This window comes from Phormidium sp. CCY1219, assembly GCF_035615515.1.
Lineage (GTDB): Bacteria > Cyanobacteriota > Cyanobacteriia > Cyanobacteriales > Laspinemataceae > CCY1219.
In genome coordinates this window covers 1-57,671 of sequence record NZ_JAJENT010000396.1, presented here as the reverse complement: position 1 = coordinate 57,671, position 57,671 = coordinate 1, and the positions used below count along the sequence as shown (strand labels likewise).

46 protein-coding genes (1 of these 46 running past the window's edge) are annotated in these 57,671 nt (G+C 51.6%); 11 read left to right on the top strand and 35 right to left on the bottom strand.

The window, feature by feature from the left end:
- Positions 1-1,379, top strand: partial view of a hydroxylamine reductase gene (gene hcp / locus LKK83_RS08250; protein ID WP_324630579.1) — the 3' portion only. Its footprint begins 274 nt before the window's first position; only the last 1,379 of its 1,653 coding nucleotides appear in the window; its start codon lies off the left edge, out of view; it ends in the stop codon at positions 1,377-1,379.
- Positions 1,380-1,826: 447 nt separating this feature from the next.
- Here the strand turns inward: hcp and LKK83_RS31980 are convergent, their stop codons facing one another.
- The 6 genes from LKK83_RS31980 to fraC all read right to left on the bottom strand — a co-directional run bounded on the left by LKK83_RS31980 (position 1,827) and on the right by fraC (position 6,301).
- A complete protein-coding gene (locus LKK83_RS31980; protein ID WP_442957297.1) occupies positions 1,827-1,970 on the bottom strand; it encodes a nitrate reductase associated protein in 144 nt (47 codons plus the stop codon).
- A 119-nt stretch (positions 1,971-2,089) separates the two neighbouring features.
- Positions 2,090-2,599, bottom strand: coding sequence for a phosphate-starvation-inducible PsiE family protein (locus LKK83_RS08245; RefSeq protein WP_324630578.1), 510 nt, complete (start codon positions 2,597-2,599; stop codon positions 2,090-2,092).
- 286 nt (positions 2,600-2,885) lie between these two features.
- Complete coding sequence (larE, locus tag LKK83_RS08240) at positions 2,886-3,707, bottom strand: ATP-dependent sacrificial sulfur transferase LarE (RefSeq protein ID WP_324630577.1); 822 nt, start codon at positions 3,705-3,707, stop codon at positions 2,886-2,888.
- Between the two features lie 154 nt (positions 3,708-3,861).
- Positions 3,862-4,635: an ABC transporter permease gene (locus LKK83_RS08235; protein ID WP_324630575.1), complete on the bottom strand. Its 774-nt coding sequence runs from the start codon at positions 4,633-4,635 to the stop codon at positions 3,862-3,864.
- 170 nt (positions 4,636-4,805) lie between these two features.
- Positions 4,806-5,780, bottom strand: a complete 975-nt coding sequence (locus LKK83_RS08230) for a DUF5357 family protein (protein ID WP_324630574.1) — start codon at positions 5,778-5,780, stop codon at positions 4,806-4,808.
- On the bottom strand, positions 5,777-6,301 hold the full coding sequence (gene fraC, locus LKK83_RS08225; protein ID WP_324630573.1) for a filament integrity protein FraC: 525 nt from the start codon (positions 6,299-6,301) through the stop codon (positions 5,777-5,779). The genes LKK83_RS08230 and fraC overlap by 4 nt, the downstream gene beginning before the upstream one ends.
- A gap of 369 nt (positions 6,302-6,670) precedes the next feature.
- Between fraC and LKK83_RS08220 the strand changes: the two genes are divergently transcribed.
- Positions 6,671-7,804, top strand: a complete 1,134-nt coding sequence (locus LKK83_RS08220) for a cob(I)yrinic acid a,c-diamide adenosyltransferase (protein ID WP_324630571.1) — start codon at positions 6,671-6,673, stop codon at positions 7,802-7,804.
- A gap of 10 nt (positions 7,805-7,814) precedes the next feature.
- Here the strand turns inward: LKK83_RS08220 and LKK83_RS08215 are convergent, their stop codons facing one another.
- The 5 genes from LKK83_RS08215 to LKK83_RS08195 form a co-directional block, all read right to left on the bottom strand.
- Entirely contained in the window at positions 7,815-7,958 is a 144-nt protein-coding gene (locus LKK83_RS08215) for a hypothetical protein (protein ID WP_324630570.1), read from the bottom strand.
- A gap of 766 nt (positions 7,959-8,724) precedes the next feature.
- Positions 8,725-11,505 carry a chloride channel protein gene (locus LKK83_RS08210; RefSeq protein WP_324630569.1) on the bottom strand — a complete coding sequence of 927 codons (2,781 nt, stop codon included), beginning with the start codon at positions 11,503-11,505 and terminating at the stop codon, positions 8,725-8,727.
- A gap of 121 nt (positions 11,506-11,626) precedes the next feature.
- Positions 11,627-11,797, bottom strand: a complete 171-nt coding sequence (locus LKK83_RS08205) for a hypothetical protein (RefSeq protein ID WP_324630567.1) — start codon at positions 11,795-11,797, stop codon at positions 11,627-11,629.
- Between the two features lie 8 nt (positions 11,798-11,805).
- Positions 11,806-13,125, bottom strand: coding sequence for a TldD/PmbA family protein (locus LKK83_RS08200; RefSeq protein WP_442957296.1), 1,320 nt, complete (start codon positions 13,123-13,125; stop codon positions 11,806-11,808).
- A 157-nt stretch (positions 13,126-13,282) separates the two neighbouring features.
- Complete coding sequence (locus tag LKK83_RS08195) at positions 13,283-14,161, bottom strand: Tab2/Atab2 family RNA-binding protein (protein WP_324630566.1); 879 nt, start codon at positions 14,159-14,161, stop codon at positions 13,283-13,285.
- 192 nt (positions 14,162-14,353) lie between these two features.
- On the opposite strand from LKK83_RS08195, the gene rtcA reads away from it, so the two are divergent.
- A complete protein-coding gene (gene rtcA, locus LKK83_RS08190) occupies positions 14,354-15,379 on the top strand; it encodes an RNA 3'-terminal phosphate cyclase (protein WP_324630565.1) in 1,026 nt (341 codons plus the stop codon).
- Positions 15,380-15,444: 65 nt separating this feature from the next.
- On the opposite strand, the gene ilvD is transcribed toward rtcA, so the two are convergent.
- Positions 15,445-17,127, bottom strand: coding sequence for a dihydroxy-acid dehydratase (gene ilvD, locus LKK83_RS08185; protein ID WP_324630564.1), 1,683 nt, complete (start codon positions 17,125-17,127; stop codon positions 15,445-15,447).
- 286 nt (positions 17,128-17,413) lie between these two features.
- Between ilvD and LKK83_RS08180 the strand changes: the two genes are divergently transcribed.
- The 4 genes from LKK83_RS08180 (at position 17,414) to LKK83_RS08165 (ending at position 21,531) form a co-directional block, all read left to right on the top strand.
- Positions 17,414-18,250, top strand: a complete 837-nt coding sequence (locus LKK83_RS08180) for a pentapeptide repeat-containing protein (RefSeq protein WP_324630562.1) — start codon at positions 17,414-17,416, stop codon at positions 18,248-18,250.
- 379 nt (positions 18,251-18,629) lie between these two features.
- Entirely contained in the window at positions 18,630-19,274 is a 645-nt protein-coding gene (locus LKK83_RS08175) for a hypothetical protein (protein WP_324630561.1), read from the top strand.
- A 315-nt stretch (positions 19,275-19,589) separates the two neighbouring features.
- The gene (locus LKK83_RS08170) at positions 19,590-20,204 is read left to right on the top strand and encodes a CP12 domain-containing protein (protein ID WP_324630559.1); all 615 of its coding nucleotides are present in this window, start codon (positions 19,590-19,592) and stop codon (positions 20,202-20,204) included.
- Positions 20,205-20,526: 322 nt separating this feature from the next.
- Positions 20,527-21,531 carry a pentapeptide repeat-containing protein gene (locus LKK83_RS08165; protein WP_324630557.1) on the top strand — a complete coding sequence of 335 codons (1,005 nt, stop codon included), beginning with the start codon at positions 20,527-20,529 and terminating at the stop codon, positions 21,529-21,531.
- A 269-nt stretch (positions 21,532-21,800) separates the two neighbouring features.
- Here the strand turns inward: LKK83_RS08165 and LKK83_RS08160 are convergent, their stop codons facing one another.
- On the bottom strand, positions 21,801-24,086 hold the full coding sequence (locus LKK83_RS08160) for a 6-phosphofructokinase (RefSeq protein WP_324630555.1): 2,286 nt from the start codon (positions 24,084-24,086) through the stop codon (positions 21,801-21,803).
- 91 nt (positions 24,087-24,177) lie between these two features.
- On the opposite strand from LKK83_RS08160, the gene LKK83_RS08155 reads away from it, so the two are divergent.
- A complete protein-coding gene (locus tag LKK83_RS08155; protein ID WP_324630554.1) occupies positions 24,178-24,384 on the top strand; it encodes a hypothetical protein in 207 nt (68 codons plus the stop codon).
- Positions 24,385-24,389: 5 nt separating this feature from the next.
- Here the strand turns inward: LKK83_RS08155 and LKK83_RS08150 are convergent, their stop codons facing one another.
- The 19 genes from LKK83_RS08150 to LKK83_RS08060 form a co-directional block, all read right to left on the bottom strand.
- A complete protein-coding gene (locus LKK83_RS08150; protein WP_324630552.1) occupies positions 24,390-25,625 on the bottom strand; it encodes an ATP-dependent 6-phosphofructokinase in 1,236 nt (411 codons plus the stop codon).
- A 280-nt stretch (positions 25,626-25,905) separates the two neighbouring features.
- Positions 25,906-26,931, bottom strand: a complete 1,026-nt coding sequence (locus LKK83_RS08145; RefSeq protein ID WP_324630551.1) for a dihydroorotate dehydrogenase-like protein — start codon at positions 26,929-26,931, stop codon at positions 25,906-25,908.
- A gap of 103 nt (positions 26,932-27,034) precedes the next feature.
- Positions 27,035-30,643 (bottom strand): pyruvate:ferredoxin (flavodoxin) oxidoreductase, encoded by a 3,609-nt coding sequence (gene nifJ, locus LKK83_RS08140; protein WP_324630550.1) that lies wholly within the window; start codon positions 30,641-30,643, stop codon positions 27,035-27,037.
- Between the two features lie 861 nt (positions 30,644-31,504).
- A complete protein-coding gene (locus tag LKK83_RS08135; RefSeq protein WP_324630549.1) occupies positions 31,505-31,756 on the bottom strand; it encodes a HypC/HybG/HupF family hydrogenase formation chaperone in 252 nt (83 codons plus the stop codon).
- Positions 31,747-34,191, bottom strand: a complete 2,445-nt coding sequence (hypF, locus tag LKK83_RS08130; protein WP_324630548.1) for a carbamoyltransferase HypF — start codon at positions 34,189-34,191, stop codon at positions 31,747-31,749. The genes LKK83_RS08135 and hypF overlap by 10 nt, the downstream gene beginning before the upstream one ends.
- A gap of 143 nt (positions 34,192-34,334) precedes the next feature.
- Positions 34,335-35,216 carry a hydrogenase nickel incorporation protein HypB gene (hypB, locus tag LKK83_RS08125; protein WP_324630547.1) on the bottom strand — a complete coding sequence of 294 codons (882 nt, stop codon included), beginning with the start codon at positions 35,214-35,216 and terminating at the stop codon, positions 34,335-34,337.
- Position 35,217: 1 nt separating this feature from the next.
- Positions 35,218-35,559: a hydrogenase maturation nickel metallochaperone HypA gene (gene hypA / locus LKK83_RS08120; protein ID WP_324630546.1), complete on the bottom strand. Its 342-nt coding sequence runs from the start codon at positions 35,557-35,559 to the stop codon at positions 35,218-35,220.
- 19 nt (positions 35,560-35,578) lie between these two features.
- Positions 35,579-36,103 carry a hydrogenase maturation protease gene (locus tag LKK83_RS08115; protein ID WP_324630544.1) on the bottom strand — a complete coding sequence of 175 codons (525 nt, stop codon included), beginning with the start codon at positions 36,101-36,103 and terminating at the stop codon, positions 35,579-35,581.
- Between the two features lie 16 nt (positions 36,104-36,119).
- Positions 36,120-37,280 (bottom strand): SpoIIE family protein phosphatase, encoded by a 1,161-nt coding sequence (locus tag LKK83_RS08110; RefSeq protein WP_324630543.1) that lies wholly within the window; start codon positions 37,278-37,280, stop codon positions 36,120-36,122.
- Positions 37,281-37,790, bottom strand: a complete 510-nt coding sequence (locus LKK83_RS08105) for a PAS domain-containing protein (RefSeq protein ID WP_324630542.1) — start codon at positions 37,788-37,790, stop codon at positions 37,281-37,283. It lies immediately after the preceding gene.
- Positions 37,791-37,795: 5 nt separating this feature from the next.
- On the bottom strand, positions 37,796-38,062 hold the full coding sequence (locus tag LKK83_RS08100; protein WP_324630541.1) for a (2Fe-2S) ferredoxin domain-containing protein: 267 nt from the start codon (positions 38,060-38,062) through the stop codon (positions 37,796-37,798).
- A 59-nt stretch (positions 38,063-38,121) separates the two neighbouring features.
- Positions 38,122-39,546, bottom strand: coding sequence for a Ni/Fe hydrogenase subunit alpha (locus LKK83_RS08095; RefSeq protein WP_324630540.1), 1,425 nt, complete (start codon positions 39,544-39,546; stop codon positions 38,122-38,124).
- A gap of 210 nt (positions 39,547-39,756) precedes the next feature.
- A complete protein-coding gene (locus LKK83_RS08090) occupies positions 39,757-40,305 on the bottom strand; it encodes an oxidoreductase (RefSeq protein WP_324630539.1) in 549 nt (182 codons plus the stop codon).
- A gap of 116 nt (positions 40,306-40,421) precedes the next feature.
- Positions 40,422-41,138, bottom strand: coding sequence for a bidirectional hydrogenase complex protein HoxU (gene hoxU / locus LKK83_RS08085; RefSeq protein ID WP_324630537.1), 717 nt, complete (start codon positions 41,136-41,138; stop codon positions 40,422-40,424).
- 65 nt (positions 41,139-41,203) lie between these two features.
- Positions 41,204-42,841, bottom strand: a complete 1,638-nt coding sequence (gene nuoF / locus LKK83_RS08080; protein ID WP_324630536.1) for an NADH-quinone oxidoreductase subunit NuoF — start codon at positions 42,839-42,841, stop codon at positions 41,204-41,206.
- 76 nt (positions 42,842-42,917) lie between these two features.
- Entirely contained in the window at positions 42,918-43,442 is a 525-nt protein-coding gene (gene hoxE, locus LKK83_RS08075; RefSeq protein WP_324630535.1) for a bidirectional hydrogenase complex protein HoxE, read from the bottom strand.
- Positions 43,443-44,305: 863 nt separating this feature from the next.
- Positions 44,306-45,349, bottom strand: a complete 1,044-nt coding sequence (gene hypE / locus LKK83_RS08070; protein ID WP_324630533.1) for a hydrogenase expression/formation protein HypE — start codon at positions 45,347-45,349, stop codon at positions 44,306-44,308.
- Between the two features lie 349 nt (positions 45,350-45,698).
- Entirely contained in the window at positions 45,699-45,896 is a 198-nt protein-coding gene (locus LKK83_RS08065) for a hypothetical protein (protein ID WP_324630532.1), read from the bottom strand.
- Positions 45,897-46,494: 598 nt separating this feature from the next.
- Complete coding sequence (locus tag LKK83_RS08060) at positions 46,495-46,665, bottom strand: hypothetical protein (protein WP_324630531.1); 171 nt, start codon at positions 46,663-46,665, stop codon at positions 46,495-46,497.
- 507 nt (positions 46,666-47,172) lie between these two features.
- Here LKK83_RS08060 and gltB point away from each other — a divergent pair.
- From gltB to LKK83_RS08045, 3 genes are all read left to right on the top strand, one after another.
- Entirely contained in the window at positions 47,173-51,762 is a 4,590-nt protein-coding gene (gltB, locus tag LKK83_RS08055; protein ID WP_324630529.1) for a glutamate synthase large subunit, read from the top strand.
- A gap of 100 nt (positions 51,763-51,862) precedes the next feature.
- Entirely contained in the window at positions 51,863-52,096 is a 234-nt protein-coding gene (locus LKK83_RS08050) for a YgiT-type zinc finger protein (RefSeq protein ID WP_324630528.1), read from the top strand.
- Positions 52,097-52,168: 72 nt separating this feature from the next.
- Positions 52,169-52,327 (top strand): hypothetical protein, encoded by a 159-nt coding sequence (locus tag LKK83_RS08045; protein ID WP_324630527.1) that lies wholly within the window; start codon positions 52,169-52,171, stop codon positions 52,325-52,327.
- Positions 52,328-52,704: 377 nt separating this feature from the next.
- Here LKK83_RS08045 and LKK83_RS08040 read toward each other — a convergent pair whose 3' ends face one another.
- The 3 genes from LKK83_RS08040 to LKK83_RS08030 all read right to left on the bottom strand — a co-directional run bounded on the left by LKK83_RS08040 (position 52,705) and on the right by LKK83_RS08030 (position 56,869).
- A complete protein-coding gene (locus LKK83_RS08040) occupies positions 52,705-53,454 on the bottom strand; it encodes a hypothetical protein (protein WP_324630526.1) in 750 nt (249 codons plus the stop codon).
- A 604-nt stretch (positions 53,455-54,058) separates the two neighbouring features.
- On the bottom strand, positions 54,059-54,766 hold the full coding sequence (locus LKK83_RS08035; protein WP_324630524.1) for a hypothetical protein: 708 nt from the start codon (positions 54,764-54,766) through the stop codon (positions 54,059-54,061).
- A gap of 396 nt (positions 54,767-55,162) precedes the next feature.
- Positions 55,163-56,869, bottom strand: coding sequence for a peroxidase family protein (locus tag LKK83_RS08030; protein ID WP_324630523.1), 1,707 nt, complete (start codon positions 56,867-56,869; stop codon positions 55,163-55,165).
- Positions 56,870-57,671: the final 802 nt, after the last annotated feature.

Here is a 57,671-nt window from a genome sequence, read left to right as displayed (position 1 = left end):
AAAACCTCAAATCTCAACTGCGCGCGATCGCCCCGGAACACCGCATCTCGGATCCCGCCGCCCACTTTCAACCCGCCGAAACCCTGGACGAACTCGTCGAACAAGGGCGCGACCTGGAATACCAATTTATCTCCAAATCCGCCCAAAACGTCGATATCTTCTCCCTCAAACTCACGGTTATCTACGGACTCAAAGGCATCGCCGCCTATGCCTACCACGCCCAAGAACTCGGCCAAGAAGACGAACGAGTCTATGCCTTTTGTCACGAAGCCCTGGCATCTCTCGGCGACGACACCCTCTCTCTGGACGACTGGGTTAACCTCGCCCTGAAAGTCGGCGAAATCAACCTGCGGACGATGGAACTGCTGGATCTGGCCAACACCGGATCCTACGGTCATCCGGTTCCCACCCAGGTTCCCCTAGGGGCCACCCCAGGTAAAGCGATTCTGGTGTCGGGTCACAACCTGAAAGACTTGGAAGAACTGCTCAAACAAACCGAAGGCAAGGGCATTTTTATCTACACCCACGGGGAAATGCTCCCGGCGCATGGCTATCCCGGTTTAAAACAACAATACCCCCATCTGTACGGTCACTACGGTACCGCTTGGCAAAATCAAACTAAAGAATTTGCCAAATTCCCCGGCCCAATCGTGATGACCACCAACTGTTTGATGCCTCCTCAAAAATCTTATCAGGATCGCGTCTTCACTTGCGGTCCGGTAGGTTGGCCCGGATTGACCCACATCGAAAACCGCGACTTCAGTGGGGCGATCGAAATGGCTTTGTCAATGCCTGGGTTTACCGAAGTTGGGGATCCGCGTCACGTCACCACCGGTTTTGCCCGCCATGCGGTACTCGAAGTTGCCGATCGCGTCATCGAAGCGGTTAAAGCCGGCGAGATTCGTCACTTCTTCTTAGTCGGCGGTTGCGATGGGGCGAAACCGACGCGCAACTACTACAGCGAATTAGTCGAAAAAGTCCCGGAAGACTGCGTGGTTCTGACCCTCGCCTGTGGCAAATTCCGCTTTTTCGATAAGGAACTCGGCGACATTGGTGGCATTCCTCGGTTGATGGATGTGGGTCAATGCAATGATGCTTACTCTGCAGTTCAAATTACCCTGGCTTTGGCCAATGCTTTTGATGTAGAGGTCAATGAGCTACCGCTTTCGATGATTTTGTCCTGGTACGAACAAAAAGCCGTGGCTATTTTGCTGAGCCTGTTCTATCTGGGCATTCAAAATATCCGCTTGGGACCGACTCTGCCGGCATTTATTTCGCCGAATGTGTTTCAGCTCTTATCCCAAAAGTACAATCTCAAATCTATTACCACTCCGGATGAAGATTTGGCGGCTTGTCTCGGCACAGCAATCAACGTTTAATTCTCTTGACATTGGACTGCACGGTTCTTCTCTTTTGATGGCTAAGTTCTCATCGCTTTTCTGCTATTGAGCGTTCGATACCCCCCGGTTTTTTGGCATAAACCGGGGTTTTTTTATGGTGAAAAAATGCAATCGTCTCGATGGAGTTCGAGTCCGAATCTGGGGGAATTGGTGGGAGAAAAAGATACAAACTCGGCTGATTGGAAGTCCGGACCTTTCGCGCGATCGCTTTTCCGAGGCGGGCTAATTTCTATGCAAACCTTTTGCCCGTCAAATGCAGTATAATACTCAACGATCGCACCGGAGAAAAGGAGGAGCGATTTGCCTGCTGCTTTCTGCCCGGGCTATATAAACAAGCGATCGATGCTGTGGGCGGGGGTATTTATTTTGTCTGCAACGAAGGAATGCCGCTAGTTGCAATCGGTTTGAATTTCGGTTTCGGGGGCATCAGGGCACTCGATTCATACTTGGCGGGTTTCGGGAGCGAAATTGGTTTGAATGGGAGGGTTTGAGTTGAACGCCACAGGTATCGCTTTTGTAGCGCACTTGTATGAGAATGCAGGGAAATCGGGATACAATCTCGGCGTTTATTTGAAAAAATTCAATCCCGATCGCTTGAGGGTACAGACACAGCCGGCGTCAAGGGGAACTTGATGCTAAAAAATGTAGCACTAGGTTGCCTTGCGATCGCCAACGAAGCCGCGAAGGAGTTACCTGCGCTTGGCGTTCATCGTGCGAACGATCCAGTAGCTAATGGAGAGGGCAAAAATTGCGACCGCTAATCCTAGTAAATCATTCCCCGAATATTTGGTCAAGTCAAAAATAATAATTTTTCGCGCTACAGCCACCAGAGAGGTGACTATCACTAATTCTACTTGAACCGTATGTTTTTTCAAATAAGCCGTGATATTTTCTAAAATCTCGATTGAAATCAAAACGTTTAAAAATAATCCAAAAATTTCAAATAAAGTGGTATTAAAAAAGCCAACAGGTGTTATCAATATTTTTTGAGCCAGTAAAACAATTAAATCAAAAATCGCTACGATGATGATAATCACCATCAGCACCGAGAGAATTTTGGCAATAAAAATTTGCAGGGTTTCGATGAGATGGAGAAAATTGGAATCCTCACTAGCATTCCTGAGTTTGTCAGACACTTTTTTTAACAATGACATGGCAGGTTGAGACAATAGAGGGGCAATGTCAATAGCAACGCCCACAATGCAAGTCTCTTGATTTTATCGCCGATGGTGCCGATCGTCTAGGGAAAGGTAAGAAAAATCTGCCACAAGGGTTATGGTGGCGGGGGATAAGAACCCCTCGAATCCCCCTTTTCCCACTGGCCCGTTTTTCGGGGATTCTCGGGAATGGGAAGGAGTGAAGGGGAGGGGGGGATAAAATTAAGATAGGCGTGGGATAATGGAAGGGCGATCGCACAGCAGAAAATCCGAAGGGTTAAGCTGAGCGATCGCCCAGCTTAACGGTTTTATTTTTGAGGAAAAAGCGTTACGATCGAGCGGCTAAAACTTCGGGTTGTAAGACTTGGTTGAGCTTCCCGCTGCGATAGCCTTCCAGGTCTAAGGTGACATAAACGAAGCCGAATTCTTGAAATGCGGATACCAAAGCGGGTAAATCTTGAGCGATCGCGAAGTCTTTAATTTGTTCTGGAGGCAATTCGATGCGGGCGGTGTCTTTTTCAGACCGAACGCGGAGATTTTGCAGCCCGAGTTGACGCAAGTAGCGTTCGGCGCGCCCGACTCGTTGGAGTTTGTAAACGGTGATTTCTTCGCCGTAGGGAAAGCGAGAACTGAGACAGGGTTGGGCGGGTTTATCCCACCAAGGTAAGGCGAGTTGTTTGGCGAGTTGGCGCACTTCAGTTTTGCTGACGCCGACTTCGGCGAGGGGCGATCGCGCCCCCCGTTCTTTTGCGGCTTGAATCCCGGGGCGATAGTCTTTTAAATCATCTGCATTGACGCCATCGACGACGTAGGGATATCCCCTAGACAGGGCCAAAGGTTTTAAGGTATCGTGCAGTTCGCTTTTGCAGAAATAGCAGCGATTGACGGGATTGGCGGTGTAGTTGGGATTGGCCATTTCTTGGGTTTCCACTTCTTCGTGGGGAATCCCGATCGCGGCGGCTTGAATTCGCGCATCTTCTAAGTCTTCGGGAAGTAAAGAAGGCGAAACGGCGGTGACGGCTAAAGCGCGATCGCCGAGGACGTCATAGGCGATTTTCGCCACTAAGGTGCTATCAATACCGCCAGAATAGGCAATTAATGCCCGATCCATTTGCTGAAATAAGGTTCGGAGTTGTTCGAGTTTCTGCATGATTGGCAGGTTGGGCGACAAATCAATGGTCAAAAGTTCCGGTGTAGCAGGGCAATTTCTGCGAGTTACGTGCTAGAGGTTGCCCTCTCTAGTGTAGCGTAGCCCGGGGTTTTGTGTAGTGGTGTTGGGAAAATCTGCTGCGTTTCCCGGGGCTTTAAAACTGTCGCCGCGCGAAGATAAAGTTAGCGATCGCCAGCATAACGATGGTGTAAAATATGCCGTAAATTGCATTGAAAAGCAGGGTGAGTCCGTCGGGCAATATACCATAAACCGCTTGATTTTTTAAATCCAGACTCGACAAGTTGGGTAAAATAAGATATAATCCGTGGGTGATGGTTTGGAGCGCGGGACTTTTGCTCAGTTCTCCGGCTTTGAGGATTTCGCCACTTAGATGACCCATCACGTAGAGTCCAAAGGTGAGCAAGGTGGCAAGTAAGGAACTGGTAAAGACGCCGAGGGCGATCGCTACGGCGGTGAGTAATGCCAGCTCTAAGAATAAAAATAACAGCGCCACTATCATACTGCCCAGGGGATAAGCCACTCCTTGCAAGCTCATCAATCCCAGATAAATTGCACTGGTCACGGCAATTAATACGGCAATTACCCCACACAATCCCAGATGTTTGCCGACGATAAATTCCGTTCGACTGATGGGTTTGGCAAGCAACAGGAGGACGGTGCGATTTTCGATTTCTTTGTTCACCAGTCCTGTGCCCACAAATGCCGTGACGATTAAGCCGAGAATCCCGATCGCGGCGATGCCTAAATCGAGCAATATTTTATCTTCGGTGAGTACGGCATATTCCGGTAGCAGTTGCATTGCGCCGACAAAAAATAAGGCAAACAATACGATAAAGTACAGTACCCGATCGCGAATGACTTCGGAAAATACGTTAGCAGCGATCGCTTTCGTTCTCGTCAGATTCACGCGGTCCCCTCCTTTATCCCTTGGCAGTTGGATTTTAATAGAATATCTCAGTTTGGCCTATTTTAGGAAAAAGCGAGTAGCGATCGCAACTCGGCGATCGCCATTTCGGTCTCTTCGCGCCCCTTTTTGATGGTTTAGAGGGGTTTATCTCCTCCGTTCCCGGCGCAGAGTCACGGATTTTCTGAGCGAATCCGGATGGCGGGTTGGCATTGGAGGGACCCGCGCCCTACGGCGATCGGGGGAAGTTCCGCGCTTCCGGGAGTGGGTTGAGCTAAATTCCGCTCGATCTGACAGTTTTTTTTCCACTTCAGTGGCGGGTTATCCGAGGGGGATCTTTCCCAAGTTGCAAATAACTGTATTAAATACCCCCCTTGGGTTTGCACGATGATTTCTGTCAGGTTCCACCATTGATTTTCCGGTAGGGGCGAAAGTCGGGTTTTCACTTGGTTTTCCAGCTCCTTGTTTTGGGTTTCCCACTTCGATACCAATAGCTCCACTTTCCCCCACTGTTCTCCCTCCACTTGACTGCGGATAAACGCTTCCATCGAGTTTAAAATACTTTCCCCGCGCGCCGGGATTTCCTCTAAGCGACCGACTCTAATTGCAAAGGAACTCTGGTTAAAATCCCCCGATTGCAATAACGTCGGATAATCGGCTATCCCGCTATTAATTAACAATAAAAATTGCAACCAGCAACTCACCAGTAAGTTGGTAAACAACAACCGCACCAATTGCGGGCGCACTTCCACCGGGGGCGCGGTGAGTTTCATTTTGGGTAGCACTTTTGGCAAAGCGGCGATCGCTGCCGCCAAAATCGGCCAACTCCAAATTCCTATCTGAATGAACCAGCGATCGGGTAAATATTCAAAAAATAAAATGGTCAGCAATAATCCAATCGCCCACGGCCCCAAATTAATCCCCAATATTTTCCAGGGTTTTTCCGCTTGCCACCAGGTGGTTCCGACTATAAAAAATACCCAAGCCGCATTGTTGGTTAATTCGTAGGCATAGAGGGCCGGCGGCACCTGCAGCAAGGAAAAGAAGGAGACGAGCCAGGAAAATATGCTTAACAATACACAGGTTTCCCAAGAAAAAGGCTGGGTCGGTTTTAGCTTTTCTATTAATTTAACTATCCACTTTATCATCGCACGGGCAAAAACTCTTTTAACAGCAAAATTGCTAATATGGTACTGTTACTGTAGGCATGACCCCATAACACGGTTAGGGCTTGTCGGCGTTCGGGAGATTTTTTGATTTTGCGTCGAGAGGAGCTAAGGGGGGACTCTGGGTCGTCTTCTTGCAGGGGATAATTCGGATCGCTCAGTCGATTTAAGTTGACTAAAACAATGACTTTCACAAAAAAAGTTAGCCAAAATATGACAAATGCAAATAAGATAATCCACCCGCCGACATTCGGTCGGAGTCGATTAAAAAAGATATATTCTAGGAGTTGTATTTTTATAGAAGGTGACAGCAATTTGTAGAGGTAAAAAAACAAAATCCACCCCAAAACTGCCGCCACCAAATTCATCGAAAGGGCGTATTCGACGCTCATTTTGCGGCTGAGGCGAATTTCTCGATGCAAACTATTGGATTCGATGGCGATGGAAATGAGTAAAAAAAATGCTTGAAAGATAATGGCCGTAATGGGTAAAATATAGAACATCAAATGGTCTCCCCATCGGGTTGGCGAAGTGGTGAAATTCCTACCCTTAGTTTAGCCGATCGCCGATCGCGTTTGATTGCGGGGGTGAGGCGTCACGGATCCGGAGGTGGCGGAAAAATTTTGGCCTTTGAACCAGATTCGCCGCACTCTCCTTTTCTCGCGTAGCAGGTTGGCGATCGGGCGAGGTTTGGAGGAGCCTCATCTCGTAGGGATACTGAAAAGGCGATCGTGCCGCCTGTGGGGAGGGATAAGCCCTTCTCATCAAGACATCACCACCGGGCGTCGCAGGTGGAGGAGCATTCATCAGTTGTTTTTTGGGCGACGAAACCTCGGATAATAGGAATGGAGTGGACTAGAAAATACTCGCATATGACAAGGACTGGTATTGGCATTCGCACGGCTCAAGCGTCTCACGAGCGCATGGTGGGTCAGATTCACGTGTATGATGGAGCGGGTAAGGGCAAGTCCCAGGCGGCCCTGGGGGTGGTGTTGCGCTCCATTGGTCTGGGGATTAATATGCCGCAGCAAAGCCGGGTTTTGCTGTTGCGGTTTCTCAAGGGACCGGCGAGAGATTATGAAGAAGATGCGGCGATCGAGGCGTTGCAAAGAGGATTTCCTCATTTAATCGATCAGGTTCGCACTGGTCGCGCGGAATTTTTCGGCCCGGATGAAATTACCCGCTTCGACCGACAGGAGGCGCAGCGCGGATGGGATGTGGCGAAAGGCGCGATCGCCTCGGGTCTCTATTCTGTGGTGGTGCTAGACGAACTCAATCCGGTTTTGGATTTGGGGCTGTTATCGGTGGATGATGTGGTTCGTACCCTGAAGCACAAACCCGAACATCTCGAAGCGATCGCTACCGGGCGATCGGCACCGAGCGAATTGTTGGCCATTGCAGATTTGCACTCGGAAATGAAGGCTCACTACCACCCTACGGCGGCGGAACGGGGAATTACGGGGATTGAAATTTACACCGGGTCGGGAAAAGGGAAGTCTACCAGTGCGTTGGGAAAAGCGCTGCAGGCGATCGGGAAAGGAATTAGCCAAGATAAATCCCACCGGGTGTTAATCATGCAATGGCTGAAAGGGGGTAGCGGATACACGGAAGATGCGGCGATCGCGGCGTTGCGTCAAAGTTATCCCAATCTGGTGGATCATCAGCGCTGTGGCGGGGATGCGATTGTCTGGCGGGGTCAACAAAAGGAAATCGACTATGTGGAAGCGGAACGCGGATGGGAAATTGCCCGATCGGCGATCGCCTCGGGTCTTTATAAAACCATTATCCTCGACGAACTCAACCCCACGGTGGACTTAGAACTCCTTTCCGTCCAACCGATCGTGGAGGCGTTACTGCGCAAACCCAAAGACACCGAAGTGATTATCACCGGGCGCTGTCAGGAAATCCCCGATTATTTCGATTTAGCCAGCATTCACTCCGATGTCTTCTGTCACAAACATTATGCCAATCAAGGGGTAGAACTGAAACGCGGGGTGGATTTCTAAGTTCTGGATTCTAGGGGTTAGAAACCAAGGGGATGAAAGTAGAGACGCGGTTAATCGCGTCTCTACGCCGGTGCAATCCTCCCACCGATTGGTGACGGGCACCCACCTGGGCGCGATCGCTGGGGGGTGAGGGTCGATTTGAATCAATTTGCACTCAACTTGCCACGTTTCCCGGCAAAAAAAACCGCGATCGCTCTCCAGAAAACGGCGGAAATTGGAGCATTTTACCCGTTTCCCGCGATTGGGAATTTAATCAATTTTATGGCAAATTCACCGCTAAACTTTTAGCCAGTGCTCTGGCGAGAGAAATTTGGATTTTTTGGGTTGTGTAAGAGATAACAAAAAACTTGTATCTGGGATAACAATACCTGAGAAAACTTTTCGTAACCTACCGCATTTTGTAACCTTTGTCAATGAAATCTGTCACCAGAAAGCTGAGCGTGCGATCGCGGTTTTCTGCGGCCAAATCGTTCATAATAAAACCATAAATGCTACAAGATTTTTGGCTATGTTCGAGAAAAACTGTGTGGGATTATGCTGCCGCTCTTGTCGCTATTACTTGCCAGAAGGGCGGCGAGGCGGTCATTGTCAGCAACTTGGCGTGCCGGTGCGTGGGAGCTGGAGAACCTGTTCTGTCGCCCGGGGAGTCTTTGGCAATGACTGTCAAAAATTGGAAAAATTCACGCACTGGAAACAACCAGAAGGCGTAGGGGTTTAAAGGATGAATTAAGCGGAATCAATCCTCTATTGTAACAAATGGAGAATGGAGAAGTTGTTTGTAGGGTGGGCAATGCCTACCCTATCACGTTTTGATTGTCAGCCGAAGATTTTGTTGGGTGGGCAGCGCCCTTAGATTAGGCGCTGGGATGATAAATTTGTTGGTAGGGGTACTGCCCACCCGACGATTCGATTGTGAATTTTTAAAAGCCGATCGCGCTGCGGACGAGAATCACGGTACAGTCACAATTGCGAGCGATCGCTTCTGGAATATTGCCCATCATCACTTGTTTTAACATGCCCTCGCGACTGGCACCGAGAACGATAGCATCGCAGTGATTGTTATCAACCAAATCGATTAATGCATCCACCACAGAAGCGGCACAAATCGACAGACAAGAGACATTTCCGTTCACTTTGCGATCGAGAAGTTTGCAAGCGCGGTCGAGGACATTCGCATCCGGAGGCGGATGATTGGGGCCAAACACCTGACAGAGGCAGACTTCCGGATGACCGGCGATCGCCACCAAATCCGGGAGCAATTCAACCATTGCCATTGCATTCGGACCGCCGCGCAGGGGAACCAACCAGCGTCGAAAAAGCAGATTAAAAATCAGCGGCGAGCCAGTTTGTTTTGAGCCGCCGCGACTTTTTGGAAGTGCAGAGGTGATTCCGGAGGCGTGCCGATGGGGTACGGGGGGAAACGCCGCATTAAACTCCCGACGTTTTAACTCCATTTCCCGAGAGGAGAGCAGTTGCAACTTTTGAGTCACGGTGCGGCCCCATTTGATTAAAACCACATCGCAAGCAGCTTGACGAATCACCGTATCGGCGATATCGCCAAAAATCCGATCCGGCGTCGAGCTATTACCCTTCCATCCCATCAACAGCAAATCGATGTGACGTTTTTTCACCGTTTCGAGCATAGCGTGAGCCGGATTGTGGGCGACGCGCACCTGAGTATGTACCGGAATATCGCAATTGCGACCGATGCGTTCTGCCCGACGCAGGAGACGACGAGCGGCGATCGTTTTGACGGGAGTTTCGCTGGGGGGGCGATGACGAGAAACGGAAATCGCGTGCAGACATTCCAGTTCCGAGTGACGTTGCTGGGCGATCGCGGCGGCGAAGCGCAGTAAAGCCGGCGCGGTTTGCGGATTTGACAGCGGAACCAGAATGCGTCCGCGCCCGATAGCGGGGGCGCGGGTTTGATAGACCACATAAGAAGGTTGCAGGGGAGAACCCAACTGATTTTCCCCAGTGAGGCGATCGCTTTGCGCCCGAATAATATCCGTGCGGGTAATAATTCCCACCAACTTGCGACCTTCGGTGACCGGCACCCGACTGAGGCGGTAACGGTTGAGCTGATAGAGGACCTCGCTGAGGGGGTCATCCGGGGAAACCCGCACTGGTTGGGGGGTCATAATTTCCGTGAGGGGGTGAAACCCGGGAAGATTGCGCTTGCCAATTTTCACCAAATCTGTTTGGGTGACAATCCCGACTAATTTGCCATCATCCACCACGGGAAAGCCACGATGATGCGATCGCGCGAATGCCTTCACCACTTCATCCAGGGCCAACTTGCTGCTCAGGGTCTCCACCCGACGCTGCATGACGTCCGCCGCCCTCACCTCACTTAAAGCATTATTACCCGCTCCTTCTCGCGGCAGTTCGATGCCCTTTAATTTTAACAATTTGTCATAAAGCGACCCCGGCCATGCGGTTTCCGAGACTAAATAAGATACCACCGCCCCAATCATCAACGGCAGCACTAAATTAAAATCGGTGGTAATCTCGAAAATCATTACCACCGCTGTAATAGGGGTTTTCGACACCGCACAGAAAAAGGCTCCCATACCCGCCAGGGCGTAGGTTGTCGGCAACCCCACCCCGATCAGATCCATTTGCCAAAGACCGATGAGATAACCCAGGGCCGACCCCAATATTAAGGAGGGGGCAAACAAACCTCCCGGCGCGCCCGAACCTGCTGCTACTATAGTGAGGATAAAGTGAGTTAAAAAGGCGATCGCCGATGCCTGTAAGTCTGCTTCTCCCCCGAGGAGAAACTCGCGCAACCCCGTATTGTTACGAAATAACGCCGGCAAAAAGGCGATCGTCACGCCGCAAATCCACCCCGCCAGGGCCACCCGCAACCACATGGGCAGTCGGCTGAGGGTGCGACGATTGAACTGTGCCGCCGCCACAATGCCTCGGGTAAATAACGTCCCGAACACCCCGGCCAAAATTCCCAATATCAAATAAAACGGAATCTCCGGCGCGGAAAAACGGGTGTCAAACGTGGATAACCCAATATTGAGGTCCAAACTTTGACCGCCGAGAATCCGGGAGACTACCGCCCCCACAAATGAGGCAATAATCGCCGGACCGAGGGTAAACCCGGAAATATCGTGGAGCAGTTCTTCCACGGCAAATAATACTCCGGCGATCGGGGCATTAAACCCCGCCGCTAAACCCGCCGCCGCGCCCGCTGCAATTAACTGGCGGCGATAGTCTGGGGAGGTGGGAAACCAGTGCCCGATTTGATTGGCTAAAGCGGCTCCAATCTGCACCGTTGGGCCTTGCCGCCCCAAGGTTAGCCCGGATCCCACGGTGACGATGGTGCCGAGGAGTTTGACGATCGCCACGCGCAAATCCAGGGCTAAGGAAAATCCCCCTAAGGCGGCTTTCACTTGCCCAATCCCACTCCCCCCGGTTTCCGGTGCAATGCGTTCCACGAGCAATCCCGCCAATGCGCCCCCCACCAGTCCCACCATCGGCAGCAATATCCAACTCGAGAGGGTGGTGGAGGCATACAGTCGCCAGGATCCGAGCCACCCCACTCCTTGTTTGAGAAGTACCGCCGCCAATCCCGACACTAACCCGATCAAACCGGCTTCAAAAATAGCAAGGCGTTTCGGTTGCAGAAAAACGGATCTCAGCCTTGCCGCGATTTTCGCGCTCTTTGAATCGTAAAAGAGCCACATAACGATTAAGAATTGATTTTTTTTGGCTGCTAGATAATTTTATCGAGGGCACAAAGGGGAGGCGCGATCGCAGCGATCTGATTCCCTGCGCCGCCATCCCCTACCCCCACCGACTCACGGCTTAAAATTTTTCGCCGCTGTTCTCATTTTTCCCCTTCGGTTTGACCTCAGAACAATTTTCCGCCCCAATGGCACTCGGGGCGGGTTCGCTTCCGGAGTCGGTGGGTTGACAATGTTTGCCCTGCGATCGCCCCGGGGCGATCGCAGTTTTCTTTGCCCACAGACTCCGCACTCGCGGGGTTACGAGGATTGATTTTTCCCCGTCACGTAGAGTCCGGACAGGATCAGGGACGGGGTATAGCAAGAGCCGTTCCATTCCGCATCGGCCCCGATTTCCACCAGTTCTTTGACGGCGGTGTACACGTTGCCGGCTACCATCGTGTCTTTCACTCGTCCGATGATTTCGCCATTTTTCACCCGAAAACCGAGATCTACATTAATGGAAAAATCTCCAGAAATGCCGGCCCCGCCACCGAGGATTTGATCCACGATTAATCCTTCTTCGAGTTGGGCGATGAGTTGGGAGAGGGAGTGGGAACCGGGTTCGATGTACCAGTTGAATAAACCGGGGGTGGGATAGCTGCCTAAACTGGGGCGAAATCCGTTACCGGTGGTGCCGATGCCGAGTAAGCGCCCGGTGGTGCGATCGCAGTAAAAGTTTTGTAACATCCCGTGGTGGATAAAGGTGATGGTTTGGGTGGGGGTGCCTTCATCGTCGAAGGGGCAACTATATGGTCCGGCGGTGGGTTGTTGAGAAATGGTTAATTTCTCGGAGGTGACGAGTTGCCCGATGCGATCGCTCCAGGGAGAAGACTGCTCTTTGACTCGTTTGCCGTTGACTGCGGCTTGTAGGGTTCCCCAGAGCATATCTGCGGCTTTGGCGGTGAATAATATCGGCAAGCCTCCGCTGACGGCGGGAACGTTTTCTTTACTCCAGGCTAGGCGTTGCAAAATTTGCTCGGCGATTTCTGTGGGTTGCAGGGTTCCGCGCTGGATTTGACCGTCGGAGACGCTGAGGAAGTCATCGCCGCGCACCCATTCGGCGGATAGGTAGCCGCTGAGGGTGGTATCTTTGTAGCTACAATGCAGTCCTTTGCTGTTGAGGACGCGGGTGGTTTCGCTTTCGCATTCCCACTCGCCGTTGCAGATAATTTCGGGATAGGCATCGCGCACCAAGGCGATCGCTTCTTTGCCCCACTCGACTAACTGTTCGCTGCTGATGTTTTCGCCGATGTCTTCATAGGAAATGGCTTTGTTTTCGGTCAGTTCGATGATTTCGGGTTGATTTAATTCGCTCAACGCCAAGGCGCGATCGACTAACATTTGCGGTTCTACTGGCCCATAGGCAACCGCTATCCCGGGACGCCCATTTTTCCACACTCGCAGGGCCGTTCCTTCCGACTGGGTACTTTCCAGTTGTTTGAGTCGGTTGGCTTCAAAATAAACCGGTCGCGAGTGGGCTTTGGACTGAAATATTTCTGCTTCTTCAGCACCGGATTTTTTGGCGATTTCTAGCAATTTTTCTGCTAGTTCTTCGGCTTGCAAATGTTCAGAACCCATAATACTTCCCAGTTGAATGTTGCAGGATAAATGGTGAATTTTTCTGGCAATATTTGACCACAAAACTTGTCCCGGTAGAAGGGTTCTGCGACTCGGTTGAAAATTTATCCCTTCTGTTTCACTCAGGTATTTTTCCTTTCGCTTGTCGGGTTGCCATTTACCCCAGGTTGAGTTCTGGTAGTAGCCAAAAGCCGGCAAATGATTCGGAATTCGGGTCGGACTGAATGGCGATAAAGTGAACGCCGCTGGCTTGTTCTTTGGCGGTTTGAAATCCTTCGGCTTCTTGCTTGGTTTGGGGGTCGGTGATGTTGGCGAGAATCCAGCGATCGCTAAATCCGGTTTCTAAAATTAATTGTGCCGGCGAGTCTAATTTTACTTGCACGGCTGCCAATTCCAAACCCGACATCCATCCCGCCAGGGCTTTGGCTCGGGCGGAGAAAATAATCAATCCCGGAATGCGGGTTTCGGGGGTCAGGTCGGGGACTAAACTTTGCTCGCCTAAAATGGGGAAGGCTTCGCAAAAGTCAATTTCCCATTCTTGCATTTCTGCAAAGGCATCGGCTTCTAAGGTGACGAAGGCCCATTTTTCGCCCCGCAAGGCGTCGGGGAGGGGTTGGGGATCGGCAACTTCAAACCGCACGGAGGCGGTGGGCTTGGCTCCTTGATACCCGGGTTCGTTGGGGTAAACGCTTTCCATGCGCTGTTCTAACCATCGCTGCAGGGTAATGGTGCGCCGGGAGGGTTTCGGGAGTAGCCCCAAGTCTTTGCAGGCTTTGGTTATCATGTTGTTCATCTGGCGACGGAAGAAGCGAATCTGCGTCGGCGGTTTTGGGGCGGAGGCGATCGCTTCTTGGATTGCATTTCCCAGCCAGATAGAGTTGACCTGCGTACTGGGACAATATTTGCTAAAGCGAAATAATTCTTCTGTAGAACGGGTATCGCTGGGACTCTCGCAGATGAGCACTTCCCAGCGTTTTTTCCCGTTCTCGTCGAGAATTGGTTTTGAGTAAAAATCGAGTTCCCAGGTTTTCCTCATCAGGTTTGCGCTATTTTGTCGGCCTACTATTTATTTGCGATCGTATCATTAAAGGGATTCGCGCTTGCTTTCTACCGGATAAAAAACATCTCTGCGAGAGTGGGCGGCGATCGCGCCAACCCACTTCGTTCCTCCCAGCTCTTTCCCATTCCCTATATCATAAAAACGCACAATATCACCCAAATTTCATCAATGATTTATATCGATGGTTCTTATGGCGAAGGCGGCGGTCAAGTGCTGCGAACTTCCCTCACCCTCGCCACCCTCACCGGCACGCCTCTGCGTCTCGATCGCATCCGCGCCAAACGCAAAAAACCGGGTCTGGCGGCGCAGCACCTCACCTGTGTGAGAGCGGCGGCAGCTCTGTGCAATGCGGAATGCAAGGGGGATGCCCTCGGGGAGATCGCCTTGGATTTTATCCCCCAAACTCCCCCCCAACCGGGAGAGTATCTGTTCGATGTCACCACCGCCGGCGCAGTCTCTCTCATCGTCCAAACGGTGCTGATGCCTTTGGCATTGACCCCCGGCGAGTCCCTGATCGCCCTGCGGGGGGGCACTTACGTGCCGTTTAGCCCGCCGGTTCCTTACCTGCAACAAGTCTTTTTGCCGCTACTGGAACGCATGGGGGTATCAGCAACGGTGGAATTAGTCAAGTGGGGCTGGTATCCGCGCGGTGGCGGCGAAATTCAATTGCGCGTCACCGGCGGGGGTGCCCCCAGGGGTCTGCAGTTGCGCGATCGCGGCGAGTTGACTCAGGTGCGAGGTCTGGCGGTGGTCACGGAGTTGCCTTCTCACATCCCGCAACGGATGGCGAATCGGGCGGAAAATGTCCTGCGCGATGCCGGTCTGTATGCGAAGGTAGAACCCCGTCGGGAAAAAGGGATAGCGCCGGGGGCGGCTCTGTTTCTCACCGCCGAGTACGAACGCAGTTTTGCCGGATGCGGGGCCTTGGGCCGCAAGGGATTGCCCTCGGATCGGGTGGCGGATATGGCTTGCGAGGCATTGTTACAGTTCCACCACAGTGATGCGGCGATCGACCGCTTTTTGGCGGATCAGTTACTCTTACCGGCGGCTTTGGCGTCTGAGGAAAGTCACTATCGGGTGGCTGACGTGACCTTGCATTTAACCACCAATGCTTGGGCGATCGAACAGTTTGGGTTAGCAAAAATTCATTGCAGTGAAACTGAAAAAATCATCTCGGTTTATCCCACCGGATAAGCAAGGCGTTCCCCCCTGGGGGGAACGCGAGCCGCTCTAAGTGCTATATTAAGTGCCTCTACCCCCTACAATGCCAAATCCGTTACCGCGCCGAGGCTGCTGGAAGAGACCAGCTTGGCAAATTTTGCCATCACGCCTTTTGTATAACGGGGGGCGGGGGGTTGCCAGTTGGCGCGACGCTGAACCAGTTCGCCATCGGGGACATCCAGGTGCAAGAGGCTTTGGTGGGCGTCGATGGTGATGGTATCGCCTTCTCGAACTAGGGCGATCGTACCGCCCACGGCGGCTTCTGGGGCCACGTGACCCACCACCATGCCGTATGTCCCGCCGGAGAAACGACCATCGGTAATCAATCCCACGGAGTCGCCCAATCCTGCGCCGATAATCGCGGAGGTGGGGGCGAGCATTTCGCGCATTCCCGGGCCTCCCTTGGGTCCTTCGTAGCGGACGACGACGATATCGCCGGGTCTAATCTGACCGTCGAGAATGGCTTTCAGGCAGTCTTCTTCGGAGTCAAATACCCGCGCCGGACCGCTAATTTTTGGGGTTTTCACGCCGCTGATTTTGGCTACTGCGCCTTCGGTGGCCAGATTGCCTTTGAGAATGGCTAAGTGCCCTTGGGCGTACATGGGCTTGTCCCAGGGCCGAATCACTTCTTGTCCGGCGGGGGGTTGGGAGGGAATGTCGGCTAACTGTTCGGCGACGGTTTGGCCGGTAATGGTCAGGGCATCGCCATGCAGCAATCCCCGTTCTAGTAGCATTTTCATCACTAAGGGGACGCCACCGGCTTGGTGGAATTGGGTGGTGACGAACCGACCGCTGGGTTTGAGGTCGCACAGGACCGGGACGCGGGTGCGAATGCTCTCGAAGTCGTCTAGGGTGAGGGGGACGCCGGCTGCATGGGCGATCGCCAGTAAATGCAGTACGGCATTGGTGGAACCGCCTAAGGCCATAATTACGGCAATTCCGTTTTCAAATGCCTTGCGCGTCAGGATCTGGCGCGGCAAAATTTGCTGGCGAATGGCGTTGAGGAGGACTTCGGCAGATTTTTCGGTACTTTCGGCTTTTTCGGCGTCTTCTGCGGCCATTGTGGAGGAGTACATCAAACTCATGCCCATCGCTTCTAATGCGGAGGACATGGTGTTGGCGGTGTACATGCCACCGCAAGACCCAGCGCCGGGACAGGCGTTTCGTTCTACGGCGAGGAGTTCTTTTTCGTCGATTTTTCCGGCGCTGTATTCTCCTACGGCTTCAAAGGCACTGACGATGGTCAGATCTCGCCCGTCTAGGTTCCCGGGTTTGATGGTGCCGCCGTAGACGAAGATGGCGGGAATGTTCATGCGGGCCATCGCGATCGCCGCCCCGGGCATGTTTTTATCGCACCCGCCAATGGCTAGCACTCCATCTAGACTCTGCCCGTTGCACACGGTTTCGATGGCGTCGGCAATGACTTCGCGCGAGACGAGGGAGTATTTCATGCCTTCGGTTCCCATCGAGATGCCGTCGCTGATGGTAATGGTGCCGAACAGTTGCGGCATTCCACCGGCATTCTCTACGCCGCTTTCGGCGCGTTTGGCTAGGATATCCAGTCCCATGTTGCAGGGGGTAATGGTGCTGAATCCGTTGGCAATACCGACGATGGGTTTGGTAAAGTCGTTGTCGGAAAATCCCACGGCACGCAACATGGCGCGGTTCGGCGATCGCGCGGGTCCTTGGGTGACGACTTGGCTTCTGACATTCTCGGACATTTTTCTTTCCGTTAACTGAGTGCAATTTTAGGGGTGGGGGTTAGAACGAAGGCGAGATTCTTGTTGTTTTTCGCCTCTAGCATAAATTCCCTCTTTTTATTGTCTCAGACTGTACGACGCTTGGCGAATTTTCCTCTACCGATCCGGGGGTCTGTCTACTCTTGAGCTTTCACCTTTCTCCCGCTGGCGATTTCTGGGCTTCTACCCTTCGATCTGTGCTATGGAACAGGATAAATTGGAAGCACGGACAACTAACGTAACTCAAGACACAACAGAGGCCGAGAAAATGGATGTCAATGAACTGCTTGAACAATATGAGGCGGGAGAACGGGATTTTCGCAACATTAATTTAATTGGGGCGAATCTGGCTGGGGTAGATTTAAGTGAAGCTAGCCTGCGAGAAGCAGACCTGCGTCAAGCTAATTTTCAGGGTGCAAAACTGAATGGGACTAACTTAAGAGAGGCCAATCTGATGGGGGTTAATTTTCATAAAGCTAACCTCAGAGAAGCCAATCTCATCGGCACGAATTTAACGAGAGCAGACTTAAGTGAAGCTAACTTAAGTTTGGCTAACTTAAGTCGGGCAGTGGTGGAACGGGCTAACCTGGAAAAGGCTAATTTAATTGAGGCGATCGCCAGCGAAATTCGCCTCAGTTGGTCGAATCTCAAGCAAGCAAACCTCAGTCAAGCCAATCTCAGTCGGGCTAATTTAAGTGAAACCAACTTAACCCAAGCCAGTTTGGAGGGCGCTAACCTCACCATCGCCATTCTCAGTCGCTCGATGATGGAACAGGTTAACCTCAGTAATGCTACCCTCAATGGGGCTAATCTCAGTAACGTGAATCTGCGCCAATCTGATTTGAGCCGCGCGACGATGAGCGGTTCTAATTTGGCGGCGGCTGATTTATCCAAAACTCAACTTCGGGGAACTAATATTAGTTGGACGACTATGCGCGGTACTAACTTACAGGGCGCAAGTCTCTACCGCGCTAACCTCGGATGGTCCAATATGACGGGAGCTAATCTCACCGATGCCATTTTGATGGATACGAATATGTATCGAACTAATTTGCGCGATGCGAAGTTAAGTGGGGCGATTATGCCCGATGGTACGCCTTACTAAACCACCACCTAGGCTCTCTCTTCCCCCTTGACTGGGGTGGCGCTACAGGTTAAAGTTGAAAGTTTAAAGGATAAAGAAAAACTCTTTACGCTTTCAACTTTCTCTTTTTTCTTTTCTCCTCGATGGGTTTCGACTGAATCATTTAAGGAAGGCTGCGAACTTTTTCAACCCTGCTTCGGTCATTTTTAACCACGGCTGCGTACAATTAAATATCTACCTGTGCGATCGCTCAATTTTCTCGGTTGTTTTCTGATTGTCTCTCGCGGCTGACATGGGTTTTGCTCGAGCGACGTGGTGGTAGAGCAAGCGTTTTCATCAGGGTGCATTCATTCGTTTTAGCCGCATCACAGGCTCAGCTCATCGAATAGCAAATGGATCAATGATCTCGATCGGTACTTTTGCGATCGTCAGTTTTGCATTCAGCGATGTTTCGCTTGCATTACTGCGTCCCCCCACCCTCTCTAACCCTTCGGTCAAACCAAGGCAAGAACTACCACAACTTCTGGCAGTTGTCAACCCTTATAACCCCTTTGCTCCCGAGGAGGTAGACCTAGAAAATATCCCCTGTCGCAACGAACCGGTGGGTTTGGGAATCCCCGGCTTTCAACCAGGAGTCCCCAAATCAGCAGTGATCAAAATGTTCGGCGCTCCCAAGTACAAACTTCCGGGCTATTGGCCCAATACCAATGCCTTTAGCTACGAACTGATTCCCGATGAGGTCAGTTTGGGCTTTTTATTCGATCGCGATTCCCAATTACTGCGCCAAACTGAGGCGTCTTTCGCTCAAAGCGTCAGTACCGAGATTATTTTGGGCACGCTCAATAGTATGTTGGGTTGTCAGCTCAACCCGGAAATTACCCAGGGTTTTCAACAAGTCTGGCTCGGTGAAACCCCTAGTTACTCTTTTTCTCTGGACCATCTCAATGGCATCATCCACTGGGAAGAGCGCGATGTTCTTTCTGGCGTACCACCCCCCCATCCGCGCGTCTATATCGGCATTTGGGAAAAAGGCTTGCATCGCTAAGGCGTCGCTCAGTGAGTCTTCTGGTTCGCAATTGCTCCATTCTCAATTTCTACCCTCAGGGGCGGGTTGATGCGCGCGATCGCCCCTCGGAGTTATTTTACCCGCCACCTGCCCCGACTCGACCCGGGGCGCGATCGCTAAAACCCTGGCTTAAAACTTCCCTACGCCAAGGGAAAGGATAAAAAATTCTCAATTCAAGATTCAAAATTGTTAATTCAATATTAAATCCGGGCAGGAAAAAGGAATATGAGGGGTCGATTTTCTATATGATGAACCTAGGAGCGAAGAGGTTCACGAACAAGAGGTTCGATACGAATGATGAAAGCCCAAGATATAATGACCCAGGATGTGGTGACTATTCGCGGCTCCGCGACAGTTGCTGAAGCAGTTAAGTTGATGAAGGAGAAAGGGTTGCGCGCCCTGGTGGTGAATCGGCGGCACGATGAAGATGCCTATGGGATTGTCACGGAAACGGATATCATTTACAAGGTGGCGGCTTATGGCAGCGACCCGAAAAAAATCCGCGTTTATGAAATTATGACCAAGCCGTGCATTGTGGTCAATCCTCATTTAGGGGTGGAATATGTGGCGCGGTTGTTTGCCAATACCGGTATCCGCCGCGCGCCAGTCATCGACGGATCCCTGCTCGGAATTATCTCCATCACGGATATCCTCCGCAACAGTGACTTCGTGGAACAGCCGAAGGCTGTGTATTTTGAAGACCAAATTCAAAAAGCGGTGGAGGAAGCGCGGGCCATTTGTGCCGAAAAAGGTCCGACCTCTCGCGAATGTGCGGCGGCGTGGGATGCGGTGGAGGAATTGCAAGCTGAAGCCTCGCACCAGCAGGCTCGCAAACCCGCGAAAACTGCGTTTGACGACTATTGCAAGGAACATCCAGAGGCGGCTGAGGCTCGGATGTACGATGTCTGAGGCGAGCAGTTGTTAAGCTGACGGCTTGCTTTGTGAGGCGACAGTTCTGGAACCCGCCAGGACCGTAGCCTCACATTGTGTGTCGGACTCTGGAGCTGCCTGTTTACCCAATTTCTCCCGCAACGAATTATTTGCCCTTCGCACCCGCCGGATTTTTGGGTTTTGGATAACGAATTGACAACAGACAATAATTTTACTCTCTACCCATCTAAAATTTGTATTGTATTTTACGAATTGTTGCGAGTTTTGTGGTAAAGAGCGCAAACCTGGCATTCTAGAGGTAGGCGATTTCTAGACCCAGGAAATGGGCAAGGAAAAAACAATGGATGCTTACGACTTACTCAATCGCTACACGGCGGGAGAGCGGGACTTTCGGGGATGGAACCTGAATTGGGCGAACTTAATTGGAGCCATCCTCCAACAGGTGAACTTAGTGGGAGCCAATTTAATCGAAGCGTCTCTGGCTCGCGCCAACTTGAGTCGTGCCTTAATGATGGACGCGAAATTATGCGGTGCATTTCTCTACAGTGCGGATTTAACCTTTGTCAAGCTCAAAGGCGGGAACCTGATCGAAGCCGATTTAACGAAAGCCAATCTGCAAGGCGCTCATTTGGCGAATGCGGATTTAGCGGGGGCAAAACTGAGCGGGGCGATTCTCAAGTGGGTGACATTTTATCGGGCAAATTTATCGTCGGTTAACTTTTGCGGTGCCAATCTCAATGGCATCAATTTCCGCTGTGCGAACCTCACCGGCGCGAATTTAAACTGGACCAATCTTGCGGGGGCGCGATTGAGCGGTGCTTCTCTCAAAGGTGCTTTGTTAAACGGGGTGAAACTCAATGGCGCATTTTTGAATGGCTTAAATTTAGAGGGGATTAATATGAGTTCCCTGAATTTAAGCGATGCAAAATTGAGCGGAGCCAAATTGCAAGGTGCGAATTTCACCGGGGCGGATTTGCAGGGTAGCCAACTGCGAAATACGGATTTTGAGTCCGGAAATCTCAAGCAAGCCAACCTGCATCAAAGTATGATGAGAAAGGCTCATTTTCAGCGCGCCAATCTGATGAAAACCGACTTGCGCGAAACGGATATGCGAAATGCGGACTTGTCTGGGGCGAATTTGAATTTGGCTAACCTCGCCGGTGCGGATCTCAGTGGCGCAAATCTGCAAGGAGCGTATTTGTGGGGGGCGGATCTCGATGGTGCTTGCTTGCGCGATGCGGATTTGCGGGATGCGAGTTTGCGGGATGCGGCGTTGCTGGGTGCGGATTTGCGCGATGCCAATCTCACCGGTGCGGTAATGCCAGATGGGAAGATTTACGCTTAGTTTGGTTTGGGGGGTTGACTGAGATTCGGTTCAGTTTGGGCAATTGCTCGAGGGACGGTTGTGGCGGGGGGGTTTATCCACTTTTTTCCCAACCCCAAGCCTGTTGCTGAACTCGTCCCGACAATCGCCCTGGTGCATCTCCCTCGCCGCCGTGCAGATGAATCCCCGATCGCCGGGGTGGGAGAATGGCGCGGGGGGCGATCGCCAGAGCTAGCCCGGGGAGGAATAGCTCGGCGGGTAGGATCCGATGGAAAGCAAACGGCTACAAGTTAGCGATCGCGTTCTGGATCCGGTTGAGCGAGAATCTTGCCGATCGGCCAGACTTCTTGCAGCCACCACTGCACTTTCGGGCGCTGCTTATCTTTGTCCACCATGCGGGGCATAAACGCCAGGTCGATAAAATCGATTTTACCGCCTTCTACCTGCATAAGCGCGCCGGTGGGGGTGGACTGTTGCGCTTCGGCGATTAAAAAGTCCAGGGCTTGAGCGGCGAGACGAGTGGCTTGGATGCGATCGAACGGACTGGGATCGCCGCCTTGCTGCAAATGGCCGAGAATCGCTTGGCGCACCTGAAACACGTCTTTCCCTTCTTCTGCAAGCAAATCGCAGATGAACTCGCTGTCATACACCGAATGAGCGTTTTCATTACAAATAATCAACCCGACGCGCTTGCCTTGCTTAAACCCCTCAATCAGGGTACACAAGTCAGTTTGCAAATCCCGCAGGGTGAGTCCTTCCTCATTAATATACACTCGTTCCGCCCCAGTGGCCAAACCGCTCATCACGGCCAAATATCCGCAGTAGCGGCCCATGACTTTTACCAAAAAGCAGCGATTCGACGCTACAGCGGATTGCTTGATTTTATCCACCGCTTCGATGATATTGTTCAATGCCGTATCGGCACCGATACTCAGTTCGCATCCCGGCAGATTATTATCGATGGAAGCGGGCAAACAGAGGATGGGAATATTAAACGCCGGGAAGGTATCGCGCTGGGAATAAAGCTGATAGGCGGCTTCGTAACCGGTCCACCCGCCGAGAATCAACAATCCCTGAATGTCGTGGGCTTCAATTTGACGGGCGATCGCGTAAAAATCCTTAGCTTTGGGAATCTTGCGGCTGGTACCCAATTCCGAGCCGCCAGTGGTGGCCCAACCGCGCACGCTCAACCAGGTGAGTTGTTTAATATTCCCCTCAATCAGCCCGCGAAAGCCATGTTCCACCCCCAACATCACGTGACCCTTATCGATCGCGAGGCGAACTGCCGCCCGCACTGCGGTATTCATGCCCGGTGCCGCCGCACTGCAGTTGAGAATTGCCAGCCGCAACGGTTTGGTGCGCGGCATGTCGGGCTTGCTGGGTTTGGCTTGCATCAGGGTATGCAGGGTATCATAGGCATGTTTAAAATTCTCACCGCGCAGGTCCATTGCCTTGTGATAATTTCCCTGAGCGATCGCCTGGGCCACGGCATGACTCTGTTGCACGCAGTGCATCAGTGGCGAATGGGTGATGCGGTTGCCGCGCATTCCCATCAGAATCGGCTCGCTGTCTGGGGGGATATCCAGCAATGTGCGAACGGCGGCGTGTCCTAATAAAGTGCTTAAATTGCGATCGAATGCCGTGGGTGCGCCGCCGCGCTGCACGTGACCCAAAATCGTCACCCGGGCATCTTCCCCGAGTCTTTCTTCTAGCACTTGTTTGATATAATTACAAGAAATCGGATTGCCTTTGCGGTCTTTCGCCCCTTCAGCCACCAGCACGATGGAGTCGCGGCGACCGGATTCGCGACCGGCTTGCAACACATCGCACATCTGCTCTTCCCAATGGTCTCCTTCTGGGGGACATTCCGGAATCATTACCCAGTCGGCACCGGTTGCCAATGCGCCCATCAGCGCCAGATAGCCGCAGTTGCGGCCCATCACTTCTACCACAAAGGTGCGCTGGTGGCTGGCTGCGGTGGAGGAAATGGCGTCTACGGCTTCGGTAATCCGGTGCAGTGCGGTATCGGTGCCGATGGTCATGTCGCTGCCGTACATATCGTTATCGATGGATGCCGGTAAGCCGACGATGGTTAAATGGGGATAGCGCTCGGCTAATTCGCGGTCGATTTCGCCGCGATCGCGCAGTTCGGCCAGCAATTCCGGCCATTCCCGGCGAAACACATCGGCTCCCGTGAGACTGCCATCGCCGCCGATTGCCACTAACGCATTAATGCCGTAAGCTAACAAAGTGCGAGCTGCCTGCCGGCGACCTTCGCGGGTGCGAAATTCTTGGCTGCGGGCAGTGCCGATAATCGTCCCGCCTTGATGCAAGATTCCCGCTACATCGTACCAGTGGAACTGGCGGATGCAAGCTTCTGCCGGGGGCGCTTGTTCCCGGGTGCTGGCGTCGGTGGAACAAGCGCCGCCTTGTACCATGCCTTGATAGCCTTCGTAAATGGCATAGACTTCCATGCCGCAGGCGATCGCCGATCGCACTACCCCACGCACGGCAGCATTCATTCCCGGGGAGTCGCCCCCACTGGTCAAGATTCCCAGACGTTTTTTCTTTTCCACAAGTCCCTCCAATTCACTTTAACTCGGTTCATTCTTTAACGAATTTAATACAATGCGCGCAATTTGCCAGCAGCGAGGAAAAAGGGTAAGAATGACGATCGCTGGGGTTGGCGTTTCCCACGGATTCCCAGGCAAAATGGCAGCCAAACTCCCGGCGATCGCCCGAAGCGTTGCCCGGGCCGTTAGCGAAGGGCATGGCAACGCTGACGACCCGGGCAAGAGCCTTTCGGGCATGGTAACGCTAATGGAAGTGGCGCTGTCGGATCCGATTACAATCGGACGGCTCGAACGGAGGTAATGAGATTAGTTTTGCGAGACCAATTCCGGTTCTGGAGTGGCGCTTTTGCCGTTTTCGGAATACTCGGTCTGGGGGGTGGATACCTGGGGGTCGCCGATGTAAATGCCCAGCGATCGCGCGGTTCCCACCATGAAGCCATAAGGATCCACCGGAGAGGGACAGCGGTGTTCTTCGTGGCACTGGCGGACTAACCCGATAATCGTCTCTAAGGGTTTGCTGTCCACTTTTCCGCTTTGCCAGACCACCAGGCGATCGTATTGTTGGGCCGCGATTAAGTCTACCGCTTTGATGCCGAAGCTAGTGGCGAGTAGGCGATCGAACGATGACGGGGTACCGCTGCGCTGCAAGTGACCGAGCACGGTGACGCGGGTATCCACATTCTCCATCTCGCAGAATTCCGGGCGGTCCAGGGAACACATGCGACTGCTGTAGGCTTTAATATGCTTAGCGACAAAATTGCCGATATTTTTCCCGGCTTCTGTAGACCCCTCTTTCACGCCTTCTGCAACTACCACTAAGGCGAATTTGCGCTTTTCTTCACGCAGACTGGCCAGTTTTTCGCACAGATGGGCGATGGTTTCTTCGTTGACCACCGGGGTGAGTTCGGGGATTAAAATTGCATCTGCACCGCCGGCAATGCCCGCGTGCAGGGCTAAGTGACCCGCATCGCGACCCATCACCTCGGCAATCATCACTCGTTCGTGACTGGCGGCGGTAAAGGTGAGATCGTACAGGGCGGCGGTGACGGTATCCACGGCGGTATCGAAGCCCACGGCGCGTTCGGTAAACGGCACGTCGTTATCGATGGTTTTCGGAATGCCGATTAAGTTCCAACCGCCTTTCTTGGCTAAACTGTAGATGATGTCTAAGCTGCCATCGCCGCCGATCGCGATTAAAGCATCGAGATTTAAGCGTTGGTATCCTTCCAGAATTTGGGCGGCGACTTCCGGCTTTTCCGTGTCTCCTTTGCTCAGGGAACCGAGGACGCTACCGCTGAGGAATTGCAGCACGTCGAGTCCTTGCAAAACCCCGGGAATATCGTAGCCATGCTCGTATAATCGCAGCTCTTGGGGTTGGCGATTCCCCTGGGCAATTTCGATAAAGCCGTCGGTTCCGTAGGGAATGCCGTAGACTTCCCAGCCCTTGCGCGAGGCGCATTTGACTACCGCACGGATGACCGCGTTGAGTCCGGGACAGTCGCCGCCGCTGGTGAGGATTCCGATTCGTTTTTGCCGATCCATAAGTTTAACGCCTTCACTTAAGTGCCTAACTTTTTCGTCTGCTTCTACCCTAAAAGATTTCGACGGCTTCGCGGTGACAAAGGATACAAAAATTAATTTTTTAGAAAATATTTAGAATTGGCTGGTGCGATGGATTTTAATGGAGTTGGCGGGGACTTGTCAATGGGTTTTAACATCTATTTACATTCGCGATCGCCTCACCCTAAATTCAGCCGGCAGGCGTTCCCAGGCAAAGGCCCGGGAACGAGGAAACCATCCCGCCGGGGGGCGGGGAAACCGATTATACTGTAGAGGGAGTCACTAACGCTTCGTCGTAGTCAAAGCTTTGGATCACCTTCATGTATTGAGCGCGTTCGTAGGTGGTTTCGTCGGCCACATTGATTTGGCTCATGGTGCCGATCGCTTCTTTCACCGAAGAATACTCGTGTTCTTCCATCCATTCCACCATTTCCCGCTCGATTTCGCGCAGGTGTTCGATGCCGTGACGCAGCAGAGGCGAACAAACTTGTGCCACTTTCGCGCCGACCATCAGCATTTTAACCGCATCGCGACCTTTCTGAATCCCGGTAGTTGCGGCCATATCGGCTTGAATGCGACCGTAAAGCAGGGCAATCCAGCGCATGGGCAAGAGAGATTCTTGATGGTTGCTCAATACCAGATGAGGCCACACTTCCAACTCTTCCGGGGAAATGTCTGCTTGCAGGAAGCGGTTAAACATCACTAAGCCATTCGCGCCCACTTCATCCAGACGCTTTGCCATATTGGCCATATTGGTAAAATAGGGGCTGACTTTGACCGCCAGGGGTATGGTGACATCAGCGCGAACCGCCCGGACAATTTCGAGATATTCTTCTTCGATTTGAGAGGAAGTCTTGTCGGGGTCGGTGGGGATACTGTAGATATTGAGTTCTAGAGCATCGGCACCGGCTTGTTGGATTTGGATGGAGTAGTCTACCCAGTCGCCCAAGGTTGAGCCATTTAAAGAGGCAATAATCGGAACGTTCACCTGTTGCTTGGCGTCGCGAATGTGTTCGAGATAGACTTCCGGTCCTACGTGATAGGTGTCGGGGTCGGGGAAATAGGTGAGCGCTTCGGCGAAACTTTCGGTGTGACTGATGGTGTGATGGTGGAGTTCGTGCTGTTCGATTTTGAGCTGTTCGGCAAAGATACTATGCAGGACGATCGCGCCTGCGCCGGCATCTTCTAGGCGCTTGATGTTGTCGAGGTCTTCGGTCAGGGGGGCGGCGGCGGAGGGGATTAGGGGCGATCGCAGTTGTAAACCCAGATATTCGGTACTCAGATCCATTATCTTTATTCTCCTTGGAAAACACAAGCAGAGGTAGGGTGAGAGGGGAGAGAGCGAGAAATTTTCCTCACTCCCTCGATTTCACCTTACCGGACTTTGGTAGTTATCGTGCGGACTCGGTGGGCGGTGCGCTTTCAGCAGTTTCGCTGCTTTGCTTGCTGTGCCCGTTTTGTTCCCCAAGCTGACGGGCGGCGAGATATTCGTACATCTGCCAGCGCGTATTGATATCTTCTTGGGCTTCTTTCAATAACCGCTTGGCGTCTGCCGGTTTGGTCTTGGTGAGCATCTTGAAGCGGTTCTCGTTGTACATCGAGGTTTCCACCTTTTTCTTGGGCGATCGCATATCCAACTGCAAGGGATTCTTGCCTTCCGCGACCAGATCCGGGTTATAGCGATAGAGCAACCAGCGTCCGGCTTCCACCATTTGTTTCTGGTGCGTCATCGCGGTGGTCATGTTAATCCCGTGGGCGATACAGTGCGAGTAAGCGATAATCAAGGACGGCCCTTCATAGGCTTCTGCTTCCAAGAACACCCGCAGGGTATGTTCGTCCCGCGCGCCCATCGCCACGCTGCCTACATAGATATTCCCGTAGGTCATGGCAATCAAGCCCAGGTCTTTCTTGGGTGCGGGTTTCCCGCCAGCGGCGAACTTGGCCACAGCACCGCGCGGGGTGGCTTTCGAGGCTTGACCGCCGGTGTTGGAGTACACTTCGGTATCGAGGACCAACACGTTGACGTTGCGACCGGAAGCGAGTACGTGATCTAACCCGCCGTAGCCGATGTCATACGCCCAACCGTCACCACCGACGATCCACACGTCTTTCTTCACCAGGTAATCGGCGAGGCTCAGCAGTTGCTTGGCTTCTGGGGAATTCATGCCTTGCAGTTTTTGCTTGAGCTGTGCTACGCGGTCCCGTTGTTCCCAGATATCGGCTTCGGATTTTTGACTGGCATCGAGAATCTGGCGCACCATGTTATCGCCGATGTCGCCGCCGAGTTTGGCGAGCAATTCTGCCGCATATTGGGCGTGTTTGTCGATGGAGACGCGGAAGCCAAAGCCGAATTCGGCGTTGTCTTCAAACAGGCTATTGGACCAGGCGGGGCCGCGTCCTTCGGCGTTTTGCGCCCAAGGGGTGGTGGGCAGGTTGCCGCCGTAGATGGAGGAACAACCGGTGGCGTTGGCGATGACGCTGCGATCGCCGAACAGTTGCGAGAGTAACTTCAGATAGGGCGTTTCGCCACAGCCGGCACAAGCGCCGGAGAATTCAAACAAGGGTTCTTGCAGTTGTTGCTGGCGAATGCGATCGAGGTGCAGGTTGCGGCGATCGGGATTCGGCAAATCTACGAAGAAGGCCCAGTTTTCGTTTTCCGGTTCGCGCAAGGGCATTTGCGCTTCCATGTTAATCGCTTTGCGCGCTGGCATGGCTTTGTTCTTGGCGGGACATACATCCACGCAGATGCCGCAGCCGGTGCAATCTTCGGGGGACACTTGGATGGTGAATTTGGTGCCGCCAAATTCTTTATCTTTGGTATCGATGGATTTGAAGGTTGCCGGGGCGTTTTCCAGTTGTCCGGGGTCGTACACTTTGCCGCGAATCACGGAGTGCGGACAGACCATGATGCATTTGCCGCACTGCACGCAGACGTCGGGATCCCAGACGGGAATTTCTTGGGCGACGTTGCGTTTTTCCCATTTGGCGGTGTCGGTGGGATAGCTGCCATCACAAGGTAAGACGCTCACCGGCAGGTCGTCGCCTTCTTTGATCAGCATTTTGCCTTCCACGTCGCGCACGAATTCTGGCGCGCTGTCGGGAATGGCTGGCAGTTTGTGGATGGTGCTGTTGGCTTCGCCAATGTTGACTTCAAACAGGTTGGCGAGGGTGTTGTCTACGGCTTGCAGGTTCATGCGAACGATTTCTTTGCCTTTCTTGCCGTAGGTTTTTTCGATCGCTTTTTTGATTTCGGCGATCGCTTCGTCCCGGGGCAATACGCCGGCAAGGGCGAAGAAGCATACTTGCATTACGGTGTTGATCCGTCCGCCCATGCCGCTTTGGCGCGCTACTTGGCTGGCGTTGATGACGTAGAATTTCAGGTTCTTGCGGACGATCTGCTCTTGGGTCTCGATGGGCAGGCGATTCCACACTTCATCCGGTCCGTAGGGACTGTTGAGCAGGAAGGTGGCCCCGTTGGCGGCGGATTTCAAGACGTTGAGTTTTTCTAGGAAAATCCACTGGTGACAGCCGACGAAGTTGGCTTGTTGGATGAGATAGGTGGAGCGAATGAGCTGCGGTCCAAACCGTAAGTGAGAAATCGTAATCGCGCCGGATTTTTTGGAGTCATATACAAAATACCCCTGCGCGTAGTTGTCGGTTTCTTCCCCGATAATCTTGATCGAGTTTTTGTTCGCCCCCACGGTTCCATCTGCGCCTAAGCCGTAGAACATCGACCGCACTACGGTTTCCGGTTCGCTGGAGAAGTCGGGGTCGTAGTCGAGTGAGGTGTCGGTGAGGTCGTCTCTGATGCCGACGGTGAAGTGATTCTTCGGTTTGGCTTGCGCTAAGTTGTCGAAGATTCCTTTAATCATCGCCGGGTTGAATTCTTTGGAAGATAACCCGTAGCGTCCGCCGACAACTTTCGGCATGCTCTCGCCGGCCCATTCTTCGTGGATGGCGGTGATGGTATCGAGATACAGGGGTTCGCCGCCCGCCCCGGGTTCTTTGGTGCGATCCAATACCGCGATCGCTTTGGTGGTCTTCGGTAGGGCTTCGACAAACCGCTTCATGTCAAACGGACGGTATAGCCGCACTTTCAGCACGCCTACTTTTTCTCCGCGTTCGGTGAGATAGTCTACGGTTTCGTGCGCCGCTTCGCACCCGGATCCCATGAGGATGATGACTCGCTCTGCATCCGGCGCGCCTTCGTATTCAAACAGTTTGTAGTGCCGCCCGGTGAGTTCCCCAAATTTGTCCATCGCTTTTTGGACGATTTCGGGACACTCGGTGTAGAAGGGATTCACGCTTTCTCTCGCTTGGAAGAAAACGTCCGGGTTTTGTGCGGTGCCTCGCAAGACCGGGCGATCCGGGGTCAGTCCGCGCTGGCGATGGGCTAATACCCACTCGTCGTCAATCAGCGATCGCAGGTCGCTCTCTTCGAGCAATTCTACTTTTTGGATTTCGTGGGAGGTGCGGAATCCATCGAAAAAGTGAATAAACGGTACCCGGGATTCTAAGGTGGCTGCATGGGCGATCGCTGCCAAATCGTGCGCTTCCTGTACTGAAGCGGATGCCAATAAGGCAAATCCCGTCGCCCGGGCCGCCATCACGTCGCTGTGATCCCCGAAAATCGACAGCGCTTGCGCCGCAACGGACCGCGCCGCTACGTGAATCACCGCCGATGTGAGTTCGCCAGCAATTTTGTACAGGTTCGGCACCATTAACAACAACCCTTGCGATGCCGTAAAGGTAGTGGTCAAAGACCCGGTTTGCAATGCACCATGTACCGCACCCGCTGCACCGCCTTCCGCTTGCATCTCGACCACGGAGGGTACGGTACCCCACAGGTTCGGACGCCCTTCTGACATCCACGCATCCGCCCACTCACCCATCGGTGAAGCGGGGGTGATGGGATAAATTGCAATTACTTCGTTGAATTTGTACGCGACGCGGGCAACGGCTTCGTTCCCGTCCAGTGTGGCACGTGTTCTGTTAGTCATTTTCGTCAACCCTTGTGGAGAAACTACCAAGTTTTGCTCGTTGTTGGGCAAAATCTCTTATTTTTTGGGGCAGGGAATATCTCGAACAATGCTTTTTATTCCCTACTCGGTACCTGTATGGAGTTACCCCCTTTTAATTTAATAATTTCATCTTTTTTTCTTCCTTTCAGTAGACCGTGGTCAAACAACAGTTTTGTTGTTTAATTCACCCACCGACTCCCGAATATTTCTCTGTTCGCGCTTGCTTGTTTTCTTAACGTTTGCTTAACCCTCCGTTGGGAAACTTCTCGCTTCACTTTCATATTCGATTATAACTCGAACTTCTCTGCTGGCTGTTAGAATTTTTTAATATTTACCCCCAGGTAGATCGGTGCATTTTGTCAAGAGGAAGCGGGAAATTGCTCCGATGCTACACCCGGGCTTGAGCGGCTAAAACCCTTGCACCACAAGCGGTTTATTGATTTAGGTTCACCCCATAAAATCCGGCAGTTCCCTAGGGGATAGAAGGCAATTCACCGCCGAAGATAACAAACATTGAACTTTTATTAACTTTTGAAACAGAACGATCGCCCTTACATTAACCGAGATTTCTCGGCTAAATGATTAAGTTTTTTGTCTTTATATTTTCTTAAGTATTGCCCCAAACCCAGAGTCCTGGCAGTTGCCACCCAATTTCCCGTTCAAGTGGTCTTCCGGAGGCCAATGAAGCAGCAGGTGCAGCAGAGAAAATCAATCCTCGGACTGAAGAAATGTAGTGTGGAATACAATTGGCGGAGACATTGACCACCCTACCTAAAATGGGTGGGTGGGCAATGCCGAACCTACGCCGCTTGACATGAAACGAAAAGAGGGAATGGACAATTACGAAACCATTGTCTCCGCTTCCGCTTCTTCCATTTGCGCTAAATAATTCAAGGTTTCTTCCGCTTCTGCTTCGTCTACCACACTCAGGGCAAATCCCACATGAACGATAACATAGTCGCCCACTTGCGCTTCCGGAACGTAAGCGAGACTCACTTGCTTCACCACGCCGCCAAAGCTGACGGAACCGCTACGCAACAGGGGATCTTCCCCAGTAATTCTGACAATTTTGCCGGGAACCGCTAAACACATGGATCGATACTCCTTTTCTGTAACTGCTTATATTCTGACTCAGAAGCGATCGCGCGGGATGCAGCGACAATCTGTCCCAAAGCAATCCCCCCATCATTGGGCGGAATGCGCTGATGCCAATAGGGACGCAACTGGGCTGCCCGCAATCGCCGAATTGCCCGATCGCTGAGATAGGCATTTTGAAAACACCCTCCCGTGAGGACGATGCGCTCTTCTCCCACCGCCTGGGCCACCGCCGCGATCGCTTCTACTAACGTATTGTGAAACTTCGCCGAAATCGCCCCCACCGGCAAGCGATCGCCCAGATCCCGAACAATCTGCACCACCATCGGTCCCCAGTCAAAAACCACGGGGGAACCGGCCTCATCCCGGTGCAATTCAACCGGATAACCCTCATCAAGATCCGCGCCTTCTAAGGCAAATTCCAACCCCATCGCCGCTTGTCCTTCAAAGCTAAGGGTTTGGCGTACCCCGGCGATCGCCGCCACCCCATCAAACAGTCGGCCCGCACTAGAAGTGAGCGGTACATTGAGCTGACGCTGAAACATCCGCTGCAACAGCTTCAACTCCGACGGCGTAAAGGCATCGCGCAGGTGAGGCAACTCATCCAGGATACTTCCCTCCCCAAATACCGCCTCGCCGAACAATTCATAAAGCAACCCCAACGCCACCCGCCTCGGTTCTTTCACCGCCTTATCCCCCCCGGGCAGGCGAAAGGTGCGAAAGTGTCCCACACGTTCCCAGGATGACGGGCATACCCGCAAGAACTCGCCCCCCCAAATCGTGCCATCCAGTCCGTATCCGGTGCCATCCCAGGCGACGCCGAGCACCGATTCGCCTAAAATTTGGTTTTCTGCCATACAGGCGAGCACGTGGGCGTAATGATGCTGAACCGAGATAACGGGCAAGTGTAAGGTGGCGGCAAATTGGGTAGAGCGATAGTCCGGATGGGCGTCGCGCGCCACCAGTTGGGGTTGAGCGTCGTATAAGTCTTGCAAGCTGGCGATCGCCCGTTCGAAGGAGGCGCAAGCTTGCGGGGTTTCCAAGTCGCCGATATGCTGACTCACAAACATTTGCTCCCCCACTCCAATGGCGATCGTATTTTTCAGATGCGCCCCCACCCCGAGGATTTTCAGCAGATTTTTTTCCGCTTTTCCCCTTGACATATCGGCAGGGGGTGAGGTATAATTAGGGGAATTAAAATTGGCGGATATCGGTAGGGGTGCGTAGCCTCTGGCGCGGCGCATCACCATTTCTCGTCCCGCTACCACTCGCACGACGGAATCGTCAATCGGACGAACGATCGGGCGATTGTGAACTAAGAATAAATCGGCGATGTTTCCCAAGCGGGCGATCGCTTCCCCTTCGTCGGTGCAGATCGGTTCGTCGGAGAGGTTGCCGCTGGTGGCAACCACCGCTTGCCCGAAGTCCGCCAGCAGCAGGTGATGGAGGGGTGTATAAGGCAGCATGATGCCCAGGTAAGGATTGCCCGGGGCAACGGCGGGGGCAATGGCAGGATCGGCGATCGCGTGACGGCGCAGCAAGACAATCGGACAGGCGGGCGATCGCAGCACTCTCTCTTCCGGGGGCGATACCTCACAAACCCGCCGCACCCAGTCCAACCCGGGGGACATCAGGGCAAAGGGTTTCTCTTCCCGACCCTTGCACTGGCGCAGGCGTTGCACCGCGCGATCGTCCCCGGCATTCACCATCAGATGAAAGCCCCCGAGACCTTTCACGGCCACAATTTTTCCTTGACAAAGTGCGGTAACTGTGCTATGCAAGGCGCGATCGCCCTCTGCCAGTGATTTCCCCGTATTGTCCCATAATTCCAGATGCGGACCGCACTGCGGGCAAGCATTGGGTTGCGCGTGAAACCGTCGGTTGAGGGGATTGTCATATTCTTGCTGGCACTCCGGGCACATGTGAAAGTGCTTCATCGTGGTTTGCCCGCGATCGTAAGGCAATCCGGCGATAATCGTATAGCGCGGGCCGCAATTGGTGCAATTGGTAAACGGATAGCGATAGCGGCGATTCTGGCGATCGAAAATTTCTTGCAAACAGTCCGGACAAGTGGCAATATCGGGCAAGACCACCGCCGTTTTTTCCCCAGAAACACTGGCGCGAATTTCAAACGCCGTATAGCCCACCGGGTCTTGCCAACTTACCTCTAAATTTTGAATGAACGATAACGCGGGTTTTTCCGCCTCCAATCGCTGGCAAAAGGTTTCTAATTGTTGCGGCGTCCCTTCCACTTCGACAAACACGCCGCGCGCCGAATTGTTTACCCATCCGGTTAATTTTAATTCCGTTGCCAGTCGATAGACAAAGGGGCGAAAACCCACCCCCTGCACGGCCCCGCGAATCGTCAAGCATACCCGGTAGAATTGCGGGGAAGGCGGTTGATTTTCTGCGCCTGTTTTGCATTCAATCATGGAAGTTTGGGGTAAATTTCAGCGAAGAAACTACAAACCGGGTTTCTGACAGTTGTTGTTGGTAAAAGTAGCGGTAGGGTGGGCAATGCCCACCTTACCCTATTCTTAGAATTTCCCCCGAGGAATTTTCTAAGGCATAACCTCTACGATTCCACCGCAGAAGCTATCGGCGATTTCTTCAAGTGACTTTCCAGACAGCGATACCAATTTTCCATCCCTTTTCCCTTGCGGGCGGAGACTTCAAAAATGGTGGCTTGGGGGGCAACTTGGCGAATGTTGCTCAATGCTTTTTCGCGGTCGAATTCCACCGCTTCGGCGATATCGATTTTACTGACAATTACCACCTGAGCGGACTTAAAAACGGTGGGATATTTGAGCGGTTTATCTTCTCCTTCGGTGACCGAAAGCATGACTACGCGCAGGTCTTCCCCCAAATCGTAGGAGGCGGGACAGACCAGGTTTCCCACGTTTTCAATGATGAGTAAATCCAGGGAATCTAGGTTGAGTTGTTCGGCGGCGCGCATCACCATATCTGCTTCTAAATGGCAGACGGTGCCGGTGGTAATTTGCACGGCGGGTGCGCCACTGCTTTGCAGGCGAATGGCATCGTTATCGGTTTCTAAGTCGCCGACAATCACGCCAGCACTGAGGCGATCGCGCAGGTCTTTGAGAGTGCGTTCCAGGAAGGCAGTTTTCCCGGAACCGGGGGAAGAAAGTAGGTTGAGAACGAGTAATTGTTTGGCGAGAAAATAGCCTCGGTTGCGTTCGGCGAGTCTGTCATTTTTGCTGAAAATAGATTGCGCGATCGCGAGAGTTTTGTGACCGTTTGTTGGCGGGTGATGGTGATGATTGCGATCGGGGGAATGGTCGTGGGAATGGTCGGGGGAATGGTCGTGGGAATAGTCGGGGGAATGGTCGTGGGAATGGTCGTGGGAATGGTCGTGGGAATGGTCGTGGGAATGGTCGTGGGTGTGGTTGTGAATGCCCACGTCGCCGACAATGCTGCAGCCGCAATCTTGACACATATTAAGAAACCTCCAATGTTGTTAACTCGATTTCTCGTCCGCTGCGAATGTCATGGCTGAGTTGATGACACTGCGGACATTCGTAAATTAAATCTTCGGGTTTAAATTCAGTTTGACAATTGGTGCAGTAGCAGACCACTGGCATTTGTTCGATTTCAAATTTTGCCCCTTCGGCAATGGTGTTGCGCGCCACCACATCAAAGGCAAATTCTAACGCTTCCGGAACCACGCCCGACATGGCACCCACGCGCATTTTCAGGCGATGAATTTTGTTCGCGCCTTGTTGAGAAGCGTGTTGCAACGCAATATCGAGGGTGTTTTCCATTAAACTAACTTCGTGCATAATCGGTATTGGGTGGAGATTAAGCCACGGTTTGGGAAGCAGGAGTGCGGATTAACCGATCGATTTGGGTTAATGCATCCCCCATTGCGCGTTGGGCGGTGGGTGAGAAGGACTCGCCAAACTCGAAATTGGTGGCGGGAATGGCCACAAACCACGCTTGCGGCGCATGTCCGTAAAGCGCTTCGGCGAGGGTGAGGAGCGATCGCGGGTCGCTGCTGTGGTCGAGAGTGCTAGCGCCGACCCCGGAGAGGGTATGTGGGCAATCGAGTTTTACCACTTGTACCTGTTGGGTCTCGGTGGCGGGGTAGGCATCGATAAAAATGGCTACATCCGCTTCTGAGAGAGGTTCTGCTAGTTCCGGCGTCAGTTGGTGAACCGCCAGCGATCGCACCTGGGGCAATTGCCAGGATGCCACCCGTTCTGCCACCCGCTGACCCAAGCCGTCATCGCTGCGAAGGTCATTGCCATAACCGATCGCGAGGACCGATAGCGGGCGAGTTAGGTCTGAATGTATGGGATTTGCCGTTAGCGATCGGCTCATCATTGCCCCCTATAGTTTCTTAACAATATTCTAACGCAACTTCTTTTTGTTTGTCGCGCAAAAGCTTCACTACTTCTTCCACTAAACTGCGGCGAATCGAGATATTTTTCGGCAGCAGTGGATTTTGATAAAATTCGTTAATTTTTTGCCCGACAACAAACAACAGCGAGTCCGCTTGCAGGATTTCTTTGGCCAGCAAAACCGCCCCATTGTTATCCCTGGGCAAGCGGGCAATGTCGCAGTTGCACTTTTTCAGCACTTCCAGACATTTCGACAGGGTTAAAATCCCTTCGGTGACTAAATCGATGCCGCTTAATTTGCCAATCGGGGGCAATTCTTTCCGCATGGTGGCAATATCCATTTCGATGGTTTCTCCGAGATAATTGGCCACAATATTGCCCGTGGTTCCCCCGCAGATGACTTTTCGACCCTCAAAGTTTAACAGTTTTTTCACGTAAACCGGATCTTGCTTTTCCTCTAATGGCGGACCGGTGAAAATCATTAACGGTTTGCGCTGTCGGACGTAGACCCCCACAAAGGTGGCATCATCGCCAATTTGGCCGCGATAAAGGGAGTGGGTTTCGGCAATTACTTTCTGCACGATATTGCGCGCTGTATGGGTTTGATGCAAAAAGATTCCTTCGATATGTTTGGCGATATTATCCCATCCCCACCCAAAGTTTAAGGCCACACCTAACCCGGCGTAAAGGACGCCATCGCTAATCGCCCCGAGAAAGTCATCTCGTTCTAGCACTCCTTCATAGAGGGTAATTTTGCGCTCTAATATTTTTTGGGTTTGGCCTTCTAACTTGACGAGTTTGCCTTTTTTAAAGTATAATGGAGGAGGATTGTCGAAGTTAATTACTTTAAATTGATTGCTGTGATGGTCGATTTGTAAAATGGTAAAGGTGGCATAGGCAATTTTTCTAACCTGACAAATGGGTAACGTGCCGATAACGGTGGGAATGACTTCCTCTAACGGTACGTCTGCATTAAGCATGGAAATGAGAATTTCGGTGGTGAGGGTGGCGAGAATGTTCGCTTTTACGCCACTGCCCAATCCATCGGAAAGCACGATGGTGGTTTTGTCTTCAGTTTTGCGAAAAATGACGCGATCGCCACAGAGTTCTTCTCCTTTCTTGGTTAAACTTAAGTCATAAATGTCTAAGAAGTTATCCATCTAAAACATTTCCCCTTCGACGAGTTTCAGAATTTTCAACAAACTGACTTTCGTTTCGGCGGTGGTTTCTCCCAGCAACCCGGCAATTTCTTGGGCGACTTTCATTTGATTGTCTACCACTTCATTGACTTTGGCCACGGTTTCTCGTTTGAATTCGAGCAGTTCTTTTTTGCGCTGCCACTCGTGGGTGATGTCTACCATGATGCAGGCGATCGCATTCTGGTCTTGAATGGAAAAAATCACCTGGCGCAGGTACAAATTATGACTGGGAAATTCTTTCTCTTTCCCGCGAATTACCTCGTTATTTTCCCAGACGCGCTGCAAATCGCTAACATCCCCGAAAAAATCGGCGGCGTTTTGACCCACCATTTCTTCTCGGTTGACCTGAAACATTTTACAAAAGGCGGGATTGACTACGGCGATCGTCATGTCGGAATTCACCACGATTAATCCGTTGGGGTCATATTCCCACAGAAGTTCCCATAACGTTTTTTCGCTTTGCTGAACCATAAAACTTACTTGACTACTTCTTGAATATTGGGTAAAATCTCGTCGGTGAACTTTTCTTCGATATTGTCCGCACTGATTTTGGTGAAGACATTATCTTGAAACTTCATCACAATGCCAACGCTACAGGTTTCCAGACAAAACGAACCCTTCAGTTCGATTTTATCTTCTAGGTCGTGTTCTTTAATTAAACTTTGCAATTTCGGTAAAACTTCATAAACCCCCAGTTGATGACATGCCGACCCCATACACAAATATAGATTTTCTTTGCTCATTCCATTTTCTCCTGAGTCTGCCTTTTCGTTCCCGGTGGAAACCGGGAACGACAGATGCGTTAGTGCCGATAAACTTGATTGAGAAGCGAACCATCTGCGCCGACTAATTCGATATGCAGAGGCATTTGACCCGCCGCATGGGTGGAACAACTCAAGCAAGGATCGAAGGCGCGAATCCCCGCTTCCACTCGGTTTAACATCCCTTCGGGAATTTCGTTTCCGTGAATGTAATGTTTGGCAATTTGGGTAACGGTTTTGTTCATTGCCAGGTTATTTTGTCCCGTGGCAATAATTAGGTTAACTTTTTTAATTAACCCATTTTTGTCTACCTGATAATGGTGGAATAAGGTGCCGCGCGGCGCTTCGCTGACGCCGATGCCTTCTAGGTTATTGATGCCGGCGATCGCCCGGGTTCTTTCCGATATCACATCCGGATCGTTCACCAGTTGTTCGATGCGTTCGAGGGCGGCGAGAATTTCGATTAATCGCGCATAGTGATAGTAGAACGAAGAAGTGGCAACACCCCCGGCGCGATCGCGAAATTCTTGCAGTTCTTTATCCGCCGCCGGGGTTCCCATTTTGCTGCAAATGTTCAAGCGCGCTAACGGTCCGACCCGATAAATCCCATCGGGATATCCCATCGGTTTGTAATAGGGGAATTTCAGATAAGACCAGGGTTCGACTGCTTCGCCGAGATATTCTTCGTAATCATCTTCGCTGAGATTGTCGGCGACAATATTGCCCTCGCTATCGGTAAAGCGCAAATGACCGCCGTAATGTTCCCAAACTCCATCTTTGCCCACTAATCCCATGAATAAGGAGGGGAATTCTCCGAAGGTATTTACTTCGGTTTCAAAGCGATCGAGTAGGTCTTTGAACAATCCCAAGGCGGTGTCGATGGTTTGCCGCGACTCGGGCAAGCGATCGCGAATCCAATTGCGTCCTTCTTCGGTTAGCGGCGTTCTCACCCCACCGGGAACCGCCCACGCCGGGTGAATTTTTTTCGCCCCTAACAATTCGATGACTTTTTGCCCAAATTGCCGCAAGCGAATTCCACTGCGCGCTAAATCCGGATCCGCCGCAATTAATCCAAACACATTTCGCTTCGCCGGATCGCTATCCCATCCTAACAGAAAATCGGGACTGCTCAGGTGAAAGAAACTCAAGGCATGGGACTGCGTAATCTGTCCCAAATTCATCATCCGGCGCAATTTTTCCCCTGCCGGCGGAATCTGTACCGCTTGTATTTTATCCCCCGTTTTCGCCGAAGCAAGTAAATGAGACACGGGGCAAATTCCACAAATTCTGGCCGTAATTCCCGCCATTTCCCACATGGGTCTCCCTTCGCAGAATTTCTCAAATCCGCGAAATTCCACTACGTGAAAGCGGGCGTCTTCCACTTCTCCGGCATCATCTAGATACACGGAAATTTTCGCGTGCCCTTCAATACGAGTGACTGGATCGATGACAACTGTTTTAGACATAGTTTTTCTCCCGAATAAGAGTAAAGGAAAATTTGATTATTGGTCATGTGGTAACAGGTCATTGGTCATTGGTCATGTGGTAACAGGTAACAGGTCATTGGTACTCCCACAAAGGACAAAGGACAAAGGACAAAGGACAAATGACCAATGACAAAGGACAAAGGACAAAGGACAACCCACAAATGACCAGCTCCAAACCAAGTTTTTCCTTTACCCGAACTTAATCATATCCCGCCCTTCCATGACGGGTTGTTCGCCTTTGAGCATGGGTTCTAAGGTGGATTTGATGCGATCGGCGTCTGGGGGACATCCCGGCATAAACAGGTCTACATCGACGACTTCATGGACGGGACGGACGCGATCGAGCAATTCCGGGACGATACCGGGGAAATGGGGTAACTGCGGTGAGTCGTCTCCTAATTCCAAATAAGAGCGTTTCAGAACGGGTTCGGCTTTTCCGAGCATATTTCGCATTCCCGGAACATTTGCGGTAACGGCGCAGTCTCCGAAGGAAACGAGGAATTTCGTGCGTTTTCTGGCAATGCGAATCAGTTCTAAATTTTCCTCGTTGGCGACGGCACCTTCGACTAAGCAAACATCCACATCGTCGGGATAATCTTTGAGGTCGCAACCCACGGGACTGTAAACCACATCCACATGTTCGGCTAATTCGAGCAACCACTCGTCTAAGTCGAGAAAGGACATGTGACAGCCAGAGCATCCGGCTAACCAAATTGTCGCCAATTTTATTTTACTCATTTTTGCGTCTCCTAATCAATGTCGGGGGAAAGAAGAATGGAGAATTGTCCTTTGTCATGGGTGATTGGTTTTTTGTGCAAAGGTCATTGCTTATTCTTCATTCTTCTGGCGTTTCCCTAGCGAGTCCATTCTCGGTTTTCGCGGGCGTTGACGAGAAATTCGAGTTTTTCGCGATCGCGGGTCATTTCGGCTACGGTAGACCCTTTGCGGAAAATAGCACCGGTGGGGCAAGCTTCCACGCATTTGCCGCAACTGGTGCAAGCTTCCACCGCACCCCAGGGTTGATTTAAGCCGGTGACGACTTTTGCCGCCGCCCCGCGATAGGCCACATCCCAGACGTGAGCGCCTTCGATTTCGTCGCAGACGCGCACGCAGCGGGTGCAGAGGACGCAGCGGTTGTGGTCGATGCCGTAGCGGTCGTGAGATACATCCATTTCCCGTTCGGGGAAGCGGTAGGGGAAGCGGCTGTGATCCATTCCCACTTCGATCGCCAGGTCTTGCAGTTCGCAATTGCCGTTTGCCACGCAGACCGCACAGACGTGATTGCCTTCGGCAAATAGCATTTCCACGACCATCTTGCGATATTCCTGGAGGCGATCGCTGTGGGTATTCACCACCATTCCTTCAGCCGCTTGGGTGACGCAAGAGGGCAGCAGTTTGTTGAGACCTTCGATTTCTACCAAACACAACCGACAAGCGCCCACATCGGTCACGCCTTCCAGATGGCAGAGGGTAGGAATTCTCACCCCCAATTCTTTTGCGGCTTGCAGGATCGTTGCGCCTTCTTCGATCGCCACATCAACCCCATCAATTTTTAACGTGATGACTGACATCTCTTTTCCTCTCACTCATGGACAGATCTGCAGCGGGGCAATTGTCGCATTGCCCCGAGCGGGGATTAGCCGATTTTTGCCGGTTGCTGACTCGCGGACACCTGGCGATCGGGACCTCCATCGATAAGCGCCATATACTCCTCGCGGAAATAGCGCAGGGTACTGACCACCGGGTTCGGTGCAGTCATGCCCAGGCCGCACAAACTGGTGTTTTTCACCATGTCGCACAGTTCTTCCAGTTTTTCCAAATCGCGCTGGGTGGCTTGTTTGTTGATAATCTTGGTCAGCAATTGATACATCTGCACGGTACCGGCGCGACAGGGAATGCATTTGCCGCAGGATTCGCCCCGGCAGAATTCCATATAAAAGCGCGCCACTTCTACCATGCTGGTGCCTTTATCCATCACCACCATGCCCCCGGATCCCATCATGGAACCCGCTTTGATGAGGGAATCGTAACCCACCGGGGTATCTAACATGGATGCCGGGATACATCCACCGGACGGCCCGCCGGTTTGAACCGCTTTCACTTCCCCATCGGGAACGCCACCGCCCATTTCTTCGACAATTTCGCGCAGGGTAATCCCCATCGGCACTTCGATCAGGCCGTTGTTGCGGATTTTGCCGGTGAGGGCGAATACTTTGGTGCCTTTGCTGTTTTCGGTGCCGATGCTGGCGTACCACTCGCCGCCCTCGCGAACGATCGCGGGAATGTTGGCGAAAGTTTCTACATTGTTGATTAACGTGGGACAGGTCCACAGTCCCGCTTGTGCGGGATAGGGCGGACGAGGACGGGGGTTGCCGCGTCCGCCTTCAATCGACTGCATCAAGGCGGTTTCTTCCCCGCAGACGAAGGCACCGGCCCCGATACGGATCTCGATTTTGAAGTCAAACGGGGAGTCGAAGATTTGACTGCCCAGGATGCCGTAGCGTTTGGCTTGTTTAATGGCGGTTTGCAGGCGTTGGATGGCCAGGGGATATTCGGCCCGGACGTAGATATATCCTTCCGATGCGCCTACGGCATATGCGGCGATCGCCATTCCTTCTAGCACCCGATGCGGGTCGCTTTCCAATACCGAGCGATCCATGAATGCCCCGGGATCTCCTTCGTCGGCGTTGCAGATGAGATATTTCTGCCGTCCGGGCATTTTGGCCACCGTGGCCCATTTTAACCCGGTGGGATATCCGCCACCCCCGCGTCCGCGCAATCCGCTCTTGGTGACTTCATCGAGTATCTCTTGCGGGGTTAAATCGTGGACCGCTTTGTATAGAGATTCGTATCCGCCCACGGCGATGTATTCGTCGATGCGATCGGGGTCGATTTTGCCGCTGGTTTCCCGCACGATCCGCACTTGTCGCGCGAAAAATGGATGCTCGCTATTGCCTTCGATCGCCGTACTCGTCCCGCCCTCTAAGGCGTCGATAATGCTGGGGGCATCTTCTGGGGTGACTTGTTCGTAAAGTTTGTTTTCCGGTTCCACTTGCACTAATGGCCCGCGACCGCAAAATCCCATGCATCCCACGCTCACTACTTGGATGCGATCGCTGTCCAATCCTTTCTCTTTACAGGCGGTTTGCAAGTTTTTTAGCACTCCCAAGGAGTTCGCTGCTTGGCAACCGGTGGAGGTACAGCAATGTACCCGGATCTTCCCTTGTTTGCTTTTTTCCCGTTCGCCAATCTCGCGCAGTTCCACTAATTCCATAGTTTTTTACCTCTTCTTAGAATTAAGAATCAAGAATGAAGCTTTCGCACTTCGCGCTATTCTCACTCCTAACTCTTTACTCCGCTTTTGTCTTCGTCCAGGCAGTGATGCGCTCCACTGCCTGCTCTGGCTCTTGTTTGCCCGCCACCGTTCCGTCATACACCACCGCCGGGGCAATCCCGCAAGCACCGATACATCGGGCGGTAATCAGGGACACCTGTCCGTCTTCCGTGGTCTCTCCTTGTTCGATTCCTAAGTTCTTTTCTAATGACGCCAGCACCTCCCCTCCGCCTTTCACGTAGCAGGCAGTTCCCAGACAAACGATGCAGGTATGCGCGCCACTGGGTTTGAGGGAAAATAAATGATAAAATGTCGCGACGCCAAATACGCGGCTGAGTGGCAACTTCAGCTTCCGCGCGATATACATCAAAACGTCTTCTTCTAAATATCCAAATGCTTCTTGGGCTTTGTGCAAAACCTCGATCAGTGCGTCTTGCCGAAACTGATTGCGCTTCATGGTGATGTCTAGCACTTTGAAGCGCTTGTCCCCGCTGGGATGTCCGGCTTTGTCTTTTTTTCCTTTCACGGCAGATGATTGCATGGCTTATGTCCTTCTGTGGAACGTTGTTACCCAAAGAGGTTGCCGCACCGGGACTCCTCCCGATCGCAAATCTCTGTTTTCTCTGTCTTTTCCCGTGGGTAGGCGGTGGGTGGTTTTTGCGTTTTCTCCTCTGTTACTTCATCTTGTGAAGCGCCCCTTCTTCCCGAGACCCTAACGTGTCACTACTCCTTTCTTTTCTTACAACATTTGACTTCGGGAAATTGTCTATCGTCTCGAAACGGCGATCGCCTTGGGTCACTTCTATCGGTTTGTCCGAGCTTTCACTCTGACAGGTTTTTTCTGACGCCCTCTCCTCTGCTTCACTCCTTCAGCATAACAATAAAACATTGAACCTGACCAAATTGTTTTTCGTAATCTTTTTTTAAGATTGAAACTGAAACCGCTCTATAAAAACCCGATTTTGCATGCTATCATAGAAAGACTAAGAAATCAAGCCCATTGAACCCGGCGCATCTTTCTGGGCGCTAGAGGTTTCCATCGCCTCGAAGTTCCACCAGCAAAGGGCTATCCTCCTTTATCGAGAGGCAAAAATTCTCTGCCTAAACTCTGAATATTGATGCCGTTTTTAAAGCTTTCCTAACTTAATTTCGATAGAATTCCCCCGGAATTTGCCCCAGCTTGCTCTGGCAAAATATGTAGAAAAATTAAGCTACAGTAACCCTGGGCTTTGACAACATACAAGTTGCAAAACTAAAGTCAATATTTGGCGCAACCTCGCCCATCAGTGTCATGGGTAACAGGTCATTTGTCCTTTGTCATTTGACCTGTTACCCCATGACCAAGGCCCAACGCCCAATGACCTGTTACCAAGGCCCAATGACCTGTTACCACATGACCAAGGACTAACAAATGCGCGGGAGTTGTTCGCCGCTTAACATATCAATGATGCGACTTGCGCCGATTTTGCTTTGCATCGTCACCAAGGGGCGACCTTTATCTGTCACCTGACCGATGAGACAGGCGTCAGCGCCGAGGGGATGCTGAGCCATAATTTGCAAAGCGCGATCGCGGTATTCCGAGGGGATGAATGCCACAAAGCGGCCCTCATTGGCTACATAAAGCGGATCGAAGCCCAAAATTTCGCAGGCCCCCTGCACGTCTTCGCGAATCGGAATGGCGGTTTCGTCGATTTCAATCGTCACCTTTGCGGCGGTGGCGATTTCGTTGAGGGTACTGGCTAACCCGCCGCGCGTCAAGTCGCGCAGACAGTGGATTTCGATGTCAGCGTCGAGTAGTTGCATCACCAGATCCGCGATCGCGGCGGAATCGCTTTCAATCGTCGTCTCGAATTCGAGACCCTCGCGCATGGCCATAATTGCAATTCCGTGACGACCCAAATCCCCATTAATCAGCAGCAGATCTCCGGGTTGGACGAATTGGGGGGCGATCGCCTGGGAGTGTTCCAGGATTCCCACCCCTGCCGTATTGATAAAAATGCCATCTCCCTTACCGCGATCGACCACCTTCGTATCCCCGGTAATAATTTGCACCCCGGCATTTTCCGCCGCCGCCTGCATCGATCGCACCACCCGCCAGAGGGTTTCGAGGGGCAATCCTTCCTCTAAAATAAACCCGGCACTCAGATAAAGCGGACGTGCCCCACTCATGGCCAAATCGTTGATCGTCCCGTGAACCGCCAAAGACCCGATATCGCCCCCGGGAAAAAATAACGGACGAATCACATAAGAATCGGTGGTCATCGCAATCCGATTTCCGGGCAAAGTCAGGGCCGCCGAATCGTGGGCGATCGCATTCGGGTCGCCAAACACGGGCAAAAACATCTTGTCAATTAATTGATGCATCAATTTGCCACCGCCACCATGCGCCAGCAATACATGCGGATATTCAGAAATCGGAATCGGACAGGTTAGGCTAAATTCTTCCATACTCAAATTAACAGGTCGCTAACGGATTGGTTATCGATAACTTAACAGAATTTGAACTCGTTCCCAGGGCAATCCCGAGAACGAGTTCGAGGGCGATATTGCAATTTTAAATAAGGTTTAAAATGCACTTAGGCAGTAGGAGCGTCTCCTCGCCATTTGAGTGACGTTTCCGTGCCTCCCCGTGCTGGATGTAGGGCGCAGTGCGCCTCAAGCACCTCTGCAAAAAACGAGCGCCGCTTTCACACAAAGAATAAGCTCCGACCGACAATTGAGCCGCACCGGCAGCCCACTTTCGAGCGGCTATCGGTGCGGTTTCCCCTTGGCAAGGGAGGCGATACCCTGAAATGGTTTAGTAGCTATCTTCGCCGGGAACCTCGTCATCGGGTGTGGATGTAGAAAATTCCAGGTTGAGGGAAGCATCGCGAATCGCTTGCCAGAGAGAAAGTAATTCGCTTTCGCTCATCTCGCTAGTTTTGTAGCGATTCACAGCCTTGTCCACATCTTTTAGGGTGGTCAGAGTCGGGGTGGTCGAGTTTTTAGAAGACATGATTTAACCTCTCTTATCGGGCGGACTGATTGCCGTCGATCTATATAGGCCATATTGTACTAAAATCCGGAAAAAATTGCATAATGCGTTACATTTTTCGGAATTTGGCAGAAAAATTTTGCGGGCAACCGGGGAATCGATGGAGAATTTTACCCAGGGCGGCAGAGGGTAGCCGCCAAGCTGGATCCACTCGAAGGGCAACCGAAGAAGGAACCTTGCACCGGATTGCCAGGCGATCGCCCCTTGGTAATGGAACGATCGCGTTTCGGCTGCCGAAATCCGCAGCTTTCCGGGAGTTTACCCCCGGCTGTCCTGGGAACGATTCACTTTATCGATGTCATCTATCGGCGCGGGAGACTCCCGAGCAAAACCCGCTTGCCATCGGGAAATCGGGCTGCGGCAACCGCGACAAAATTAGGGTGAATTGACCCGGAATTTAGGGAAGCACAGAGGGGGAAAATCAGCGAAAAAATTACGGATTAATTTAACATTTAAGCAGGGGGTTTGGCTGAGTTTTGTGCTAAGCGGGAAAACAGGCCGGGGTGGAGCGATAACTTTCGTAACAATCCCCCGCAGAGGATAAAATTTTTATTAAGATTTAGAAAGAGAACGGCAGGGAGGGACCGAGGAAGCGATCGCGCCTCAGAAACGGTGCTGAAGCGTCAGTAGGCCGAAAGGAAGGCGATCGGGAATATTTCAACGCCGGGGAGGAAAGTGTTAACGGATGTAAAACAAACAGCAGCAGGGGCGATCGCAAGTTGGCAAACATTGACAAAAATTTACACAATTAGGTTGAATCCTGCCGGAGAATTTCGTTAGACTAATTCCTACACTGTACCGGATGCACTGAGGGAGCCGACTTCCTTGGCTTGGGACCGGAAGCAGAGCGCCAAATCTGTTGTAGTCACTCATAGAATCAACGAGAGAATGCATCTATCCCATGAACAGAGCAGACAAACCGATGACACGATTGCGTTTTGTCATTCCTATCCGCGCCACAGGTTGGGTTGGGGTGGCGCAAAGGCGATCGCGCCGCAGGTTTAGCCAGCCCCAGAACCAAGCCCCCTCGAGATGCAGGCACAACCCAGGGCATTCCAGAGCCAAGCCGAGCGGGCAAGCGTGAGAAAGAAAAACCGCCTCACAACTTCCCCAGTGGCGTCGGTCACATAAGGAGAAACCCAGCAAAATATTATTTTTGCCAGTCTTGCCACCCCAAATTTCAGCCGTCAGCGTGCGGCTGCATATAGATGACGTTAGTTTTTTTAAGGGCACAATCGTGAATAACCACCAACAGCCACAAAAACAAGGACTTTACGACCCTCAATTCGAACATGACGCTTGCGGTGTCGGTTTCGTGGTCCACATGAAAGGGCAAAAATCCCACGACATCGTAGAACAAGCCCTTACCATCCTCTTCAACCTCGATCACCGGGGAGCTTGCGGGTGCGAACCCAACACCGGCGACGGCGCGGGCATGTTAATGCAAGTGCCGCACAAATTCCTGAAAAAAGTCGCCGCCGCCGAAAACATCGACCTCCCAGACCCCGGACATTATGGCGTTGGCTCCATCTACAGCTCCCGCGACCCCGAACTGCGCGAGAAAGGCAGAGAAATCTTCAGCAAAATTGCCGCCGAAGAAGGGCAACCGGTGCTGGGATGGCGGACCGTCCCCACCAATAACGGCCCGTTAGGAAGCATCGCCAAAGCCGGGGAACCCTTCGTGCAGCAAGTCTTCTTGCAACGCAGTCAAGACATCGAAGACGACGCCGCCTTCGAGCGCAAACTCTACATCATCCGCAAGCGCGCCGAAATCGAAATCCACAAAAGCCAACTGGATAGTGCCTGGTACGCCTGCAGCCTTTCCGGTCGCACCCTAGTGTACAAAGGGATGCTGATGCCCGTGCAACTGGGTCAATACTACCCCGACCTGCACGATCCGGACATGGAAAGCGCCTTAGCCCTGGTTCACTCCCGCTTCAGCACCAACACCTTCCCCAGTTGGGAGCGATCGCACCCCTATCACTACATCGCCCATAACGGCGAAATCAACACCCTGCGCGGGAACATCAACTGGATGCACGCCCGCGCCTCCCTCTTCCAGTCCGAACTGTTCGGCGAAGACCTCGAAAAAATCCAACCCATCATCGACCTAGAAGGAAGCGACTCCGCCATCTTCGACAACGCCCTAGAAATGCTAGTGCTTGCCGGTCGGTCCTTACCCCAGGCGGTAATGATGATGATTCCGGAACCCTGGACCAACCACGAGTCCATGAGCGAAGAGAAAAAAGCCTTCTACAAATATCACTCTTGCCTCATGGAACCCTGGGACGGACCGGCATCGATCGCCTTCACCGACGGAACCACCATCGGCGCAGTGCTAGACCGCAACGGATTGCGCCCCTCGCGCTACACCGTCACCAAAGACGACCTAGTGATTATGGCCTCCGAAGCCGGCGTGTTGCCCGTAGAACCCGATCGCGTCGCCCTCAAAGGTCGCCTGCAACCCGGTCGCATGTTCCTGGTTAACATGGACGAAGGGCGCATCATTGCCGACGAAGAACTCAAACAGCAAATCGTCTGCGAACATCCCTACAGCGAGTGGTTGGACAAACATCTCATCGGACTCGACCAGCTCAAAGAAGCCCCCACCTGGCAAGAATTCGACCCGATGCCCCTCACCCAACGTCAAACCGCCTTCGGGTACAGCTTCGAGGAACTGCGCCTGTTGCTCAGCCCGATGGCCCTCAACGGCGTAGAGGCGATCGGATCGATGGGGGCAGATACTCCCCTCGCGGTCCTGAGCGATCGCCCCAAACTGCTTTACGACTACTTCCAGCAACTCTTCGCCCAAGTCACCAACCCGCCCATCGACTCCATCCGCGAAGAAATCATCACCTCCCCGGAAACCACCCTGGGTTCGGAACGCAACTTGCTCAAACCAGAACCGGAAAGCTGTCATCTGATCGAACTGAAAACCCCGGTTTTGACCAACGAAGAACTGGCCAAACTCAAATCCGTTAACCAAGGGGATTTTAAATCCATCACCCTGGATATCGTCTTCGACCCGAAACAAGGAGTCAAGGGTCTCGAAAGCGTGATGGAAGAGATTTGCCAAACCGCCAGCAAGGCAATCTCGGAAGGGGTGAATATCATTATCCTGAGCGATCGCAACATCAACAAAGACAACGCCCCCATCCCCGCGTTGTTAGCCGTTGCTGGTCTGCACCACCACCTGATTCGCGCCCGTCAGCGCACCCAAGTCGGTCTCGTCCTCGAATCCGGCGAACCTCGGGAAGTCCATCACTTCGCCGTACTCATCGGATACGGATGCTGCGCCATCAACCCCTATCTCGCCTTCGAGACCATCGACGACATGATTCGCAGCGGGTCCCTAGAGGATATCGACTACAAAACCGCTTGCAAGAACTACATGAAAGCGGTGACCAAAGGCGTGATTAAAATTGCCTCCAAAATTGGCATTTCCACCATTCAAAGCTATCGCGGCGCGCAGATTTTCGAGGCGATCGGACTCGATGAGTCTCTCATCAATAAATACTTTACCTGGACTGCTTCTCGCATCCAAGGGGCAAACCTGGAAACCATCGCCACCGAAGCTATCTTGCGCCACGCCCACGCCTTCCCCGATCGCCCCGCCAACGGTCACACCCTAGATGTGGGCGGCGAATATCAGTGGCGCAAAGATGGAGAACGGCATTTATTCGCCCCGGAAACTATCCACGCCCTGCAAAAAGCAGTCCGCGAAGGCAGTTACGATTTATACAAAACCTACGCCCGTCAAATTAACGAGCAAAACGAGAAGTGGTTTACCCTGCGCGGATTGCTCAAATTTAAGCAACGGGATCCGGTTCCCTTGGAAGAAGTGGAACCCATCGAAAATATTACCAAGCGGTTCAAAACCGGGGCGATGAGTTATGGGTCGATTTCCAAAGAAGCCCACGAATCCCTGGCGATCGCCATGAACCGTATCGGCGGCAAGTCCAACACCGGAGAAGGCGGCGAAGACCCAGAACGCTATACCTGGACCAACGAACGCGGCGACTCTAAAAATAGTGCCATCAAACAGGTGGCGTCGGGCCGCTTTGGCGTTACCAGTCTGTATCTGTCCCAAGCGAAAGAAATTCAAATCAAAATGGCGCAAGGGGCAAAACCCGGTGAAGGCGGACAGTTACCCGGACGCAAGGTGTATCCCTGGATTGCTAAAGTGCGTCACTCCACCCCCGGCGTGGGCTTGATTTCTCCCCCGCCTCACCACGATATCTATTCCATCGAAGATTTGGCCGAATTGATTCACGACTTGAAGAATGCCAACCGCGAGGCCCGGATTAATGTGAAGTTGGTGTCCGAAGTCGGGGTCGGTACCATCGCCGCCGGGGTTGCCAAAGCGCACGCCGATGTGGTACTGATTTCTGGGTTCGATGGCGGTACCGGTGCCTCGCCGCAAACTTCTATCAAACATGCCGGTTTGCCCTGGGAGTTGGGATTGGCGGAGACTCATCAAACTCTGGTGTTGAACGACCTGCGGTCTCGAATCGTGGTGGAAACTGACGGGCAGATGAAGACGGGCCGCGATGTGGCGATCGCCGCCTTGTTAGGTGCGGAAGAATTCGGCTTTTCCACTGCGCCGTTGGTGACTTTGGGCTGCATTATGATGCGCGTCTGCCACAAGAATACCTGTCCGGCAGGTATTGCTACCCAAAATCCGGTCTTGCGTCAGAATTTCCTCGGCAATCCGGACCATACGGTGAATTTTATGCGCTTCATCGCTCAAGAAGTGCGCGAAATTATGGCCGAGTTAGGGTTCCGGACGTTGGATGAAATGGTGGGCCGCACTGATGTGTTGGAAGCGACACAGGCGATCGACCACTGGAAGGCAAAAGGTCTCGACCTCTCGAAGATTCTTTATCAACCGGAAGTCCCGCCAGAAGTGGGCCGCTATTGCCAAATCCCGCAAGACCACGGGTTGGATAAATCCCTGGATATGACCACTTTGCTGGATCTGTGCAAACCGGCGATCGAAAATGGCGAAAAGGTGAAAGCAAGTTTACCGATTCAGAATACTAACCGCGTGGTGGGTACGATTCTCGGTAACGAAATCACCAAGCGTCACTGGTATGGATTGCCCGAAGATACGGTCCACCTGCATTTCCGAGGAAGTGCCGGCCAGAGTTTTGGCGCATTCGTCCCCAAAGGCGTCACCCTGGAACTGGAAGGCGATGCCAACGATTATATCGGCAAAGGATTAAGCGGCGGGAAGATTATCGTCTATCCCCCGGCAAGTTCTACCTTCGTTCCCGAGGAAAATATTATCATCGGTAATGTGGCTTTCTATGGCGCAACCAGTGGCGAAGCATACATTTCCGGCGTCGCTGGGGAACGCTTCTGCGTCCGCAATTCCGGCATCAATGCCGTAGTGGAAGCCGTAGGCGATCACGCTTGCGAGTACATGACCGGCGGTAAAGTAGTGGTGATTGGTCCGACGGGTCGCAATTTCGCGGCGGGCATGAGTGGCGGTATCGCCTATGTCCTCGACGAAGCAGGCGATTTCGCCACCCGCTGCAATACCCAGATGTCGGATATCGAAGGGTTAGAAGACCCGGAAGAGATTGCCCTGATTCGTCAGATGATTCAAAATCACGCCGATTATACGAAGAGTCAGAAGGCGGCGAAGGTGCTAGACAACTGGGAAAACATGGTGCCGAAGTTCGTTAAGGTGATTCCCCGGGATTACAAGCGCGTGCTACAAGCATTGGAAAGTGCTTTGGCTTCCGGTTTGAGCGGCGATGAAGCCCTAGACGCGGCGTTCGAACAAAATGCCCGCGACGTTGCCCGCATCAGTGGCAGCTAGGGTATAATAGTAGGGTGGGCACCGCCCACCTTACTATTGTTTTTAGTCACGGGTAGGGTGGGCAACGAATTGCCCACCCTACAGCTATTGCTACTGTGAGATGAATAATAAAGATTTACCCCGGGAGAGCTTTATCGAAAAAAAGGTGACTTACACGGTAAAAGTCAATGGCAAGTTTTTGATGATTGAAAATGTCCCCGCAAGAGTTTGTGAAGAAACCGGGGAATCGTTCTTTTCTCCGGAGACAGTAGAACGAATTCAACACATCATTTGGCAACCCGAACCACCCAAGCGAGTTATCGAAACACCGATTTATGAATTTAGGGCAGAGTGATAAGTCGTAGTAGGGTGGGCACTGCCAACCCTACTCAGATGCTAGAATAACATAAAATTACAACCAATTCTGATGGAACCCAAACCCATTCCCATTCGCGTTAATTCCCAAGTTGCCCGAATATTTGAAACAGTTTCAGAAGAACAGCGGCGGAAATTAGAGGGATTGCTCAGTCTAAAACGGACTGAAGCCACTCGCCAAAAACGACCCCTGGAAGACGTGATGAGCTAGATTAGCCACAAAGCACAACAGGGAGGTTTGACCCCAGAAATATGGGACTCAATTTTGCATGAACAGTAAGACTCGCTATGTGTTTGACACTAACGCGATCGCCAGCGCTTTGCTGTTTGAAAGCCAATCGCGTTTTTTCAGTTAATCCAGCCACATCATATTGTGCTTTTTTGCTTCAATTTTGTACTGATATGAAAGCTGCCGTATAAGCCAAAGCAATTATATGTTTAGGGAACAATAACAGTTAAGAAAATATTTATATTAGTAGAAAGTGTATGCTTCTATTCCCGCAAGGAAGGTGGGCAATGCCCACCCTACTACTACTGTATTTGCTTTTCAGCTAGACCAAATTGTTTGGCACCCTCTTCAAATGATTTTTAGCGACACTCATCTGGAACCTGAACGAATACACTAGGAGCAAAGTTATTGGCACTTTTACGGTTTCTAGTGTCAGCTTTCTTTTCTGTTCTCAAGCCTCTAGCTAGTCTAATAACACCAGGTTCTATACCACCAAAACCCTCTGTGTCATCAAACTCATAAACAAGGTAATCCCCAACGTAAACTTCGTAAGCCGGATATTTGTTATGTGTACCTGTTACCGACGCTATGATTTCATTGCCATCAAGTTCCACTTCAATGTTAAGGTCGTAAGTAATTGAAAGATCGCTAAACTCATCTTCTACTTCATCAGGGAGTTCGTCTGGAGACACGTGGTCTAGAAGTCCGTTTGGAATGTCCGCTGACATACTAATAGAAGCTTTATTCCCAAATGTACTCGCACTTAGCTTTGGCTCATCATCGGGACACCAACTTTTTTTAGGCTCCCAATCTCCAATGAACGGCAAGCTCTTGTAAAGAAGTGTTGTTACCCCAACCCCTGATTTTTGCTCCTGTCTGCTAACTGTTCCATTGCTCTCAACATTAAACTTAGCGTACCCCCATACCTTTGAAGAACCACCATTACCACCAGAAGGTCCACGATCGTCTCCGGCAAAAGCAAGTCCATTAGGAGGAGGTGAAAAAATCACTCTTGCTTGTGGAATATATGCGGCGATCCAAATTGTTAATGAGCCTTGATAACTACTGGAACCGCCTCCGCCCCCGCCATTTATTACTACATTAGTCATCTGTTTTGTTTCCTCATACTAAATTATCTGTTATCCCGACTGTTCACCGTTGCTTAAAAAGCCAGTAATTATGTGCAAAAACATCATGCTAAGCTTCTATTTTGGAAGCAAAATAGGCTCACAATATCGCACCAAAGATATAAATATTGTTCAACTGTGTAAAATCGAACCTTAACTCGTGGCATTCAACATCACAAGGAGTTATAACCTGGCGAACAATACTTTCACCCGCTCTGCTAGTTTTTACTTCCAAAAGGAGAATGCTATAGCAGGTCTCAAATTGATGGGATACGCCGCCCAATCTGTCATTCCCGCGCAGGCGGGAATCCAGACAAATTTTTTTTACTTCATCAATATGAAAACCGCTATAGCGGATTTCAAACTAATGTGGTAGGCAACTCTCATCTGTCCCAACCGCAAATGCACTGAATCCAGAGAAAATCTTTACCACACCAATATGAGAAACGCTATCTATATTGTTCGGCATGATTTTTTTGAAGTACGTTTTTTGACCTTAATCGATTTTGGCTGTAGCCATTCCTCTAAATTCCTTCATTACGCCAACACCGCATATTGGGTGGTAATTTTACCCACTGTTCAATTCCTATTGCACTTCCCGAATGTTGAGTGTCAGAGTCTTGTCGCTGGGCAACAAAATCTTCACGCGATCGAACTGCTTCAGATCTGAACCCGACTGCTCGTATTCCACAGATCGCGTGGTCACAACCTGTGGGAAAATCCCATCAAGATGCTCGACTTCCAGATTCAAGACAAAAGTGTTACCTCGTTCCGCATTTTCCGCCTTGACAAGCTTTGTCCGATAACCCGGATCGGGCAATACAACATTCCCTTGTACCCGCAGGGTGGGTTCACCGACAGGCATCAAATCGAGAAATGCCTGAAAGTCTTCTGTTCCCACGATAGAACCTGGTTCTTCTGGTGTTTCGTCTGAGGGATCGACTGGAAATGATTTCTCCTTGACTTTCTCTCCTTTCACCACCACGATCGCCTGAATGCTGGTCGTCTGTTCGGGAGGGTCAAGTTGTACCCGGTGATGAACAGGTTTTATATAGGGAAGACAGATATCGCTCTCAGTCTCCTTAATATGCAATTTTACTTCCATGACTCGGGGGCCAGGTAGAGGACTCACTCCACCCCCGGGAGGATTGGGTTCATACGGTGGTCGAGGTGGCATAACCTCGGTTTCTCCCGCAACATGACAACTATTCGGTGTCAGCGTCGTTGCCTGAAGGACGAAATTTCCTTCACTATCTTTCATCAAACGCAACTGTGGTTCAAATACATCTATCATTAAATAGGCTCCTACTACTAGCTTCTGTTTTCTCAGATATATTCGCGAATTTCTTCATCTGAGACTTGTTCTTATTTCTCAATTCAATACACCCAGTCTAGCGATATCGCTGGTTTAATGTAACCATTAATTAGATTAATCCATTAAGAACTTTATGTCCTCTATCAAAAGTTGCAGAAATGGCCTTGTCTTAAAATTTATTACTGATAGTTTTAATTTTTTGAAAAAACAAAAAACGGGGGTTAGTCCAGCGATCGCTTTTCCTGAAACCTCTCTATTTTTTCTGCTACTTCACCTGAACTGACCTCAACCTGCATCAGTACAAATCCCCGAAGGCTCTATTTCATGTAGAATGGAGTGGCCAATACCCACCCCATTAGCGACTTGCGAACTGAATTATCGACTTAACAATCCCAAGGCTCCCCGAGTTTCTGGACCGACAATCCCATCTACAGCATTCAGATTGTTCTGTTTCTGAAATTCCAACACTGTATCCCGGGTTTTCGGGCCGTAAATGCCATCAACTCGAATGTCGATATACGACAGCGCGTTCAATTTTTCCTGGATGCGGCGCACGTCTGAACCGGTCAAATATGGCTCGGTGAGTAACAACAATCGCACGCCAGCAAATTTAATCAGATCCACTGCATTAAAGTCGCCTTCTCGGTCAGCAGGTAGGCTGGGTTTCCAATTTTTTACATTCTGATTGGCTTTCGTATAAAACGGCGAAAAAGGATCGAGCTCTAGCAAGCCGATTAACACTTCGCCCACAATTCGACCGCCGACTTTCCCCAAGCAGCGACCGTTTTCTTCTACTTCTGATTCTTTCAGAATATAGTACCAAAGCGGGGTTTTTTCTAAATCCAAGTGTTTGGCAAATGCTTTCAGCTCTACATCAATGCCGTTCTCTTGCATGGTTCGCACCACGTCCTCTCCGGAGGGGAGTCCGAGGTCTACGCCTCTTAACAGATTTCGCACTGCTAAATCTGTCAGCTTATGGAGTTTATTTTTCTTTTCCAGTTCATCTACCAAATCTGGATCTTGGTTTTCTTTGGGATTGATGAAGGGCAAGTCGTGTAGGGCTTCGGTAATCTTGGTGTCAATTTTTTGGCTGTACTGCGGTTGCGAACCATCTATCTCGAAAAACTTCGGCCAATCAATGGCGCGCTCTTCGGTGACGCGATCGCCTCGGAACAATTCAAAGAGTCTGACCGATTTACCAAGACTCTCGTTGATTTCGTAGTGCGTCCGCACTTGACTGTGGCCAAATCGGTAGGCGGCTACGGCAAATTCATGGGGAATGTAAGGCTCTGTGTCTTCCTTTTCAGGACGGTAAAGTTTCCGCCCATTTTTGACAATATCCTCAATGATTTCCGGATCCACAATGCGCGGGAGCAAATCGTAGCGCACTATCCACTGATAGTGCCAAATGGCAAGCTGACGCGCTTTTTCAAAGGCATCGGTATCCGCTCCATTTTCAAAGATGCTTTCATCTTCCACTTTCCCCTGGTCAACGTAATCGACAATGGCATTGTGGAATTTCAGAAAAGTCAGGTAAAGTTGGGAGATAATCAGGTTTTCGTCATTTCTTGGGTCGCCAATGATGGCGGTATTTTGGTGATTGCGCGGTACGTCAATTGGGTGTTCTTCTGTTCCGCCGATTAACAGCTTGCGCTTATCTCCTTTGCGATCGTAGAGATAGCGATCGACATTCGGGCCGCGACCGTAAACGCTGTCCATATCGATGCGCGGGGTGCGAAAGTTCAACGGCTCTTTTTCTTCCCCCGACTGGATTTGAACTTGTTTGAAAATTTCTAGATCGAATTCGGGGATGGGGTCGAAGGTGATGTCGTGGTCTACGAACAAAGCAACGAAGGTATATCCAGAAGGAATTTGCTGATTATCCTCTGGATCTCCTTTCATACTCGCCCCCAAGTCAATCAGTTTTTCACCGGGAGGGTCGAAAACTGGCAATTCAAATAAATTATCAAACCGGGTCTTTCTCTCGGGTGTTGGAATTGCCGCTAGGGCGCGGGGTTGTCCCTTTGGTTCTTTTGGATCGGGCGCAGCAATTCTGCCGTGTAAATAGGCTTGTTCTGGCATAGTACCCTCCTGGATTAAAATGAGTGAGTGGGAATAAAAAATCGGGGACGAGTTTGCTCTGCGGTTGCTTTCATAAAACTCCTTTTTGGCTGGCATCAATCGCTCATCTGCTCGTCTACCATTTCGTAAGTTTGGTTTTGAAGGCTGCTTGTCCGCTTTTGGCTTTCTTCACGCCGGGATATGCGGCAAATTCACTGGGTTTCAATGCACCGGATATCGCAACCCCTCTTGTTTTCACTCACCAAAAACCAGATTAACTAAAGGTCAAGGAAAGTTTCCTCTTCCTAAAGGCGTAGATTAAAAGATACATTTTGAAGTAACAGTTACACCTTTCTAAAGGCGTAGAGGCAACGAACTTTCTGTTTGTTACGGTTTCCGAAAATCGATACGGGGCATTTGCTTGGAGTGAGTCCAGGCAAACATGACAAGTTCCTGCTTTTTTATTTAGCTCAGAAATAGTCTGTCAAACCCCCGGCGTCATTTATAGCGGTTCTCATATTGGTGAGGTAGATAATTTTTCTCCTCGGAGGTACACCTCACGGTTGGGACTCTTCGGTTGCGTACCAAATCGAGAAACAGACCTGCTCTATCTAATCTCTTTTCCCAAAGCCCCTCTGGACTGAGTAATTCTACTCAGGGGAGGTTGGGGGCGCTGCTAATGTAAAGATTTGTGTCTGGGGACTAGACCAATTCGCTAAACACTGCTATATATTGAAACACAACCCTATCGCAATGGTTCATTTCAATGATACTAGTAGGATCTACTCAAGCAGCACAAATACTCGGGATTTCCGGTTCTTAT

Bases quoted from the DNA above. Each gene is read 5' to 3' on its own strand.
- larE (WP_324630577.1), bottom strand. From the start codon at position 3,707: ATGCAGAAACTCGAACAACTCCGAACCTTATTTCAGCAAATGGATCGG.
- LKK83_RS08230 (WP_324630574.1), bottom strand. From the start codon at position 5,780: ATGATAAAGTGGATAGTTAAATTAATAGAAAAGCTAAAACCGACCCAG.
- fraC (WP_324630573.1), bottom strand. From the start codon at position 6,301: ATGTTCTATATTTTACCCATTACGGCCATTATCTTTCAAGCATTTTTT.
- LKK83_RS08220 (WP_324630571.1), top strand. From the start codon at position 6,671: ATGACAAGGACTGGTATTGGCATTCGCACGGCTCAAGCGTCTCACGAG.
- LKK83_RS08210 (WP_324630569.1), bottom strand. From the start codon at position 11,505: ATGTGGCTCTTTTACGATTCAAAGAGCGCGAAAATCGCGGCAAGGCTG.
- LKK83_RS08200 (WP_442957296.1), bottom strand. From the start codon at position 13,125: ATGGGTTCTGAACATTTGCAAGCCGAAGAACTAGCAGAAAAATTGCTA.
- LKK83_RS08195 (WP_324630566.1), bottom strand. From the start codon at position 14,161: ATGAGGAAAACCTGGGAACTCGATTTTTACTCAAAACCAATTCTCGAC.
- rtcA (WP_324630565.1), top strand. From the start codon at position 14,354: ATGATTTATATCGATGGTTCTTATGGCGAAGGCGGCGGTCAAGTGCTG.
- ilvD (WP_324630564.1), bottom strand. From the start codon at position 17,127: ATGTCCGAGAATGTCAGAAGCCAAGTCGTCACCCAAGGACCCGCGCGA.
- LKK83_RS08180 (WP_324630562.1), top strand. From the start codon at position 17,414: ATGGATGTCAATGAACTGCTTGAACAATATGAGGCGGGAGAACGGGAT.
- LKK83_RS08175 (WP_324630561.1), top strand. From the start codon at position 18,630: ATGATCTCGATCGGTACTTTTGCGATCGTCAGTTTTGCATTCAGCGAT.
- LKK83_RS08170 (WP_324630559.1), top strand. From the start codon at position 19,590: ATGATGAAAGCCCAAGATATAATGACCCAGGATGTGGTGACTATTCGC.
- LKK83_RS08165 (WP_324630557.1), top strand. From the start codon at position 20,527: ATGGATGCTTACGACTTACTCAATCGCTACACGGCGGGAGAGCGGGAC.
- LKK83_RS08155 (WP_324630554.1), top strand. From the start codon at position 24,178: ATGACGATCGCTGGGGTTGGCGTTTCCCACGGATTCCCAGGCAAAATG.
- LKK83_RS08150 (WP_324630552.1), bottom strand. From the start codon at position 25,625: ATGGATCGGCAAAAACGAATCGGAATCCTCACCAGCGGCGGCGACTGT.
- LKK83_RS08145 (WP_324630551.1), bottom strand. From the start codon at position 26,931: ATGGATCTGAGTACCGAATATCTGGGTTTACAACTGCGATCGCCCCTA.
- nifJ (WP_324630550.1), bottom strand. From the start codon at position 30,643: ATGACTAACAGAACACGTGCCACACTGGACGGGAACGAAGCCGTTGCC.
- LKK83_RS08135 (WP_324630549.1), bottom strand. From the start codon at position 31,756: ATGTGTTTAGCGGTTCCCGGCAAAATTGTCAGAATTACTGGGGAAGAT.
- hypF (WP_324630548.1), bottom strand. From the start codon at position 34,191: ATGATTGAATGCAAAACAGGCGCAGAAAATCAACCGCCTTCCCCGCAA.
- hypB (WP_324630547.1), bottom strand. From the start codon at position 35,216: ATGTGTCAAGATTGCGGCTGCAGCATTGTCGGCGACGTGGGCATTCAC.
- hypA (WP_324630546.1), bottom strand. From the start codon at position 35,559: ATGCACGAAGTTAGTTTAATGGAAAACACCCTCGATATTGCGTTGCAA.
- LKK83_RS08115 (WP_324630544.1), bottom strand. From the start codon at position 36,103: ATGATGAGCCGATCGCTAACGGCAAATCCCATACATTCAGACCTAACT.
- LKK83_RS08110 (WP_324630543.1), bottom strand. From the start codon at position 37,280: ATGGATAACTTCTTAGACATTTATGACTTAAGTTTAACCAAGAAAGGA.
- LKK83_RS08105 (WP_324630542.1), bottom strand. From the start codon at position 37,790: ATGGTTCAGCAAAGCGAAAAAACGTTATGGGAACTTCTGTGGGAATAT.
- LKK83_RS08100 (WP_324630541.1), bottom strand. From the start codon at position 38,062: ATGAGCAAAGAAAATCTATATTTGTGTATGGGGTCGGCATGTCATCAA.
- LKK83_RS08095 (WP_324630540.1), bottom strand. From the start codon at position 39,546: ATGTCTAAAACAGTTGTCATCGATCCAGTCACTCGTATTGAAGGGCAC.
- LKK83_RS08090 (WP_324630539.1), bottom strand. From the start codon at position 40,305: ATGAGTAAAATAAAATTGGCGACAATTTGGTTAGCCGGATGCTCTGGC.
- hoxU (WP_324630537.1), bottom strand. From the start codon at position 41,138: ATGTCAGTCATCACGTTAAAAATTGATGGGGTTGATGTGGCGATCGAA.
- nuoF (WP_324630536.1), bottom strand. From the start codon at position 42,841: ATGGAATTAGTGGAACTGCGCGAGATTGGCGAACGGGAAAAAAGCAAA.
- hoxE (WP_324630535.1), bottom strand. From the start codon at position 43,442: ATGCAATCATCTGCCGTGAAAGGAAAAAAAGACAAAGCCGGACATCCC.
- hypE (WP_324630533.1), bottom strand. From the start codon at position 45,349: ATGGAAGAATTTAGCCTAACCTGTCCGATTCCGATTTCTGAATATCCG.
- LKK83_RS08065 (WP_324630532.1), bottom strand. From the start codon at position 45,896: ATGTCTTCTAAAAACTCGACCACCCCGACTCTGACCACCCTAAAAGAT.
- LKK83_RS08060 (WP_324630531.1), bottom strand. From the start codon at position 46,665: ATGTTTGCCAACTTGCGATCGCCCCTGCTGCTGTTTGTTTTACATCCG.
- LKK83_RS08050 (WP_324630528.1), top strand. From the start codon at position 51,863: ATGAATAATAAAGATTTACCCCGGGAGAGCTTTATCGAAAAAAAGGTG.
- LKK83_RS08045 (WP_324630527.1), top strand. From the start codon at position 52,169: ATGGAACCCAAACCCATTCCCATTCGCGTTAATTCCCAAGTTGCCCGA.
- LKK83_RS08040 (WP_324630526.1), bottom strand. From the start codon at position 53,454: ATGACTAATGTAGTAATAAATGGCGGGGGCGGAGGCGGTTCCAGTAGT.
- LKK83_RS08035 (WP_324630524.1), bottom strand. From the start codon at position 54,766: ATGATAGATGTATTTGAACCACAGTTGCGTTTGATGAAAGATAGTGAA.
- LKK83_RS08030 (WP_324630523.1), bottom strand. From the start codon at position 56,869: ATGCCAGAACAAGCCTATTTACACGGCAGAATTGCTGCGCCCGATCCA.